Origin of the sequence: Pseudomonas sp. PA-4-8C (genome assembly GCF_021606625.1) — a bacterium.
GTDB classification, from domain to species: Bacteria; Pseudomonadota; Gammaproteobacteria; order Pseudomonadales; family Pseudomonadaceae; genus Aquipseudomonas; species Aquipseudomonas lactis.
Map to the genome: position 1 here is coordinate 1 of NZ_WKCD01000014.1, position 54,457 is coordinate 54,457.

General features: G+C 59.8%; 46 protein-coding genes and 3 pseudogenes. 36 read left to right on the top strand and 13 right to left on the bottom strand.

The window, feature by feature from the left end; translation table 11 throughout:
* From GIW04_RS04520 to GIW04_RS04610, 19 genes and pseudogenes are all read left to right on the top strand, one after another.
* Positions 1-341 (top strand): annotated as a pseudogene (locus tag GIW04_RS04520) (IscS subfamily cysteine desulfurase); the annotation flags it as partial.
* Positions 342-440: 99 nt separating this feature from the next.
* Positions 441-827 carry a Fe-S cluster assembly scaffold IscU gene (iscU, locus tag GIW04_RS04525; protein ID WP_003175965.1) on the top strand — a complete coding sequence of 129 codons (387 nt, stop codon included), beginning with the start codon at positions 441-443 and terminating at the stop codon, positions 825-827.
* Between the two features lie 28 nt (positions 828-855).
* On the top strand, positions 856-1,179 hold the full coding sequence (gene iscA, locus GIW04_RS04530) for an iron-sulfur cluster assembly protein IscA (RefSeq protein WP_003175963.1): 324 nt from the start codon (positions 856-858) through the stop codon (positions 1,177-1,179).
* An 8-nt stretch (positions 1,180-1,187) separates the two neighbouring features.
* The gene (gene hscB / locus GIW04_RS04535; protein WP_003194018.1) at positions 1,188-1,709 is read left to right on the top strand and encodes a co-chaperone HscB; all 522 of its coding nucleotides are present in this window, start codon (positions 1,188-1,190) and stop codon (positions 1,707-1,709) included.
* A 51-nt stretch (positions 1,710-1,760) separates the two neighbouring features.
* A complete protein-coding gene (hscA, locus tag GIW04_RS04540; protein ID WP_003194017.1) occupies positions 1,761-3,623 on the top strand; it encodes a Fe-S protein assembly chaperone HscA in 1,863 nt (620 codons plus the stop codon).
* Between the two features lie 3 nt (positions 3,624-3,626).
* Positions 3,627-3,968 carry an ISC system 2Fe-2S type ferredoxin gene (fdx, locus tag GIW04_RS04545; protein ID WP_003194016.1) on the top strand — a complete coding sequence of 114 codons (342 nt, stop codon included), beginning with the start codon at positions 3,627-3,629 and terminating at the stop codon, positions 3,966-3,968.
* 14 nt (positions 3,969-3,982) lie between these two features.
* On the top strand, positions 3,983-4,183 hold the full coding sequence (iscX, locus tag GIW04_RS04550; RefSeq protein WP_003194015.1) for a Fe-S cluster assembly protein IscX: 201 nt from the start codon (positions 3,983-3,985) through the stop codon (positions 4,181-4,183).
* A 91-nt stretch (positions 4,184-4,274) separates the two neighbouring features.
* Entirely contained in the window at positions 4,275-4,700 is a 426-nt protein-coding gene (ndk, locus tag GIW04_RS04555) for a nucleoside-diphosphate kinase (RefSeq protein WP_003175956.1), read from the top strand.
* Positions 4,701-4,729: 29 nt separating this feature from the next.
* Positions 4,730-5,878 carry a 23S rRNA (adenine(2503)-C(2))-methyltransferase RlmN gene (gene rlmN, locus GIW04_RS04560; RefSeq protein ID WP_236478936.1) on the top strand — a complete coding sequence of 383 codons (1,149 nt, stop codon included), beginning with the start codon at positions 4,730-4,732 and terminating at the stop codon, positions 5,876-5,878.
* Positions 5,879-5,890: 12 nt separating this feature from the next.
* Positions 5,891-6,649, top strand: a complete 759-nt coding sequence (gene pilW, locus GIW04_RS04565) for a type IV pilus biogenesis/stability protein PilW (RefSeq protein WP_003194013.1) — start codon at positions 5,891-5,893, stop codon at positions 6,647-6,649.
* Entirely contained in the window at positions 6,649-7,644 is a 996-nt protein-coding gene (locus tag GIW04_RS04570) for a RodZ domain-containing protein (RefSeq protein ID WP_034133609.1), read from the top strand. Before pilW ends, GIW04_RS04570 begins: the two co-directional genes overlap by 1 nt.
* 2 nt (positions 7,645-7,646) lie before the next feature.
* Complete coding sequence (ispG, locus tag GIW04_RS04575) at positions 7,647-8,756, top strand: flavodoxin-dependent (E)-4-hydroxy-3-methylbut-2-enyl-diphosphate synthase (protein WP_003175952.1); 1,110 nt, start codon at positions 7,647-7,649, stop codon at positions 8,754-8,756.
* Positions 8,757-8,779: 23 nt separating this feature from the next.
* Positions 8,780-10,069, top strand: a complete 1,290-nt coding sequence (hisS, locus tag GIW04_RS04580) for a histidine--tRNA ligase (RefSeq protein ID WP_003194011.1) — start codon at positions 8,780-8,782, stop codon at positions 10,067-10,069.
* Between the two features lie 41 nt (positions 10,070-10,110).
* A complete protein-coding gene (locus GIW04_RS04585) occupies positions 10,111-10,752 on the top strand; it encodes a YfgM family protein (protein ID WP_003194010.1) in 642 nt (213 codons plus the stop codon).
* On the top strand, positions 10,745-11,896 hold the full coding sequence (gene bamB, locus GIW04_RS04590; protein ID WP_003194009.1) for an outer membrane protein assembly factor BamB: 1,152 nt from the start codon (positions 10,745-10,747) through the stop codon (positions 11,894-11,896). Before GIW04_RS04585 ends, bamB begins: the two co-directional genes overlap by 8 nt.
* Positions 11,897-11,961: 65 nt before the next feature.
* A complete protein-coding gene (locus tag GIW04_RS04595; RefSeq protein ID WP_158497562.1) occupies positions 11,962-12,135 on the top strand; it encodes a hypothetical protein in 174 nt (57 codons plus the stop codon).
* Positions 12,136-12,156: 21 nt separating this feature from the next.
* The gene (gene der / locus GIW04_RS04600) at positions 12,157-13,626 is read left to right on the top strand and encodes a ribosome biogenesis GTPase Der (RefSeq protein ID WP_003194008.1); all 1,470 of its coding nucleotides are present in this window, start codon (positions 12,157-12,159) and stop codon (positions 13,624-13,626) included.
* A gap of 134 nt (positions 13,627-13,760) precedes the next feature.
* Entirely contained in the window at positions 13,761-14,909 is a 1,149-nt protein-coding gene (locus GIW04_RS04605; RefSeq protein WP_120248562.1) for a pyridoxal phosphate-dependent aminotransferase, read from the top strand.
* A complete protein-coding gene (locus GIW04_RS04610) occupies positions 14,897-15,688 on the top strand; it encodes an amidohydrolase (RefSeq protein ID WP_120248640.1) in 792 nt (263 codons plus the stop codon). Before GIW04_RS04605 ends, GIW04_RS04610 begins: the two co-directional genes overlap by 13 nt.
* A gap of 167 nt (positions 15,689-15,855) precedes the next feature.
* Here the strand turns inward: GIW04_RS04610 and leuA are convergent, their stop codons facing one another.
* The 5 genes from leuA to GIW04_RS04635 form a co-directional block, all read right to left on the bottom strand.
* The gene (gene leuA / locus GIW04_RS04615; RefSeq protein ID WP_014719812.1) at positions 15,856-17,535 is read right to left on the bottom strand and encodes a 2-isopropylmalate synthase; all 1,680 of its coding nucleotides are present in this window, start codon (positions 17,533-17,535) and stop codon (positions 15,856-15,858) included.
* Positions 17,536-17,934: 399 nt separating this feature from the next.
* Positions 17,935-21,750: a membrane-targeted effector domain-containing toxin gene (locus GIW04_RS04620; protein ID WP_236478937.1), complete on the bottom strand. Its 3,816-nt coding sequence runs from the start codon at positions 21,748-21,750 to the stop codon at positions 17,935-17,937.
* A 528-nt stretch (positions 21,751-22,278) separates the two neighbouring features.
* Positions 22,279-23,100 carry a M23 family metallopeptidase gene (locus tag GIW04_RS04625; protein WP_120248563.1) on the bottom strand — a complete coding sequence of 274 codons (822 nt, stop codon included), beginning with the start codon at positions 23,098-23,100 and terminating at the stop codon, positions 22,279-22,281.
* A gap of 3 nt (positions 23,101-23,103) precedes the next feature.
* Positions 23,104-24,483 carry an exodeoxyribonuclease VII large subunit gene (gene xseA / locus GIW04_RS04630; protein ID WP_003194002.1) on the bottom strand — a complete coding sequence of 460 codons (1,380 nt, stop codon included), beginning with the start codon at positions 24,481-24,483 and terminating at the stop codon, positions 23,104-23,106.
* A gap of 10 nt (positions 24,484-24,493) precedes the next feature.
* Complete coding sequence (locus GIW04_RS04635) at positions 24,494-25,384, bottom strand: LysR family transcriptional regulator (RefSeq protein ID WP_120248564.1); 891 nt, start codon at positions 25,382-25,384, stop codon at positions 24,494-24,496.
* A gap of 101 nt (positions 25,385-25,485) precedes the next feature.
* Here GIW04_RS04635 and GIW04_RS04640 point away from each other — a divergent pair, with 101 nt between their 5' ends.
* The 7 genes from GIW04_RS04640 (at position 25,486) to GIW04_RS04670 (ending at position 32,706) form a co-directional block, all read left to right on the top strand.
* The gene (locus GIW04_RS04640; RefSeq protein WP_003194000.1) at positions 25,486-26,253 is read left to right on the top strand and encodes a sulfite exporter TauE/SafE family protein; all 768 of its coding nucleotides are present in this window, start codon (positions 25,486-25,488) and stop codon (positions 26,251-26,253) included.
* Positions 26,254-26,390: 137 nt separating this feature from the next.
* Entirely contained in the window at positions 26,391-26,939 is a 549-nt protein-coding gene (locus GIW04_RS04645; RefSeq protein ID WP_032895403.1) for a hypothetical protein, read from the top strand.
* A gap of 218 nt (positions 26,940-27,157) precedes the next feature.
* On the top strand, positions 27,158-28,627 hold the full coding sequence (gene guaB / locus GIW04_RS04650; RefSeq protein WP_003193998.1) for an IMP dehydrogenase: 1,470 nt from the start codon (positions 27,158-27,160) through the stop codon (positions 28,625-28,627).
* Between the two features lie 80 nt (positions 28,628-28,707).
* On the top strand, positions 28,708-30,285 hold the full coding sequence (gene guaA / locus GIW04_RS04655; protein WP_003193997.1) for a glutamine-hydrolyzing GMP synthase: 1,578 nt from the start codon (positions 28,708-28,710) through the stop codon (positions 30,283-30,285).
* 299 nt (positions 30,286-30,584) lie between these two features.
* The gene (locus GIW04_RS04660; protein ID WP_236269786.1) at positions 30,585-31,841 is read left to right on the top strand and encodes a tyrosine-type recombinase/integrase; all 1,257 of its coding nucleotides are present in this window, start codon (positions 30,585-30,587) and stop codon (positions 31,839-31,841) included.
* A gap of 60 nt (positions 31,842-31,901) precedes the next feature.
* The gene (locus GIW04_RS04665; RefSeq protein ID WP_236269785.1) at positions 31,902-32,177 is read left to right on the top strand and encodes a hypothetical protein; all 276 of its coding nucleotides are present in this window, start codon (positions 31,902-31,904) and stop codon (positions 32,175-32,177) included.
* A gap of 4 nt (positions 32,178-32,181) precedes the next feature.
* Positions 32,182-32,706, top strand: coding sequence for a helix-turn-helix transcriptional regulator (locus tag GIW04_RS04670; protein WP_236269784.1), 525 nt, complete (start codon positions 32,182-32,184; stop codon positions 32,704-32,706).
* A 14-nt stretch (positions 32,707-32,720) separates the two neighbouring features.
* Here the strand turns inward: GIW04_RS04670 and GIW04_RS04675 are convergent, their stop codons facing one another.
* The 3 genes from GIW04_RS04675 to GIW04_RS04685 all read right to left on the bottom strand — a co-directional run bounded on the left by GIW04_RS04675 (position 32,721) and on the right by GIW04_RS04685 (position 35,026).
* Positions 32,721-33,092, bottom strand: coding sequence for a helix-turn-helix transcriptional regulator (locus tag GIW04_RS04675; protein WP_236269783.1), 372 nt, complete (start codon positions 33,090-33,092; stop codon positions 32,721-32,723).
* A gap of 233 nt (positions 33,093-33,325) precedes the next feature.
* Entirely contained in the window at positions 33,326-34,117 is a 792-nt protein-coding gene (locus tag GIW04_RS04680; protein WP_236269782.1) for a hypothetical protein, read from the bottom strand.
* A 6-nt stretch (positions 34,118-34,123) separates the two neighbouring features.
* Entirely contained in the window at positions 34,124-35,026 is a 903-nt protein-coding gene (locus GIW04_RS04685; protein WP_236269781.1) for a WYL domain-containing protein, read from the bottom strand.
* Positions 35,027-35,116: 90 nt separating this feature from the next.
* On the opposite strand from GIW04_RS04685, the gene GIW04_RS04690 reads away from it, so the two are divergent.
* From GIW04_RS04690 to GIW04_RS04720, 7 genes are all read left to right on the top strand, one after another.
* A complete protein-coding gene (locus GIW04_RS04690) occupies positions 35,117-36,310 on the top strand; it encodes a metallohydrolase (protein WP_236269780.1) in 1,194 nt (397 codons plus the stop codon).
* Positions 36,307-38,562 carry a Mov34/MPN/PAD-1 family protein gene (locus tag GIW04_RS04695; protein ID WP_236269779.1) on the top strand — a complete coding sequence of 752 codons (2,256 nt, stop codon included), beginning with the start codon at positions 36,307-36,309 and terminating at the stop codon, positions 38,560-38,562. The genes GIW04_RS04690 and GIW04_RS04695 overlap by 4 nt, the downstream gene beginning before the upstream one ends.
* A 45-nt stretch (positions 38,563-38,607) precedes the next feature.
* Positions 38,608-39,678, top strand: coding sequence for a ComEC/Rec2 family competence protein (locus GIW04_RS04700; RefSeq protein ID WP_236269778.1), 1,071 nt, complete (start codon positions 38,608-38,610; stop codon positions 39,676-39,678).
* A gap of 85 nt (positions 39,679-39,763) precedes the next feature.
* Entirely contained in the window at positions 39,764-41,089 is a 1,326-nt protein-coding gene (locus GIW04_RS04705; protein ID WP_236269777.1) for a hypothetical protein, read from the top strand.
* Entirely contained in the window at positions 41,082-41,831 is a 750-nt protein-coding gene (locus tag GIW04_RS04710) for a chromosome partition protein MukE (protein WP_236301358.1), read from the top strand. The genes GIW04_RS04705 and GIW04_RS04710 overlap by 8 nt, the downstream gene beginning before the upstream one ends.
* A gap of 2 nt (positions 41,832-41,833) precedes the next feature.
* A complete protein-coding gene (locus tag GIW04_RS04715) occupies positions 41,834-44,758 on the top strand; it encodes a hypothetical protein (RefSeq protein ID WP_236269775.1) in 2,925 nt (974 codons plus the stop codon).
* Positions 44,755-45,663 carry a hypothetical protein gene (locus GIW04_RS04720; protein WP_236269774.1) on the top strand — a complete coding sequence of 303 codons (909 nt, stop codon included), beginning with the start codon at positions 44,755-44,757 and terminating at the stop codon, positions 45,661-45,663. The genes GIW04_RS04715 and GIW04_RS04720 overlap by 4 nt, the downstream gene beginning before the upstream one ends.
* A gap of 85 nt (positions 45,664-45,748) precedes the next feature.
* Here the strand turns inward: GIW04_RS04720 and GIW04_RS04725 are convergent, their stop codons facing one another.
* Entirely contained in the window at positions 45,749-46,345 is a 597-nt protein-coding gene (locus GIW04_RS04725) for a hypothetical protein (protein WP_023446519.1), read from the bottom strand.
* A gap of 615 nt (positions 46,346-46,960) precedes the next feature.
* Here GIW04_RS04725 and radC point away from each other — a divergent pair.
* Positions 46,961-47,470, top strand: a complete 510-nt coding sequence (radC, locus tag GIW04_RS04730; RefSeq protein ID WP_023446518.1) for a RadC family protein — start codon at positions 46,961-46,963, stop codon at positions 47,468-47,470.
* A 56-nt stretch (positions 47,471-47,526) separates the two neighbouring features.
* On the opposite strand, the gene GIW04_RS04735 is transcribed toward radC, so the two are convergent.
* Positions 47,527-48,336: a hypothetical protein gene (locus GIW04_RS04735; protein WP_023446517.1), complete on the bottom strand. Its 810-nt coding sequence runs from the start codon at positions 48,334-48,336 to the stop codon at positions 47,527-47,529.
* A gap of 599 nt (positions 48,337-48,935) precedes the next feature.
* Here GIW04_RS04735 and GIW04_RS04740 point away from each other — a divergent pair.
* Both GIW04_RS04740 and GIW04_RS04745 read left to right on the top strand, forming a co-directional pair.
* On the top strand, positions 48,936-49,766 hold the full coding sequence (locus tag GIW04_RS04740; RefSeq protein WP_031298207.1) for a DUF932 domain-containing protein: 831 nt from the start codon (positions 48,936-48,938) through the stop codon (positions 49,764-49,766).
* Positions 49,767-49,846: 80 nt separating this feature from the next.
* A pseudogene (locus GIW04_RS04745) lies at positions 49,847-51,872 on the top strand (chromosome partitioning protein ParB).
* A gap of 242 nt (positions 51,873-52,114) precedes the next feature.
* Here GIW04_RS04745 and GIW04_RS31425 read toward each other — a convergent pair.
* The 3 genes and pseudogenes from GIW04_RS31425 to GIW04_RS04755 all read right to left on the bottom strand — a co-directional run.
* Positions 52,115-52,228: pseudogene (locus GIW04_RS31425) on the bottom strand (DUF7740 domain-containing protein); the annotation flags it as partial.
* A 337-nt stretch (positions 52,229-52,565) separates the two neighbouring features.
* Positions 52,566-54,095 (bottom strand): efflux transporter outer membrane subunit, encoded by a 1,530-nt coding sequence (locus tag GIW04_RS04750; RefSeq protein WP_023446513.1) that lies wholly within the window; start codon positions 54,093-54,095, stop codon positions 52,566-52,568.
* Positions 54,096-54,109: 14 nt separating this feature from the next.
* Positions 54,110-54,457 (bottom strand): ABC transporter permease (locus GIW04_RS04755; protein ID WP_236478938.1); only part of this gene is annotated, 348 nt, incomplete at its 5' end.

Sequence of the window (54,457 nt, forward strand, 5' to 3'; positions counted from 1 at the left end):
GCATGACCGCCCGTGTACCGCACAACCTGAATTTGAGCTTCAACTACGTCGAAGGCGAGTCGCTGATCATGGCGCTCAAGGACCTGGCGGTATCGTCCGGTTCGGCCTGCACCTCGGCGTCCCTTGAGCCTTCGTATGTACTGCGCGCCCTGGGCCGCAACGACGAACTGGCACACAGCTCGATCCGCTTTACGTTCGGCCGCTTCACCACCGAAGAGCAAGTCGACTACGCCGCGCAGAAGGTCTGCGAAGCCGTCAACAAGCTGCGCGTTCTGTCGCCACTGTGGGACATGTACAAAGACGGTGTCGATATTTCCAAGATCGAGTGGGCGGCACACTAACTATAGAAGCCGCCACCCAAGCTCTGTAGGAACGTGGCGGAAAACGCAGGCGTTTCTACAGGGTTCCAGAGCGGCCCTGATGAGTGAGGATTCAGTACCATGGCTTACAGCGAAAAGGTCATCGACCACTACGAAAACCCGCGCAACGTCGGCAAGATGAACGCGGAAGATCCTGATGTCGGCACCGGCATGGTCGGCGCTCCGGCGTGCGGCGATGTGATGCGCCTGCAGATCAAGGTCAACGATGCTGGTGTTATCGAAGACGCCAAATTCAAGACTTACGGCTGCGGTTCGGCCATCGCCTCCAGTTCCTTGGCGACCGAATGGATGAAAGGCAAGACCTTGGATGAGGCTGTCACCATCAGCAACACCCAGCTGGCCGAAGAACTGGCGCTGCCGCCAGTGAAAATCCACTGCTCGGTACTCGCGGAAGACGCCATCAAGGCGGCCGTTCGCGACTACAAGCAGAAGAAAGGCTTGATCTAAGCATTTGGCGACGAGTAAGGAGTCAACGATGGCTATCAGCATGACAGAAGCGGCTGCGCAGCACATTCGCCGCTCCCTGAATGGGCGCGGTAAAGGTGAGGGGATTCGTCTGGGTGTACGCACCACGGGCTGTTCCGGCCTTGCCTACGTGCTGGAGTTTGTCGACGAGGTGGTTGCAGAGGATCAGGTGTTCGAAAGTCACGGCGAGAAAGTGATTATCGACCCCAAAAGCCTGACCTACCTGGACGGCACCGAACTCGATTTCGTCAAGGAAGGGTTGAACGAAGGCTTCAAGTTCAACAACCCTAACGTGCGCGGTGAATGTGGCTGCGGCGAAAGCTTCAACATCTGAGGCTACTCGTGGGTACTCCTTGTCATTTCGCTTTATTCGAGCTGCAGCCGAGCTTTCGGCTGGACCTTGAGCAGCTTGCCACGCGCTACCGTGAATTGGCGCGTGGCGTGCATCCGGACCGCTTTGCCGACGCTTCCGAGCGTGAGCAACGCTTGGCGCTGGAGCAATCGGCCAGCCTCAACGAAGCCTATCAGACGCTAAAAAGCCCCCCGAAACGCGCACGTTATTTACTGGCGATGACGGGCGGCGAGTTGCCGATGGAAGTCACCGTGCATGACCCGGACTTCCTGATGCAGCAGATGCAGTGGCGCGAAGAGCTCGAAGACTTGCAGGACGAAGCCGATGTGGCGGGTGTCGTGGTCTTCAAGCGCCGTCTGAAGGCGGCCCAGGATGAGCTCAACGAAAGCTTCGCAGCCTGTTGGGATGATGCGGCGCAACGTGAGCAGGCCGAACGCCTGATGCGGCGCATGCAATTCCTCGACAAGCTCACCTACGAAGTGCGCCAGCTAGAAGAGCGCCTCGACGATTAACCCAGTGCTGCCCGTGATGCACGCCTGATAGACAGATAAGACCTGATTACCATGGCTCTACTGCAAATCGCCGAACCCGGCCAAAGCCCTCAACCGCACCAGCGTCGCCTGGCGGTCGGGATTGACCTGGGCACCACCAATTCCCTGGTTGCTGCCTTGCGCAGCGGCCTGTCCGAGCCACTGCCTGACGCCGATGGGCAGGTGATCCTGCCGTCCGCCGTGCGTTATCACGCCGACCGCACTGAAGTGGGCGAATCGGCCAAATTGGCCGCGTCCGCAGACCCTTTGAACACGGTGTTGTCGGTCAAGCGCTTGATGGGTCGTGGGTTGTCCGACGTCAAGCAATTGGGCGACCAACTGCCGTACCGCTTTGTCGGCGGTGAATCCCATATGCCGTTCATCGACACCGTCCAGGGGCCCAAGAGCCCGGTGGAAGTGTCGGCTGATATCCTCAAGGTGCTGCGCCAGCGTGCAGAAAGCACCCTGGGCGGTGAGCTGGTAGGGGCGGTGATCACTGTTCCGGCGTATTTCGATGACGCCCAGCGCCAAGCCACCAAGGATGCGGCGAAACTTGCCGGCTTGAACGTGCTGCGCTTGCTCAACGAACCGACTGCGGCGGCGGTGGCCTACGGCCTCGATCAGCACGCTGAAGGCCTGGTCGCTATTTATGACCTGGGCGGCGGCACCTTCGATATTTCGATCCTGCGCCTGACCGGCGGTGTGTTCGAAGTGCTCGCGACCGGCGGCGACAGCGCCCTGGGTGGCGATGATTTCGATCACGCTATTGCTGGCTGGATCATCAGCAGTGCTGGCTTATCGGCCGACCTGGACCCAGGCGCGCAGCGCAACCTGCTGCAAACTGCCTGCGCGGCCAAAGAGGCGCTGACTGACGCTGCTTCTGTTGAAGTGTCCTACGGTGACTGGTCGGCACAGCTGACCCGCGAAGCCTTTGATGCGCTGATCGAGCCGATGGTCGCCCGCAGCCTCAAAGCCTGTCGTCGTGCTGTGCGTGATTCCGGTATCGAGTTGGAAGACGTCGGTGCAGTGGTCATGGTCGGCGGTTCCACCCGCGTGCCGCGCGTGCGCGAAGCGGTCGCCGAAGCCTTTGGGCGCCAACCGCTGACCGAAATCGACCCGGATCAAGTGGTCGCCATCGGCGCTGCCATCCAGGCCGATACCCTGGCTGGTAACAAACGCGATGGCGGCGAATTGCTGTTGCTCGACGTGATCCCGTTGTCCCTGGGCCTGGAAACCATGGGTGGCCTGATGGAGAAGGTGATTCCGCGCAACACCACCATCCCCGTCGCCCGTGCCCAGGACTTTACTACCTACAAAGATGGCCAGACAGCCATGATGATTCATGTGCTGCAAGGTGAGCGCGAGCTGATCAGCGACTGCCGTTCCCTGGCGCGCTTTGAATTGCGTGGCATTCCGGCGATGGTGGCCGGTGCCGCCAAGATTCGCGTGACCTTCCAGGTCGATGCCGATGGCTTGCTCAGCGTGGCTGCGCGTGAGCTGGCTTCGGGCGTGGAGGCCAGCATCCAGGTCAAGCCGTCCTACGGCCTCACCGATGGCGAAATCGCCAAGATGCTCAAGGATTCGTTCCAGTATGCCGGTGACGACAAGGTCGCCCGCGTATTGCGCGAGCAGCAAGTGGATGCCCAGCGCCTGCTCGAAGCGGTGCAGGGTGCCCTTGAAGCCGATGGCGAGCGCCTGCTGGATGCTGAAGAACGCATGGTCATTGACCTGCAAATGCAGGAACTGGCCGAACTGATGAAAGGCAACGATGGCTACGCCATCGAGCAACAGACCAAGCGCCTGTCGCAAGTGACTGATGCCTTTGCCGCCCGCCGTATGGATCAGACGGTTAAAGCCGCGCTGGCGGGCCGCAACCTGAATGAAATTGAGGAATAACTGATGCCGCAGGTCACTTTTCTACCGCACGCCGAGCATTGCCCGGATGGCATGGTCGTGGAGGCCGAGACCGGCAAGTCCCTGCTCGACGTCGCGCATGACAACCACATCGAGATCGAAAGTGCCTGTGGCGGTGTCAATGCCTGCACCACTTGCCACTGCATCATTCGTAAAGGTTTCGATAGCCTCAATGAGGCTGACGACCTGGAAGAAGACTATCTTGATAGGGCGTGGGGCCTGGAGGCGACGTCGCGCCTCAGTTGCCAGGCGAAAGTGGGGACTGAAGACCTCACCGTCGAAATCCCGAAATATTCGCTCAACCATGCGGCCGAAGCGCCGCATTGATTCAAGGAAGTGTCATGAGTCTTAAATGGGTTGATGTACAAGAGATCGCTATCCTGTTGGCTGATGGCAACCCGGATCTGGATCCTTACTCCCTGAACTTTGTGGCTTTGCGTGACATGGTCATGGCGTTGCCTGGGTTCGAAGATGAGCGTGATCGTGGTGGTGAAAAGGTCCTGGAAGCTATCCAGACTGCCTGGAAAGAAGAACAGGACTGACGCCTCCCTCACGCAGTTAGGCAATACCCAATAACCCGCGTATAATTCGCGGGTTTAATTTTTCGTAAATTACCGTTTCTGGAGTTACACCATGGCTGTTCAACGTACTTTCTCCATCATCAAGCCTGACGCTGTTGCAAAAAACGTCATCGGCGAGATCACCACTCGTTTCGAAAAAGCCGGCCTGAAGGTTGTAGCTTCGAAACTCAAGCAACTGTCCAAGGCTGAAGCTGAAGGCTTCTACGCTGAGCACAGCGCTCGTGGCTTCTTCGGCGACCTGGTTGCCTTCATGATCTCCGGTCCTGTTGTTGTTCAGGTTCTGGAAGGCGAAAACGCTATCGCTCTGAACCGTGAGCTGATGGGCGCTACCAACCCTAAAGAAGCGGCTGCTGGCACCATCCGTGCTGACTTCGCTGAATCCATCGACGCCAACGCTGTTCACGGCTCGGACTCTGAAGCTGCCGCTGCTCGCGAAATCTCGTACTTTTTCGCTGCTACTGAAGTAACCGCTCGCTAAGCATCGGCTTAAAGAGTGAGGGTGAATCCATGACTACATCGACTGTTAAAACCAACCTGCTGGGTCTGACTCAGCCGGAAATGGAGAAATTCTTCGACTCAATCGGGGAGAAGCGTTTCCGTGCCGGTCAGGTAATGAAGTGGATTCACCACTTTGGCGTCGACGATTTCGACGCCATGACGAACGTCAGCAAGGCCCTGCGCGACAAGCTCAAGGCCATTGCCGAGGTGCGTGGTCCCGAAGTGGTCAGCGAGGACATCTCCAGCGACGGTACCCGTAAGTGGGTCGTGCGCGTGGCGTCCGGCAGCTGTGTCGAGACCGTGTACATTCCCCAGGGCAAACGTGGCACTTTGTGCGTTTCGTCCCAGGCAGGCTGTGCCCTGGATTGCAGTTTCTGCTCCACCGGCAAGCAAGGCTTCAATAGCAACCTCACCGCCGCCGAAGTTATCGGCCAGGTGTGGATTGCCAACAAATCCTTTGGCAGCGTCCCGGCGACCGTCGACCGTGCCATCACCAACGTGGTGATGATGGGCATGGGTGAGCCGCTGCTGAACTTCGACAACGTGATTGCGGCCATGCACCTGATGATGGACGACCTGGGCTACGGCATCTCCAAGCGCCGTGTGACCCTGTCGACCTCCGGCGTGGTACCGATGATCGATGAGCTGGCCAAGCACATTGACGTCTCCCTTGCGTTGTCGCTGCACGCACCTAATGACGCATTGCGTAACCAATTGGTGCCGATCAACAAGAAGTATCCGCTTAAGATGCTGCTCGAGTCGTGCCAGCGTTATATGGCGACCCTGGGTGAAAAGCGTGTGTTGACCATTGAGTACACCATGCTCAAGGACGTCAATGACAAGCTGGAACACGCGGTCGAGATGATCGAATTGCTCAAGGACACCCCGTGCAAGATCAACTTGATCCCGTTCAACCCGTTTCCCCATTCTGGCTACGAGCGGCCGAGCAACAACGCCATCCGTCGTTTCCAGGATCAACTGCACCAGGCCGGCTATAACGTCACTGTGCGAACCCCCCGTGGTGAAGACATCGACGCCGCGTGTGGCCAATTGGTAGGGCAGGTGATGGACCGCACCCGCCGCAGTGAACGTTATATCGCCGTGCGCGAACTTAACGCCGCTGAAGATTTGCCGCAAATCGCTGTGAATCGAATCTGAGAGAGGATCTCTATGCCCTTGCGCCTTGCGCTGCTTTTACTGTTTACCGGCCTCGTGGCCGGTTGCGTTTCATCGGGCCATGACAGCCCGTTGCGCACTGATAAAGGCCGTGATGAGGCGCGAGTTGCCTATGTGCAACTGGGTTTGGGGTACCTGCGCCAAGGCATGAGCGAGCAGGCCAAGGTGCCGTTGAAAAAGGCCCTTGAGCTGGACGCCGATGATGCTGATGCCAATGCTGCGCTGGCCCTGGTGTTTCAGGCCCAGGCCGAGCCCGAGCTGGCCGACCGCTATTTTCACAAGGCCCTGGCCTCCCGTCCTGCCGACCCGCGGCTGCTGAACAACTACGGCAGTTTCCTGTTCGAACAGCAACGGTATGACCTGGCGTCACGTTATTTCCAGCAAGCCGCCACCGATACTCTCTACCCGCAGCGTTCGCGGGTGTTCGAGAACCTCGGTGTTACCTCGATGCGCCTCGGCCAACGCGACAGCGCCCGCCAGCAACTGGAAAAAGCCCTGCATTTGAACAGTCACCAGCCACGGGCATTGCTCGAAATGGCTGAGTTGTCTTACGAAGACAGGCATTATGTGCCGGCACGTGACTATTACGAGCGTTTTAGCCTGCTCAGCGGGCAAAATGCACGTAGTCTATTGCTCGGTGTGCGCCTGGCGACGGTTCATGAAGAACACGACACGGCCGCACGTTTTGGCCAGCAACTCGAACGACTCTATCCCGGTACGCCGGAATATCAGCAATACCTGTCGGAGCAATGATGAAAGCCGCGCACCCGGAAGATGTAGCAGCTAATCGCGTCAACCCAGGCGAAACCTTGCGCCAGGCCCGCGAAAGCAATGGTTGGTCGCTGGCGGAAGTGGCCCTCAAGCTCAATTTGACCAGCACCTCCCTGGCCAATCTGGAAGCCGGCGCGTTCGACAAGCTGCCTGGGCACACCTTTGCCCGCGGCTATATCCGCGCCTATGCCAAATTGCTGGGCATCGACCAGGCCGTGCTGGTCCAGGAGTTCGACCAGTTCACCGGTACCGACGCCCAGGGCAGTAATGTCCATGGGTTGGGGCGTATCGAGGAGCCAACGCGGGTTTCCCACACGATTTTGCGAATTGTCAGCCTGTTGTTGCTGATTGCCGTGGTCGGCGGCGGTTTTGTCTGGTGGCAGGACCAGACCTCCCAGCGCAACAAAGACCTGACCAGCAATGCCATGGAACATGTCGAAGTCGAAAGCGCCGACGGCACTACCCAGATTCACCCGTTGGACGAGCCGGAAGACCAGGCCGTGGTAGAAGGGCAAGCCGCGCCGCAAGCGCCGGCCACTGCCGAGCAACCCGCGCCAGACGCTGGCACGGCCCCGGCTGTGACGGCTGCGGTGCCGGCTCCGGCGGTTCCAACCGCTCCGGCAGCACCCGTGGCCCAGGCTCCGGTGGTTCCGACACCTGCTCCTGCGACCCCTGCGCCAGCCGCACCCGCAGCGCCGGCGATGTCGCCTCCCACCACCCCTGCGTTGATCGCCGGTGATGGGCGCGTACAGATTACCTTCATCGCTGACTGCTGGACGCAGGTCACCGATGGCAACGGCAAAGTGCTGTTCAGCGGTTTGAAGCGTAAGGGAGATACGCTTGACCAGGGCGGCAAGCCTCCTTTGACGCTGCGTCTGGGCTTTGCCCGTGGCGCGCAAGTGGCCTACAACGGCCAGCCTGTAGACGTGGCGCCGTTCACCAGTGGCGAGACTGCTCGCCTCAAGTTGGGACAATAGTCATGCACGGCGAATCTCCAATCAAACGTCGCGTATCGCGCAAGATCTGGGTCGGCTCGGTGCCGGTGGGTGGCGATGCCCCCATCGCAGTGCAGAGCATGACCAACAGCGACACCAACGATGTGGCCGCCACCGTGGCCCAGATCAACCGTCTGGAAGCTGCCGGCGTGGACATCGTGCGGGTGTCCGTTCCGGACATGGACGCAGCCGAGGCCTTTGGTCGTATCAAGCAGTTGGTCAAGGTGCCACTGGTTGCCGATATTCACTTCGACTACAAGATCGCATTGCGCGTGGCCGAACTGGGTGTGGACTGCCTGCGTATCAACCCCGGCAACATCGGGCGTGAAGATCGCGTGCGTGCCGTGGTTGATGCTGCCCGGGATCGTGGTATTCCGATCCGCATCGGCGTCAACGCCGGCTCCCTGGAAAAAGACCTGCAAAAAAAATACGGCGAGCCCACGCCGGCGGCCCTTGTTGAGTCTGCACTGCGCCACGTTGAACACCTTGAACGCCTGAATTTCCAGGACTTCAAGGTCAGCGTAAAGGCTTCCGACGTGTTCATGGCCGTAGAAGCCTATCGCCTGCTGGCCAAGGAAATCGTGCAACCGTTGCACCTGGGTATCACTGAAGCGGGCGGTTTGCGCTCAGGCACGGTGAAATCTGCGGTGGGTCTCGGTATGCTGCTCGCCGAAGGGATTGGCGATACTATCCGCATCTCCCTGGCGGCAGACCCCGTAGAGGAAGTGAAGGTCGGCTACGACATTCTCAAATCCCTGCGTTTGCGTTCCCGTGGTATCAACTTCATCGCCTGCCCGAGTTGCTCGCGGCAGAACTTCGACGTGGTGAAAACCATGAACGACCTGGAGTTGCGCCTCGAAGACCTGCTGGTGCCGCTGGATGTCGCAGTGATCGGTTGTGTGGTCAACGGGCCGGGTGAGGCCAAAGAGGCCCACGTGGGCCTGACCGGTGGTACACCGAACCTGATTTACATCGACGGTAAGCCGTCGCAGAAGCTAACGAATGACAATCTGGTGGATGAGCTGGAAAAGCTGATCCGCGAGAAAGCGGCCGAGAAGGTCGCCGCTGACGCAGCGCTGATCGCTCGCGGCTGATTGACCGAATTTAAGGATCTGATGTGAGCAAGTCTCTGCAAGCCATTCGTGGCATGAACGACATCCTGCCGGAGCAGACGCCACTGTGGCGCTACTTCGAGAGCACGGTCGCGCGCCTGCTGGATAACTACGGTTACAAGCAGATCCGCATGCCGATCGTCGAGTTCACCGAACTGTTCAAGCGCTCCATCGGTGAAGTGACCGACATCGTCGAAAAAGAGATGTACACCTTTGAAGACCGCAACGGCGACTCCCTGACCCTGCGTCCGGAAGGCACTGCCGCGTGCGTGCGCGCCGTACTGGAACATGGCATCACCGGTGGTGGCCAGACCCAGAAGCTGTGGTACATCGGCCCGATGTTCCGCCACGAGCGCCCTCAGAAAGGCCGTTATCGCCAGTTCCACCAGATCGGTTGCGAAGTTTTCAACCTGGACGGCCCGGACATCGACGCCGAGCTGATCGTGCTGACCTGGCGCCTATGGGGCCAGTTGGGCATTCGTGATGCGGTCAAGCTTGAACTCAACAGCCTGGGCACCAGCGAGTCCCGTGGGCGCTACCGCGAAGCCCTGGTCGAGTACCTGTCCGCCCACCTGGACAAACTGGACGAAGACAGCCAACGCCGTCTGAAATCCAACCCGTTGCGCGTCCTGGATACCAAGAACGCCGACACCCAGGCCGTGCTGGTCGATGCGCCGAAAATGGCCGATTACCTGGACGACGAGTCCCGCGTGCACTTCGAGGGCCTCAAGGCTCGCCTGGATGCAGCCGGTATTCCCTACGTGATCAACCCCAAGCTGGTGCGTGGCCTCGACTACTACAGCAAGACCGTGTTCGAGTGGGTCACCGACAAGCTCGGCGCCCAGGGCACCGTGTGTGCCGGTGGTCGCTACGACGGCTTGGTCGAGCAAATGGGCGGCAAGCCGACCACGGGCGTAGGCTTTGCCATGGGCATTGAGCGGCTGATCCTGCTGCTGGAAACCCTGGAGCAGGTCCCGCAAGAGATTTCCCGCCAGGTGGACGTGTACCTGTGCGCCTTCGGCGAGGCTGCCGAACTGGCGGCCCTGGCCTTGAGCGAAAAAGTACGTGACCAACTGCCGAGCCTGCGCCTGCAGGTCAATGCCGGCGCTGGTAGCTTCAAGAGCCAGTTCAAGAAGGCCGACAAGAGCGGTGCGCTGTACGCACTGATCCTCGGCGATGACGAGCTGGCCCAGCAAGTGGTAGGTTTCAAACCCCTGCGTGGCCAGGGCGAACAACAGAACATTGCCTTTGATGCGCTCGCTGCGCACTTGGCCACCTGCGTCGTGCAGGGTTGAAGCTGTCGAACAGCCGAATTTAGCGATTAAGGAGTATTGGGGTGTCGAGTACTGATGATGAGCAACTGGCCGAGTTCAAGGACTGGTGGCAGCGTAACGGCAAGCCCCTGGTTACGGGCGGTCTGCTGGCTTTAGTGGTGGTGTTCGGCTGGCAAGCCTGGACCAAGTATCAGGCCAACCAGTCCCAAGGCGCCTCGATCGTTTATCAGCAATTGCTGGAAACTACCCTGACCCCGGACGGCAAGCCTGATCCTGCGCAGGTTGCAGACCTGGCCGGCAAGCTGAAAAACGAATTCGGCGGTAGCACCTACGCCCAATACGGCAGCCTGTTCGTCGCGAAAGTCGCGGTCGACACCGGCAAGCTGGATGACGCGGCCACCGAGCTGAAGGCCATCGCCGACAAGCCGACCAACCCGACCCTGGGTGAAATCGCACGTCAGCGCCTGGCACAGGTATTGGCGGCACAGAACAAGGCTGACGAAGCACTCAAACTGCTCGACGGCGATGCTGACAAGGCATTCGTGGCCACTCGCGAAGAGCTCAAGGGCGACCTTTTGGTCCAATTGGGTCGTACCGACGAAGCCCATGCTGCGTACCAAAAAGCCAAGGCGGCGCTGTCTGATGAAGCGGCGGTCGGTGGCTTACAAATCAAGCTCGACGACTTGGCCAAAGGGGATGCGTGACGTGATCCGTTGGAAACATGCAGCATTGCTGGCTCTGGCCGTTTTGGCCGCGGGTTGCAGCAGCAACAGTAAAAAAGAACTGCCGCCTGCCGAGCTGACCAGCTTCAAGGAAGAAGTGGTCCTGCAAAAACAATGGAGCCAATCCATTGGTGATGGGCAGGGCGACCTCTATAACCTGTTGCAGCCGGCGATTGACGGCGACAACATCGTGGCCACTGATTCCACTGGCGTTGTAGTTGCCATGGATCGCATGAACGGCGACGTCAAGTGGAAGAAAGACCTCGAACTGCCGGTTTCCGGCGGTGTGGGCGTCGGCTACGGCATGGTGCTGATCGGTACGCTCAAGGGTGACGTGGTCGCGCTGGACTCCAGCACCGGTGAAGAGAAATGGCGCGCTCGCGTGACCAGTGAAGTGCTCTCGGCACCGGCGACCAACGGCGATATCGTCGTGGTGCAAACCCAGGACGACCGCGTGATCGGCCTGGATGCCTCCACCGGCGACCAACGCTGGTTGTACGACAGCACCCCTGCGGTGTTGACCCTGCGTGGTACCAGTGGTCCGATTGTGACCAACAACCTCGCGGTTGCAGGCCTGTCGACCGGTAAAGTGGTTGCCCTCAATACCCAGAACGGCGTGCCGGCCTGGGAAACCCGTGTGGCTATCCCACAAGGTCGTTCCGAACTGGATCGCGTTGTGGACATCGACGGCGGCTTGCTGCTGTCGGGTGAAACGATCTACGTCGCCACCTACCAGGGCCGTGTTGCCGCGCTGGACCTGCAAAGCGGCCGCATCAACTGGCAGCGTGATGCTTCCAGTTATGCGGGTGTCGCCCAAGGGTTTGGCAGCGTCTATGTGAGCCTGGCATCCGGCACCGTTGAAAGTGTCGATGAGCGTTCCACCACTGCACTGTGGAGCAATGACTCCCTGGCTCGCCGTCAACTGTCGGCACCGGAAGTTTTCTCCAGCTACGTGGCGGTGGGTGACTTCGAAGGCTACCTGCACCTGCTGAGCCAGGTGGACGGTCGTTTTGTCGGTCGCCAGCGTATCGACAGCGACGGCCTGCGTGCGCGTCCGCTGGTGGTGGGTAACATGCTTTATGTGTATGGCAACGGCGGCAAGCTGGAAGCCCTGACCATCAAGTAAAGGTTTGACTATGCTTGGGGTAACCCCCAGGCGGCCCTGCTTCAATGCTCTGTGTAGGAGCGAGCTTGCTCGCGAAGGACGTCAACGATAACGCGGGTTTTCTGGATAAACGCGGCGTTCTCGGTTTTTTCGCGAGCAAGCTCGCTCCTACAGTAGTAGTGCCAGAGCAGGGCATGTGGCATTTCAAATGCCGCCCCGAGCACCAGCCGCTGCCCTGCAGCGGCTTTTGTATTTTCTGAAATAACGAAGTGGAGAGCCGCATGGTTCCCGTAATCGCCCTGGTGGGCCGACCTAACGTCGGCAAGTCCACCTTGTTCAACCGCCTGACCAGGACTCGTGACGCCATTGTCGGCGACTTGTCCGGTCTGACCCGTGATCGCCAATACGGTGAGGCAAAGTGGCAAGGGCGCTCCTACATTATTGTCGACACCGGTGGTATCTCCGGTGACGAGCATGGCATGGACGAAAAGATGGCCGAGCAGTCGCTGCTCGCTATCGAAGAAGCCGATGTGGTGCTGTTTCTGGTGGACGCCCGCGCGGGCTACACCGCTGCCGACCAGATGATTGGCGAGCACCTGCGCAAGCGCAACAAGCGTTCCTATCTGGTCGCCAACAAGATCGATAACATCGATCCTGAGGCGGCCCGTGCCGAATTCAGCCCGATGGGCCTGGGTGACGCGATCCCGGTCGCCGGTGCTCACGGTCGCGGTATCACCCAGATGCTGGAAATCGCCCTGCGCGACTTCCCCAAGGATGATGTCGAGGAAGAAGAAGGCGAAGAAGAGATCGTTGCTGAAGGCGAGGAAGCCAAGCGCATTCCGGGTCCGAGCGAAAAAGACGGTATCAAGATCGCCATCATTGGCCGTCCGAACGTCGGCAAGTCGACCCTGGTCAACCGTATGCTCGGTGAAGACCGCGTTATCGTCTACGACCAGCCCGGTACTACCCGCGACAGCATCTACATCCCGTTCGAACGCAACGAGGAAAAGTACACGCTGATCGACACGGCCGGTGTGCGCAAGCGCGGCAAGATCCACGAAGAAGTTGAAAAGTTCTCCGTGGTCAAAACCCTGCAAGCCATCAAAGACGCCAACGTGGTGATCTTCGTGATGGACGCCCGCGAAGGCGTGGTAGACCACGACCTCAACTTGCTGGGCTTTGCCCTGGAAGCCGGTCGCGCCCTGGTGATCGCGATCAACAAGTGGGACGGCATGACGCCGAGCGAGCGTGATTTCGTCAAGATCGAGCTGCAACGTCGCTTGTTCTTCGTCGAATTCGCCGATATCCACTTTATCTCGGCACTGCACGGCACTGGCGTGGGCAACCTGTACGCGTCCGTCCAGAACTCGTTCAAGTCTGCGGTCACCCGCTGGCCGACCAACCGTCTGACCCAGATCCTGGAAGACGCGGTGGGCGAGCACGCACCGCCGATGGTCAACAACCGCCGGATCAAACTGCGTTACGCCCACTTGGGTGGTGCCAACCCGCCGATTATCGTGATCCACGGTAACCAGATCGAGAAGGTGCCCAAGTCGTATGTGCGTTACCTGGAAAACACCTACCGCCGTGTCTTGAAGCTGGTCGGTACGCCGATCCGTATCGAGTTCAAGGGTGGCGATAACCCATACGAAGGCAACAAGAACACACTGACCGACCGTCAGGTGAACAAGAAGCGTCGTTTGATGACTCACCACAAGAAGGCCGACAAGAAGCGCCGTGACAAGAAATAACGGCAGCTTTGAGTGGTAAGCGACACGCTGCAAAAAAGGGCTCCTTTGGAGCCCTTTTTTGTGCGCGACCGTTTGTGCCTTGACCCGATGCAATAGGCAGCTTAAAACTTGGGGCTCACCTGCAGGGGCTTTTGATGATCACCAGTAAGCTGCCAAACGTCGGCACGACCATTTTCACCACCATGTCACAACTCGCCGCTGAAACTGGCGCGCTCAACCTGTCCCAAGGTTTCCCGGATTTCAATGGCCCGCAAGGTTTGCTCGACGCAGTGGGCAAGCATATCGCTCTGGGTCACAACCAATACGCGCCCATGACCGGCTTGCCCGTGTTGCGTCAGCAGGTGGCCGCCAAGATTGCTCGCAGTTATGGCGCCACAGTCAATGCCGACAGCGAGGTGACCATCACCCCTGGTGCCACGGAGGCGATCTTCTGCGCGATTCAGGCGGTGATTCATCATGGCGATGAAGTCATCGTGTTCGACCCCAGCTACGACAGCTATGAGCCCTCGGTGGAGCTGGCCGGTGGTCGTTGCGTGCACGTGCAACTGAGCCTGGACGGTTTTGCCCTGGACTTCGAGAAGATCAAGGCGGCGCTGTCACCGCGCACCCGCATGATCATCATCAACTCGCCACATAACCCCACCGGCGCACTGATCAGCCGCGCCGAGCTGGACCAGTTGGCCGAACTGATCCGCGACCGTGATATTTATCTGGTCAGCGATGAGGTCTACGAGCACCTCGTATTCGACGGTGTACCCCACGTCAGCGTATTGGCCCATCAGGAACTGTATCAGCGCGCCTTTGTGGTCAGCTCCTTCGGCAAGACCTATCACGTGACCGGCTGGAAAACCGGTTACGTGGTCGCGCCTCCGGCCCTGACGGCCGAACTGCGCAAGGTGCATCAATATGTCAACTTCTGCGGCGTGACCCCTTTGCAGTACGCTTTGGCGGACTTCATGGCCGAACACCCGGAACATGTCGAAGAGCTGCCGGCCTTCTATCAGGCCAAGCGGGACCTGTTCTGCGAGCTGCTGGCGCCATCGCGCTTGAGCTTTACCCGGGTGACCGGCACTTACTTCCAACTGGTGGATTACTCGCAGATTCGCCCAGACCTGGATGACGTGGCCATGTCCCTGTGGATGACCCGCGAACATGGCGTGGCGACCATTCCGGTTTCGGTGTTCTACCAGCACCCACCCCAAGGCCAGCGCCTGGTGCGCCTGTGCTTTGCCAAACGCGAGGAGACGCTGCGACATGCGGCGCAAAAACTATGCGTGATCTGAGTACATTGCCCAATCTGAACATTGCCCTGGTGCAGACGAGCCTGGCCTGGCATGACCGCCAGGCCAATTTCGAACACTTCGAGTTGCTGCTGGAGCAGGCCAAAGGCGCCGACTTGATCGTGCTGCCAGAGATGTTCACCACAGGGTTTTCCATGGAATCGGCAGCCCTCGCCGAGCCGGAAAACGGCCCCACCCATCATTGGCTCCAGGCCCAAGCGGCAAAGTATAAGGCCGTGATTACCGGCAGTGTGATCATCCAGGCCGCCGATGGCAGCCACCGCAACCGCTTGCTGTGGGCGCGGCCGGATGGCGAGGTGTTGCATTACGACAAGCGCCACCTGTTCCGCATGGCCGGTGAACATGACCATTACACCCCAGGCGAGCGCCAGGTGCAGTTCGAATTGAAGGGTTGGCGCATTCGTCCGCTGATCTGCTATGACCTGCGCTTCCCGGTGTGGAGCCGCGATGCCCAGGATACGGACCTGCTGCTGTACACCGCCAACTGGCCAGGTGCGCGGCGTCAGCATTGGAATCGGCTGTTGCCGGCGCGGGCGATTGAGAACCTGTGTTACGTGGCGGCGGTGAATCGGGTCGGCACGGACGGTAAGGGCTTTGCCTACACCGGCGATAGCCAGGTGCTGGATTTTCAGGGGGAGACGTTGCTGAGTGCGGGTGAGGCGGATGGGGTGTTCCAGGTGATCCTGGATGCGGCGGAGCTGGCGGCTTACCGTACGCGGTTCCCGGCGAACCTGGATGCCGATAGTTTTCAGTTTGTCTAAGGCTCTGAGATTGTTCCCACGCTCTGCGTGGGAACGCCTCTTGGGACGCTCTGCGTACCGCTTCTAAGGGCGGACGCAGAGCGTCCAGGGCTGCATTCCCACGCAGAGCGTGGGAACGATCAGGCCCCTGGATTCTCACCCAGGGGCCTTTTGCATTACGGCAATGCTTACGCGGCTTTGGCTTCCAACTGGCTCAACGAACGGTTCAACGCACTGAACAGCGCCTTGAAGCTGGCGGTAGTGATGTTTTCATCGATCCCCACACCATGCACCGGGCGTTCGCCGTTCACGCGCAGTTCAATATAGGCCGCTGCCTTGGCATTGGTACCCGCACCAATCGCGTGCTCGTTGTAGTCCATGATCTCCACGCCAATCGGCAGGCCCGCTACCAGCGCTTCCAACGCACCGTTGCCTTTGCCCTTCCAATGCAGGTTGGTTTCGCCCTGGCCTTTGCCGGAAACTTCCACCTCGACAAAGCTGTTGCCATTCTCTTCCTGCAGACGGTGGCTGACCAACGCGTACGGCGTGTTGGCTTGCAGGTATTCACGCTGCAGCAAGGCGTAGATCTGTGGTGCGGTCATCTCCAGGCCCACGCGGTCGGTTTCGGCCTGTACCACCTGGCTGAACTCGATCTGCATGCGACGCGGCAAGCTGATGTCGTATTCCTGCTCCAGCAGGTAGGCGATACCGCCTTTACCCGACTGGCTGTTCACACGGATCACCGCCTCGTAGCTGCGGCCAATATCGGCCGGGTCGATCGGCAAGTACGGCACTTCCCACAAGGCATCGTCTTTCTGCTGGGAGAAGCCTTTACGGATCGCGTCCTGGTGCGAGCCGGAGAACGCGGTGTGTACCAAGTCGCCGACGTATGGGTGACGTGGGTGCACCTGGATCTGGTTACATTCCTCGACCACTTTGCGTACGCCGTCGATGTCGGAGAAGTCCAACTGCGGGTCCAGGCCCTGGGTGTACATGTTCAGCGCCACGGTGACCAGATCGACGTTACCGGTGCGCTCGCCGTTGCCAAACAGGCAGCCTTCAACACGGTCGGCACCGGCCATCAGGCCCAGCTCGGTGGCCGCCACGCCAGTGCCACGGTCGTTGTGGGTGTGCAGGCTGATAATCACGCTGTCGCGACGGTTGATATGGCGACCGAACCACTCGATCTGGTCGGCATAGATATTCGGCGTGGCGCATTCAACCGTGGCGGGCAGGTTGAGGATCATCTTGTGCTCAGGCGTGGGGTTCCACACCTCGATCACTGCGTCACAGACTTCCTTGGCGAATTCCAGCTCAGTGGCGCTGAACGTCTCTGGGGAGTATTCGAACGTCCACTGGGTTTCCGGCTGCTGGGCAGCGTACTTGACGAACAGCTTGGCCGCGTTGACCGCGATGGCCTTGATGCCGTCCTTGTCCTGGTTGAACACGATGCGGCGGAACGACGGCGAGGTGGCATTGTACAAATGCACAATGGCTTTCTTGGCGCCGCGCAGGGATTCGAAGGTGCGTGCGATCAAGTCTTCACGGCCCTGGGTCAGCACCTGGATGGTGGTGTCCTCGGGGATGTGGTTGTCTTCGATCAGGGTACGCACGAAGTCGAAGTCGGTTTGCGAAGCAGCCGGGAACGAGGCTTCGATTTCCTTCACGCCAACGGCCACCAGGGTCTTCCAGAAGCGCAGCTTTTTCACCGCGTCCATCGGCTCGATCAGCGACTGGTTGCCATCACGCAGGTCGGAGCTGCACCAGATAGGCGCTTGGGTGATGGTCTTCGACGGCCAGGTACGGTCCGGGATGTCGATGGTCGGGAACGCGCGGTATTTCGAAGACGGGTCTTTGAGCATGCTCATCGGGAAATCCTTGGTTGTAGGGGCCGAGAAAAGGCGGCCTGCCGTAGAACTGTTATTGGGGATAAAACTTGAGGACGAGGCAGATCGATTCAGCCTGGCAGTCGTGCGCTGACTAGGCACAGGCTGCGGTGCTGGCGGAGCTGAATGAGGGTGTGAGAGGTTTTCATAAGCCCAACCCTAACCGTGGCCAAGTGAGATGGCAAGGTGGCCAGGAAAAATTGATAGATTTTCTGTGTAAAACAAGCTTTATAGATATTTATTGCTAATAATATCTTATGTTCTTCACATTGTTGCGCTGCTGTAGGTGGTGGCGCAATTTTGGTCATGAGGTTTTCACGTGTCCCAGCATGCGACAGTGAGAGGCTCACCATCGCGCAAACAACGCACGACGGTGATTGCTCAAGTGACTTTATGGAAGATCTGATAATCCCCTACCGTGAGGCTATTCGTGACGTTAGCCCCGGGATCTCTCGGGATTGATGGGCCGCTGATGGCAACACTTTTGTTGAATGTTGTGTCGGGGTACACGCCTATGCCCACCCCTCCATTGAGTTCCGCCAGACCTGGAACGTTTCGGGCCGTGTTCATATGGGCCCGGCCTACCAAGGCGAGTACTTTTTCGCCCGGCTTGCGTGTTTCCAAGATACGGCTCGCGAAGTAATTGAATTCTTGCAGGCGAGTAATACCTTCGTCGTTGTCCCCAACGTACTTATAGAAATCGGGCATATCCGATCGGCGGGTCAAGTAGTGGTGCTCGAGGGATTTGACGGTGATTCCATTGTCATTGGCAAGTTGAACCAGTTCCGAGAGCGTGGGAGACGCGCCTTGAGGACGGTGGGCCCCCATGCCCACATCCATGAGCTGGCCCGCGGCATTGGTTTCGACATTCTCAAGATAAAGTGTGGTAAACCCAGACTCTTTGAGGGCCTGCATATTCTCTTTGAGCATCTGGAAACTGGCGATTTCGTTATGGCGCTCGCCCAGTACCACCACATCAGTGATTTCGTAGGCCTTACGCAACAGGTCGGCCGGCGAGGTGCCGGGTGCGAGCTCCAGCCGGGGCGGGCGCGGCGGCATCTGGCCTTGAGTGAGCATGTTCTTGTAGAAGTTATACAAATCCCGCCTGAACCAATACCTGGCCACAGGCAAGGTTTTAGCGGTGAAGTCGGCTTCGACCAGCCGCCCTCTGTTGAGGCTGAAATACTCGGCGTCTGGTAACGCTGGTCGGGTAGGGGCCCCGGCGCCTGTCGTCGAAGTTCCCGGTGTCGGCGTGGGGGCTCCACCGGGCAGTTGATTCAGGCGCCATTCACCGTTGCCCGCATGTTGTACAGAGGCGACGATCCTGCTGCTTTTGGGCGCAGTTGATGGGACGTTCGGGTCGATGATATTGACCCAGCCACTGCGAGCGTGAAAGGCTGAATCGATCTGATAAACCCTGCTCACGCGGGTACTGTCGGTAAATCGGATGAACCACTCGTCGCCAACGTTATAGGTACCGTCACTCCTGAGCGTCCGACCGTTGATCATGTCGCCAGGCCTGGCGTACGCACTCAAGTCGCGCTCTGGAATGACGGCGTCGTTGGGCGTGCGTGAGCCGGCAATAGTGTTGCCGGTGCTGGCGAAGGGGCGCGCCGGCACTGGGCTGACGGGCGCAGGCAGTGCTCTTGGCCCAGGGCGCGGGGTAATCGCGCCTGTGGCCGTCGACGATTTGAATACCGGGCGCATGGGGGCCGCGCGAACATTGGAGATACCCGACGCAGACAGAGTGAAATCACTGTAGATCGCCCGTCCCAGGCCGGGTCTTTTGATCAGGTGTGGCAACACTCTGCTGTTGGCACGCAGTGCGCTGATGCCGGCTTTGCCCAGACGAAAACCCGCAGACACGCCCTTGCCAGCCACGGGTATCAGGTCAGTAAAGATCAATGCCACTTCAATGCCGAACTCGATTTTGTTCTTGAGCGATTGCCGTGCGACCTGCGCACTGCTTACGGACTGGTGATCCGCTCGGTCGATCGCCATCTGTACGTGTTGCTTGTACAGATGGTCTTGGAAATCACCTTTTATGGGCTCAAGGCGAGTGGCGCCTCCCAGCAGCTTGACCGACGAAACCACCAGTTCGGGGGACATCAATTTCGTTGGGTTGTACGCAACTTCTTTAAGCGCTCCCTTGAACTGATCGATCTCATCTTTACTGACCGGTGATTTTCTTTGCGCGATATAGGTTGCCCACTCTTTTTTCTCCAGGAGGGTGTTGAGGGCCGTGTGATCCGCCACTTCGCGATAAGTAATGCCGTCGGGAGCCTTGGGGGTGTACAGCACCAGTGATGGATCTGTCTGGTTGCCGATCACCATTACGCCCTGCACCGCTAGCCCCCTGTGGAGCAGGCTGTTGGCGACGATGGTTTTCCCATCGACTTGAGGGCGGGTGGCCGGGTCGGGGTGAGTCAGTACCGCATCCGCCCACTGCGCCGCGCGTTTATGGATGTTGTCGCTGGCCAGTTCCGTATAGGCGTCGGGGCTGAGTTCTGCCAGAAACGCCTCTTTGTCCATCGCGTCTGCCAGATGAGCTTTCCACGCTGTGCGCAAGTGCACAGCGCTCCCCGATTGGGCATCTGGAGCCATTTCCTGTTTGAGCAGTTTGGTGTATTCGCCCCCGACATCGGTGGTATTGACCAGTGCCTTGAGGTCGTCGGTATCCAGGGTAACCGGCTTGCCGCTCAGGTCTCGCACAGGCTTGCCGTGCTTGTCGCGCAGAGGCAAGGTCATTTTCTCATCGGTGTATACACCTCTTTCGACGGCAGGGAAGCCACTGGGATTCTTCAGCGCCAAGTCGGTCAGGGACACCGCGTCTTGTTTCGAATAGAGGGGTTGGCCAGTCCCTCTCCCACCGTGGATGGCGGTGCGGGTGTGGACCTGCACCATGAGTTGATCCGCATCGATTTCTGCTGCCGGGTATCGCTGTTTGATGGCTGCATTCAGGCGATCACGGGCGAAGGTGTTCAGCGCCGGGATTTTTTCAAGCAGGGGCGTCAGCGCATCCAGGCTCTGTTCCTGCGACTTTTCCAAGTGCAAAAACAAGGCTTCTTGAAAGGGGCTTAGATTCTTCAACCATTCGGGTTGGAGTTTGTCGGTCAGTTTGGCGTCCCGGGCCAGCATGGCGTTGGTGCCATCGATGAGGTACGACCAATCGGCCGCATTATCGATACCTTCCAATGTGGCACTGTCGAGAAGAGGGTTGACGGTTTTGCCTGGCGCCAATGCTGTGCTCAGGTGGGTATTAATGTCTGCCCGCTGGCGTTTGAGCATCCAGGGGATGGATTGCGCCAACACATCCCCGGCCGATGGCTCGACACTGGACATCAGATCTTTTCCGGTAATAGGATCGGGCCGGTTTTGCAGAGCCGGGGGCAGGCCTTGCAGGAGCAACTTGGCCTCGACACCGCCCTGGTCCAGGCGGCTGGCCAAAGCCTGGCGCGCATGGGCCGGGGTTGCGAATTCCTCGAAACCTTCGCTGGGCGTGTACATCACGACGGGGCCATTGTCATCGTTGAGCGCAAGTGCGCGCCCATTCGGCCAGGTGGGCGGCGTAGCATATGAGCCGTCTTTTCGGGTGATGAGAAAGGCCCCTGGCAGCATCGCGCCATGTTCCGTTTGGTCATCCACAGTGACGGGGTACACCCCAAAGCGATCACCGTCGGTGAAGCGTTTTTCTCGGTCTTGCAGGGTGGGGTAGCGCAACGCGGAGTCGATCAGGTCTTTGCCGGTCGCGCTCAGGGTGCCATCGCTCAGGCGCAGTGAGGCGAGGATCGACAGCTGCTTTTTGTGCAGGAACAACAGTTGCTCTTGCGGCGGCATCTGGAGAGTCGGCTGATTTTCCACCGGCCGCGGTGTGCTCCAGTATTCTTCAAGCGCCTGCGGGTATTGCGTGGCAATGCTGCGAGCAATGGATTGCAATGTGCCTTCGGTAAAGACCGGTACCGCCAGGTCGGCAATGGTTCGTCGATGAGTGAATTGAGTGCTTATGCCCCGCTCCGGGCGCATCAACGCATTCGGGTTGGCCTGGATGTCGCGGATCATCCTGGCCAGCGCAGTCATCAGGGGTTCTGAAGAGGCCAGTGATTCGCGTCCATCGCCCACGCGGTAGCGATTGAAACTGAGCATGTCGGTATCCAGCGGCCTGATCGCGGGGAACGCCTCCTCAAGTTGCGCCTGCACAAAGGCCTTGAAGCCGGGTTGCTGGCTGTGCAGGCGTTGCATGTCTTCAGTCAGCATCGCGTGTTCAGTGGTGAACTGTATTTCATTGCTGGGTTTGAAATGCTTCACCAACTGTTGGTATCGCATTTTCGCCGGGGTTATACCTGACGAGGCGGGAGTAGGCGGGTGATCGGGGGCGTAATTGGCGGCGGCGGGCAAGGGGACTGATGCAGGTTGTTGCAGAGTTGCGGGTGGTGTAGGCGGGCTGGTCGGGGGGGTACCGGGTGAGGCGTGAGATGAGGTCAAGAGGTTTTGCGAATGTCGCTCTGACAGTGCTGGGGTAAGGGACATGGAAAGAGTCTCATGGGAATTGGATCTCCAATGCTCAGGTCCTGCTCATTACGTCCGTGTAAATCGCTGGTTGAGTGAGTCTCGGGTGTCGGATGGTTCATCGCAAAAGTGTAAGAAGATCACAGTGCATTGCAGCGAACCTGCGGCAGATCAGGCGTCAGCGCAGGAAATCACTGACGCCCCTCACGGCCACGGTATTCAGGGTTGAAACGCGCCGATAAAAATCGCCGGATCTACCCGCGCATCGTTCAGGCTGACGTTCCAGTGCATATGCGGCCCAGTGGCCCGGCCTGTCGAGCCTACTTTGCCGACTACCGCACCGCGCACCAGTTGCTGACCCACCCTCACATCGATCTTCGACATATGGCAGAACATGCTGATAAAACCCTGGCCATGGTCGACAAACACGGTATTGCCGTTGAAGAAGTAATTGCCGACCAGAATCACCTTGCCATTGGCGGGTGTCTTGATCGGTGTGCCGGCCGGTACGGCGAAGTCCAGGCCCGAGTGCGGGTTGCGCTCTTCGCCGTTGAAGAAGCGTCGCACCCCGAACTTGCTCGACAGCGGCCCGTTCACCGGTTTATCCAGCACCAGATTGCTCGGCAAATTCGGGCTGAAGCTGCGGTAAGCCTTGAGCTGCACTGCCAATTCGCCTTCGATGCGCTTGAGCTGGGCCGGGTCGGGGTTGACCTGGCTTTTGTTCTTCAAGGTGATGCGTTGTTCCGGATACTTCTTGTAGCCGACGATAAACGGCAGGTTGCGCCGCTCGCTGCTGATGCGCTCGTTGCCAGGCTTGACCGTCAACGGGATGCCGACAATCGCCAGCCAGTTGTCCCGCTCCTTGACCACCAGCACCGGCTTGCCCTGGTAGGTGGCTTTCGGCGCTGTGGCCGAAGGGCCTAGTTCGACGACGGCCACGCCGCCAGGCACCGGTTTGTTCAGGGTTCGCGTGATGTAGCTGTCGGCGTGGGCGTTAAACGTGAGGCACAACAGCATCAACAGGCTCAGTAGGCGTGGCATCGATCAATCCAATAATGAAAGGGTGACGGGTGTCAGGTGGTTGTCTTCCACCCGCACTTGCAATTGGCCTTCACCCAGGCGCGCGGTGAGGCGCTGGCCGGTGTGGGTTTGTGCGGCGTTGCGAATCGCCTGGCCGCGCTCGTCCAACAGGATGCTGTAGCCACGGCCCAGGGTCGCCAGCGGGCTGACCACCTGCAACGTCTGCACCTGGCTCTGCAGTTGCAGGCGCCGCGCCTTGAGACCTTCGCGCATGGCGCGGGGCAGGCGTTCGGCGAGGCTGTCCAGGCGCTGGCGCAAGAGGGCCAGTTGACGGCCAGGATGCTGGCCGGCGAGGCGGGTTTCCAGGCGGATCAAGCGCTCGCGACGGGTATTGAGGCTGCGCTCAAACGCACGGCGCAAGCGCATGTCCAGGTCATCCAGGCGCTGGGCCTGTTGGCGCAAGCGCTCACCAGGGTGACGCAAGCGGCGGGCCATGCCTTCCAGGCGCAGGCGGCTGTGGCTCAGGCGGTTGCGCATCAGCATCACCAGGCGGCGCTGCAAATTTTCTACTTGGCGCACCAGATGGCTGGCGTCTGGGGCCAGCAACTCGGCGGCGGCGGAGGGGGTAGGGGCGCGCACGTCCGCCACGAAGTCACTGATGGATACATCGGTTTCATGGCCGACGGCACTGACGATGGGGGTAACACAGGCATCTATTGCGCGAGCCACCGCCTCTTCGTTGAAACACCAGAGGTCTTCCAGGGAGCCACCGCCACGGGCCAGGATCAGCGCGTCGAAACCGCGTGCGTCGGCGAGTTTCAGCGCCCGCACAATCTGCGCGATTGCTTCGCGGCCTTGCACGGCGGTAGGGATCAGGGTCAGTTCAACGTTCGGCGCACGGCGGCGGAACACGCTGATGATGTCGCGAATCACCGCACCGGTCGGCGAACTGATAATGCCAATGCGCCGAGGATGCACCGGCAGCGCCACTTTGCGTTCGGCACTGAACAGGCCTTCGGCGCTGAGCTTTTCCTTCAGTGCATCGAAGGCTAGGCGCAGCGCACCATCACCGGCCGGCTCCACGGTGTCGAGGATCAGTTGGTAATCGCCACGGCCCTCGAACAACGAGACCTTGCCACGCACCTTCACCGCCAGGCCGTCTTTCAGTGCCTGGCGTACCCGCGCCGCGTTATTGCGAAACAGCGCGCAACGCACCTGGGCGCCACTGTCCTTGAGCGTGAAATACACATGACCGGAAGCCGGGCGGGCGAGGTTGGAGATCTCGCCTTCCACCCAGATATTGGTGAATACGTCTTCCAGCAACACCCGCGCACGGCCGTTGAGTTGGCTGACAGTCAGGACTTCGCGGTCCAGGCCCAAGCGGGCAAAAGGATCTTTAATCATGGGCGGCAGTTTATAGGCATTCGTGCAGGGTTTGACAGAATTGCTCCACCAACGCGTTTGGCGCTTGCGCGCAGGCCAGCGCTACGGTGCTGTGGCAGTCCGGGTCGGCCAGGGGTAAAAAGTGCAGGTTGGCGGGGGCGATGTCCTGCATGGATTTTGGTAACAAGGCAATACCGAAACCAGCCTGGATCAGTTGCAACTGCGTGGTCTTGCGCGACATCACCCGCGCCGCCTTGGGGAAAAAACCTGCACGCATGCACAATTCGGCCGACAGATAACTCAGCCCGCCGCGCTGAGGATGGGGGATCGAGATAAACGCTTGGTCCTTGAGTTGCGCCAACTCCACCGCTGCGTCGCTGCGTGCCAACGGGTGACCTGTCGGCACCGCCAGCGCCAACGGCTCGGTGTACAACGGCACCACGCGCACGCCTTCGCGCTGGCGCAACACCGGCAACCGCAGCAGGCCGACGTCCAGTCGCCCCTCGGCGATTTCCTCCAGTTGGGCTTCGGAGGAGAGCTTGACGATATCCATCGACACACCCGGACAGCGCTCCAGCCACGTGCTGATGCCTTGCAGTAGCGCGCCGCTCATCGGCACGGTACTCGAGTGGCTCAGGCGCAGAGTGCCGAGTTGGCCCTGGCCCACTTGCGTCGCCAGGTCGCTGGCCTTGAGCAACTCACTCAGCAGGTTGCGCGCCCGTGGGTAAAAGGCTTCGCCGGCGGCCGTCAGCCGTGGCTGGCGTGCAGTGCGTTCGAACAGCGGGGTTTGCAGTTGTGATTCCAGCTCCTTGATCTGCCGGCTCAACGCCGATTGCGCCACGAACAGGCGTTCGGCCGCGGCACTGAAGCTACCGCTGTCGGCGATTTCGACGAAATAACGCAGTTGGCGAGTGGAGATCACAAGTCATGCCTTTTTGAGATGGGTAGCGAGCTTTGAAGATATTAGTCGCAACACTCCTCGATGGCTAAAGTGAGTGGCATCTGAAATAGAAGGAATAAGTCATGAGCCCGGTTGAGCTGATGAGCCAGTGGTCGTTCGGCGGTGTTGATTGGCTGGTGATCGGCCTGGGTGTGGCGGTGGCTTACATCGTGTTCGGCATTGCCGGGTTTGGCACCGCGCTGGTGGCGGGGCCGATCCTGATTCTATTCATGCCGCTGTCGAAGATCATCCCGTTGCTGGTGCTTCTGGACTTTGTCGCGGCGTTTGGTGGCCTGCTGCAAACGCGGCGCGATGTGAACAAGCCAGAACTGTTGCGGTTGCTGCCCTGCATGGCCATCGGCTGCACCCTGGGGGTGGTGTTTTTGCTCAACCTGCATTCGGACCTGCTGCTGTTGTTGATGGGGCTGTTTATCAGCGCCTACGCGATTTACAGCCTGGCGGTGAAAGCACGGCCCAGTCAGCTGGCGGCGGGGTGGTCGATTCCCATGGGCACTGTGGGTGGCCTGTTTGGTGCGCTATTTGGCAGTGGCGGCTTTTTATATGCGATCTATCTGAATAGCCGTTTGCCCAAGGACGCAGCGCGGGCTACGCAAAGTGCGCTGATCAGTTGCAGCACGGTTGTGCGTTTGAGTCTGTTCCTGATTGCCGGGGTTTATGCAGATTGGCCGTTATTGATGTTGGCGGTTTGCCTGTTGCCAGCGATGGCCCTGGGGCTGTGGTGTGGGCGCAGGCTGACGATGCGGCTGTCTCGTGAGGCGTTCGTGCGGTTGGTGACCTGGTTGGTATTGGCCAGTGGTATTGCGTTGATCGGGCGGTATGTGAGTACTTGACCTGATTTTTTCAGGGATTAAGCTGCCGTCCTCCCGGGCGTCATCGCGGGCAAGCCCGGCTCCCACACTGGAATGCGATCAACTGTGGGAGCCGGGCTTGCCCGCGATGGCGCCAGTAGCCACACCGCAGGACTCCCATGAATTCCCAAAGCATCCTTGTCCCGAAAATCTCCACCTTGCCCGTCCACGAACCCCGCGCCCGGGCGATTGTGCGCTGGCTGGTGCGCAAGAACATCATCAAGGAAGAGCTCACCACTTGCGGCCGCACCGGCAACCGCATGGGCTACGCCCTGGCCGATGGCGCCCGCGCCGTGGTGCTGCATCCCGAGGCGTTGCCGTTCAACGAGCCGGTCAATGGCTTGGAGATCATCTATAAGCGTTGCATCTATACCCCGGCCAAGGGCTTTCTCGAGGAGGCCGGTTGCCCGGAGTGCCTGAAGGAGGTCGGAGAAGCGCTGTTCGAAAGCCTGGAAGACTGGATGCCCGGCCACACCGATAACTTCACCTGCCCGCTGTGTGGGCATGAAGACGATATCAATGGCTTCCTGTTTCTGCAGGAATGCGGTTTTTCCAACCTGGGCTTTATCTTCAACAATTGGGCAGAGGCGGGCTTCAAGCAGAGCTTTATCGACGAGTTTGCCGACTGGTTGGACCAGAAGATTGCCTGGGTCAAAGTTGAGCTGTAGGAGCGAGCTTGCTCGCGAAAATCGTCAACGATAACGGGGTGAGTCTGATTTAACGCGGTGCCTTTGCCTCCTTCGCGAGCAAGCTCGCTCCTACAGAAAAAGCTGCGGGTTTTCTCCATCTATCACTATTACCAAGTTTGTCAGAGTTTTACATTGAGCCCGGCAGGGTGCATGTATATAATGGCGCGCTTCCATTTTCCCGCTCGGGAGCCCCCGCGATGCTGCGTATCAGCCAAGAAGCTCTGACATTCGACGACATTCTCCTAGTGCCCGGTTATTCCGAGGTGCTTCCTAACGAAGTCAGTCTCAAGACCCGCCTAACCCGTGGCATCGAGCTGAATATTCCCCTGGTTTCCGCTGCCATGGACACCGTCACCGAAGCCCGTCTGGCCATTGCCATGGCTCAGGAAGGCGGCATCGGCATCATCCACAAGAACATGACCATCGAGCAGCAAGCTGCCGAAGTGCGCAAGGTCAAGCGTTACGAAGCCGGTGTGGTGAAAGATCCGATCACCATCGAAGCTGACGCCACCGTGCGTGATCTGTTCGAACTCACTCGCATGCACAACATCTCCGGCGTCCCGGTGCTGCACGATGGCGACCTGGTCGGCATCGTCACTTCCCGTGACGTGCGTTTCGAGAACCGCCTTGAAGTGACCGTCCGCGAAGTGATGACGCCTAAAGAGCGCCTCGTCACCGTCAAGGAAGGCGCCGACAAGAACGATGTGCGCGAACTGCTGCACAAGCACCGCATCGAGCGCGTGCTGATCGTCGACGACAAATTCGCCCTCAAAGGCATGATGACCGTCAACGACATCGAAAAAGCCAAGGCTTACCCGCTGGCCAGCAAGGATGACCAAGGTCGTCTGCGCGTTGGCGCTGCGGTTGGTACCGGTAAAGACACCGGTGACCGCGTCTCGGCCCTGGTTGCTGCCGGTGTTGACGTGGTAGTGGTCGACACCGCCCACGGCCACTCCAAAGGCGTGATCGACCGCGTGCGTTGGGTCAAGCAGAACTTCCCTGACGTACAGGTGATCGGCGGCAACATCGCCACCGGCGCTGCCGCCAAGGCTTTGGCCGAAGCTGGCGCCGATGCAGTCAAGGTCGGTATCGGCCCAGGTTCCATCTGCACCACGCGCATCGTTGCCGGTGTGGGCGTGCCGCAAATCAGCGCCATCGCCAACGTCGCCGCTGCCCTTGAAGGCACGGGCGTACCGTTGATCGCCGACGGTGGCATCCGGTTCTCCGGTGACCTGTCCAAGGCCATCGTTGCCGGTGCCTCCTGCGTGATGATGGGCTCGATGTTCGCCGGTACCGAAGAAGCGCCAGGTGAGATCGAACTGTTCCAGGGCCGTTCGTACAAGGCTTACCGTGGCATGGGTTCGCTGGGCGCCATGTCCCAGGCGCAAGGCTCTTCCGACCGTTACTTCCAAGACTCTTCGGCAGGCGCCGAGAAGCTCGTACCGGAAGGTATCGAAGGCCGTGTGCCGTACAAAGGCACCCTGAGCGCGATCATTCACCAACTGATGGGCGGCCTGCGTTCCTCGATGGGTTACACCGGCAGCGCCAACATCGAAGAAATGCGCACCAAGCCAGAGTTCGTGCGGATCACCGGCGCCGGCATGGCTGAATCCCATGTCCACGACGTGCAGATCACCAAGGAAGCGCCAAACTACCGTGTAGGTTGAGCCTTCCAGCAAAATGTTAAGTAACCGGGGCTGTTCTTCAGCCCCGAGTTGTTTCTGATTCATTAGACGAGACTGACTTCATGGCCCTCGACATTCACGCCCACCGCATCCTGATCCTCGACTTCGGTTCCCAGTACACCCAACTGATCGCCCGCCGCGTGCGTGAAATCGGCGTGTACTGCGAACTGCACCCGTTCGACATGGACGATGAAGCGATCCGCGAATTCGCACCCAAAGGCGTCATTCTCGCCGGTGGCCCCGAGTCCGTTCACGAAGCCAACAGCCCGCGCTGCCCGCAAGCGGTATTCGACCTGGGCGTGCCGGTATTTGGCATCTGCTACGGCATGCAGACCATGGCCGAGCAACTGGGCGGCAAGGTTGAAGGTTCCGAGCTGCGTGAATTCGGTTATGCCCGTGTGGACGTGGTTGGCAAGAGCCGCCTGCTGGACGGCATCGAAGACCACATCGACGCCGACGGCCTGTTCGGCCTCGACGTATGGATGAGCCACGGTGACAAGGTCACCAAAATGCCGGAAGACTTCCACATCCTGGCCAGCACCCCGAGCTGCCCGATCGCTGGCATGTTCAGCGACGAGCGTCGCTACTACGGCGTGCAGTTCCACCCGGAAGTGACTCACACCAAGCAAGGCGGGCGCATCCTGTCGCGCTTCATCCTCGACATCTGCGAGTGTGAAGCCCTGTGGACCCCGTCTAAAATCGCTGAAGACGCCATCGCCCAAGTGCGCGCCCAGGTCGGTACCGACAACGTGCTGCTCGGCCTGTCCGGCGGCGTTGACTCCTCGGTTGTGGCGGCCTTGCTGCACAAGGCCATCGGCGACCAGCTGACCTGCGTATTTGTCGACAACGGCCTGCTGCGCCTGCACGAAGGTGAGCAAGTGATGGCCATGTTCGCCGAGAACATGGGCGTCAAGGTGATCCGCGCCAACGCTGAGGACCAGTTCCTCAACAACCTGGCCGGCGAGTCCGACCCGGAGAAGAAGCGCAAGATCATCGGTCGTACCTTCATCGACGTATTCGATGCCGAGTCCACCAAACTGGACAACATCAAGTACCTCGCCCAGGGCACCATCTACCCCGACGTGATCGAGTCGGCCGGCGCCAAGAGCGGCAAGGCCCACGTGATCAAGTCCCACCACAACGTGGGTGGCCTGCCTGAGGAAATGAACCTCAAGCTGGTAGAACCGCTGCGCGAGCTGTTCAAGGACGAAGTCCGCCGTCTGGGCCTGGAACTGGGCCTGCCGTACGACATGGTCTACCGCCACCCATTCCCAGGCCCGGGCCTGGGCGTGCGTATCCTCGGTGAAGTGAAAAAGGAATACGCCGACCTGCTGCGTCGTGCCGACCACATCTTCATCGAAGAACTGCGCAAGGCCGACTGGTACCACAAGGTCAGCCAGGCGTTCGTGGTGTTCCAGCCGGTGAAATCGGTTGGCGTTGTAGGCGATGGCCGTCGTTACGCATGGGTTGTTGCGCTGCGTGCCGTAGAGACCATCGACTTCATGACGGCGCGTTGGGCTCACCTGCCTTACGAACTGCTGGAGACGGTCAGCGGCCGGATTATCAATGAGATCGAAGGTATTTCGCGCGTTACTTATGACGTGTCGAGCAAGCCGCCGGCGACGATTGAGTGGGAGTGAAATCAGGTCCTTCGGGGACTATCGGTACCTATCGATAAGATGCTGTAACGTGTTGATTTGAAAGAAAACACGTCACGGTATCTATCGGTGACTATCGCCAGGCAGCAGAATGGTTTGGCGGTAGCGGTGACGGTAGGAACCGGAGGTCGGATTAAGACCCTCCCGTTTACTATCGAGACCAAACCGGTCTTTGACGGTAAATCTCTCCTTGGGAAAGCTTCTGTTACGCGGCTTTCCCGGCATCAACAGGTCTCCTGACCCTTGACGGTAAAGCCGTCATGAACAGGAGAAAAACCTCGATGCTTACCGACACCGCACTGCGCAATCTCAAACCCAAGGCCAAGCCGTACAAGGCTTCCGACCGCGATGGCATGTACGTGACGGTATCGCCTAGCGGTACCGTCACCTTTCGCTACGATTACCGTCTCAATGGACGCAGGGAAACGCTGACCATTGGGCGGTATGGCCCAGTGGGCATTTCGTTGGCCATGGCTCGCGAAAAGTTGCTCGATGCCAAGCGCATGGTCGCCCAGGGAAACTCACCCTCCCTGGAGAAGCAGAGGGCCAAGCGACGCCTGACAGCCGCCAAGACGTTCGGCGAGATGCTGAAGAGCTGGCTGGCCGATACGCGCATGGCCGACAGTACGCGGGCAATGCGCAAGAGCATCATCGACCGCGACATTCTGCCGGTCTTCGAGAACCGGCTCCTGACCGAAGTCACTCCTGACGACCTGCGGGCACTCTGTGCCAAGGTAAAAGCTCGCGGTGCCCCGGCCACGGCCGTCCACATTCGTGACATCGTGAAGCAGGTGTATGCGTTCGCGGCCCTGCATGGGGAGAAAATCGACAATCCGGCCAACGATGTGAAGGCGGCCTCGATTGCCACCTTTGTGCCGAAGGACCGAGCGTTGACTCCGACGGAGATACGCCTGGCTTTCCATCAGTTGGAATCCATCGCGGCGTACCCCACCATCAGGCTGGCCTTGCGACTGGTGCTGCTGACCCTGGTGCGCAAGAGCGAGTTAATCGAGGCGACCTGGGATGAGGTGGACTTTGAAAGCGCCACCTGGACGATCTCAAAGCAACGGATGAAGGGGCGTAATCCGCATGTGGTCTACCTATCACGCCAGTGCCTAGACATTTTCGTGGCACTGCACACCTGTGCTGGTGGCTCCAAGTTCGTGCTGCCATCGCGCTATGAGATTTATCGCTGCATGTCGCACGCAACGTTGAACCGGATCACGCAACTTATCGCATCGCGTGCCAAGGAGGCTGGACTGCCGTTGGAGCCATTCACGGTTCACGACTTGCGCCGGACGGGCTCTACGTTGCTTAACGAAGTAGGCTTCAATGGCGACTGGATCGAGAAGTGCCTGGCGCACGAGGATGGACGTTCTTCGCGATCGGTCTACAACAAGGCCGAGTACGCCAAGCAGCGGCGCCACATGCTGCAGGAGTGGGCGGATATGGTCGATGCCTGGATCGATGGTCGCACTCATGTGCCGAAACTGCTGCCGGACAATGTGGTCGTGCCGGTGCTGAGTGCTGCGGTTTAAAGGAATGGCAAGGTTGTCAGTTGACAACCTTGCTTGTTATGCCAATACTGGAGATCACTGATGGCCCGTCCCTCTCATCCGAAGAAAGAGGTCGAGGAAGTACTGAGGTACGCCGAAGAGCAGGGCTGGCGCGTGGAAGTAGGTGGAAGCCATGCCTGGGGGCGGATCTACTGCCCTTACAACGATGAGAAGTGTCGCTGCGGCGAGTTCTGCATCACCAGCGTATGGAGCACGCCGAAGAGCCCTGGCAATCACGCACGCGCCTTGGGGCGTGTCGTGGACAACTGCACCACGCACCGTAAGCAGCAAGAAGCCGCGGACGGTGCTGAGGAGTAATACGATGGAATATACCTTTACTCTGAAGTACCAACTTGCCGACGATGATCGTGACCCGGATGCGCTGGTCGAGCGCCTTGGAGAGGCCGGTTGCGATGATTCTTTGGTCGGCATCGGCCAGCCGGGGCGGTTGGCGCTGGAGTTCACCCGCGAAGCGGACAGCGCAGATGCGGCTGTGCGCAGCGCACTGGCTGACGTGCGCAGAGCCGTACCGTCGGCCAAATTGATCGAGGTAGCCCCGGATTTGGTCGGTCTGACCGACGTGGCGGAGATGGTCGGCGTGTCGCGGCAGAACATGCGCAAGCTCATGCTGGCCCACCCAAGCAGCTTCCCAGCACCTGTGCATGAGGGCAGTGCGTCGATCTGGCACCTAGCGGACGTATTGGCCTGGCTGCAGGCCAAGGGCAGCTACGAGCTGGCCAGGGAGGTTCAGGACGTGGCGCGCGTGGCTTTGCAGGTTAACGTGGCCAAGGAAGGTCGACGATTATCGCGCTCGACTTCCGGGGAGTTGGAAGCCCTTGTTGGTTGAGGCCGTCACTGGCCTCATTCTTGGTCTGCGCCCGCCCGAACAGGGCGGGTTTTTCTTAGGCGGACATCCGGCCTGCTGATGTTCGTGCGAGGGGCCTGCTTGCGTTCCTCAATCCACGCTTCGACCTCGGCCAAGTCCCACACTACGCAACGCGGTGTCAGGTTGAAGCGCCGGGGGAACTCTCCACGGCGTTCCATTTCGTAGATCGTCGTTTCGGACAGGGGGATGATCTGTCTCAGCTCTTGCCGCCGAATGGTGCGCCGGAAGGGTAGGGGGCTGCGTTTCGGAAACTGCGGCAGTGCCTCGTAGGCATCCGTGCCAGGCATCGGAAGAGACAGGGCGGTCTCGGAGATTGAAGCACCGGGCGTAGGCGATAGATGTTCCATCTCGGACTCCATGAGTCTGGCTGGATGGGGGTATCGTGCGATTCAGTGCTTATCGGGACAACCAGCTGCGGCGTACAGGGGCAGGCTTGGTGCGATTATTGGCTGCTTGATATCTTTCAGTGATGTTATTTCATCGCTGATGTCGTGGCAGCTCTCCAGTTAGTTCGATCCAGCTCCCTTATCCCCGCAGCCCAACCGGCTGCACGTGAAGAGTGCAGTCGGAGGGTGGGGTGTCATTCTGTAGGTGTCGATTTTGGCGCTTTCTTTCGTGATGCTGAAGAAGTCAGTGACGGTAAACACTCAAATAGGCGTTCCGCATACACGAATCCCATACGTCTGACGGCACTCTGATCGAAATACAGCAGCCAGGCCGCAAGTAGCGCCATCGAAATAAGTAACGTCAAGCCAGCGGCGAGCCCCGGGTCGGCAAAGTGTACGGGGAAAAAATGGGGAGGCGTTATCTGCAGAACCTTTGCAATCAGCAATCCGTAGAGGACTCCCAAGAGGCTCGACACGATGCCGACGGGCTTCATTGCCAGCATATTGCGGTGAAATCCGTAGGCAATATTCTCTTTCAGCAGAAGTTGCTTATTGGTGCGCGTGAGTTCGCGAAGTCGCTTGGTTGCTCCAATGTAGGTATCGTCTGCTTTGTCAGGGTTCGCTGATTCTTCTTCTGCCGTTGGTATATCAATACCCAGTTTGGTAGTGATCGCGGAGTGGTACCTCTGCTTGCTGACATTATCGAGAAAATTGTCGCGATGCCGCAGAGCTATGGTTGTAGGCATGCCTCCCCATTTTTTAACTAAAAGCTCTTCAAGCTTTTTGCCGCGCCCGCGTGCCACGCTCGCAAGCGCGTAAATGGCACCGCAGCCGCCAAGTAAACCGATAACACCTGTGAGCACAGGGTGCTTTGCTCCGTATACGCATATCAAAGGGACGAGCAATGGCAATGCCACGAGAAGACCTGGAACTACGCGAGCCTTGCGCTCGTACGGGTCTTTAACTAGTTCGAAAATTGTTGTCATGGGATGTCAGGCCTGAGCTGTCAAAGCATCGATGTAGGGTTGGATTTCATCGCGATTTCTCAGCGTGATCTGTTGCGCGAGAGGATCTGGCGCTTCCTTGGTATGCAAGCCCAAACGCCTTAGCGTGTAGTACAGAAACGCTTGACGACAGGGCAGTTTGACCTGCCCGTCTTCCATGCCGTAGTCCAGTTCCAAGACTCGTTTCTTGGCTGCAGGCAAATCGGGATGCGGCGCAAGCGCTAGCGTCAACACGGTGTGCCAATGCGCATCCTGGCTGGAGTCCACATGGCTCGGCTCGAAATCTTCGATGCGCAAAATTCGGGCGAGAACAAAATCGCTAAAGCGCTGACGCTTGTGGCAATACGCGCGCACATGCCAGCGGAAACCGTCATTACCAAGAGCGTGCGGCGAAAGTAACCGGATTGATTCGTCCAGAGACGTCATGGACTGGTAGCTCACTCGAATAGCTTCCTGCTGCCGAATGGCTCGGACCACTGCTTCTACGGTCTGCTCATTGATCGTGCGCCAGGGGGAAGGTGCCCAATCGGTCTCGGGCGCTGAGCCGATAAAGGTGGCTCTCGGTTCGACAATTCCCATCTTGGTCGCCAGCAGTTCCGCTAGATAGCGTTGCGCCGAGCTTCGTTGGTAAAGCGGCTGAAAATGCAGAGTGGCTGTGTAGGTCTTGGAGCTGCGGTCATAAGTCAGATTGCTCGGTGCCAACTCAGTGTATTTGGCAATGTCCAGTGATGCCTGAGGAACCGATATGCCAAAGTGCTCGGTGAGATCCATCCGATTGATGCGCCGCTCCCAGCGCAGACGAAAATCGATGAACTGGAGTCTGCTCTCCAAACCCCAGCTTAAGCCCTTGGACTCAGAGGGTTCGGCAGTAGTAATCGAGGTTTCTTTCATGGTGACCGCCTAAAAAGTAGACGGATATAAATAATATCCGTACATTAAATATACGCGACTACTCCTTAGGTCGTCTACCTGGAGACCCAGATGCCCACAACCATCACGTTTTTCCCCGTAGACAACGGGGATATGGCCCTTATCAAGTTCGGCGATATCGACGTAACCACCCTCCTGATCGACGCAAACATCAGGCAGGATGCCGACGACCCTGATGGGGAGGCGCGCGATGTCGCCAAGGATCTGCGCGACCGTTTGAAGAGGGATGAAAACGGTAGGCCTTATGTCGATGCGTTCTTGCTGAGCCACCCAGACCAAGACCATTGCCGAGGCCTGACTCGGCACTTCCACCTGGGGCCGCTGGACACGTACCCAGATGACAAGCAGGACGACAAGGACAAAAAGATCGTGATCCGCGAGATGTGGTCGTCCCCGATCGTGTTTCGACGCGCCAGCAAGACGCACACATTGAGCGACGACGCCAAGGCATTCAACACGGAGGCGCGTCGGCGGGTACAGCTGAACCGCGACAAGAATTTTGCCGTCGGGAACGGTGACCGTATTCAGATCATGGGCGAGGACATCGACGGAAAGACTGATGATCTCACTCCGATTGTGCGGAGGGTGGACACGCGCTTCTCGACGATCAATGGCAAGAGTTCCGCATTCTTCTCCGCGTTTCTTCTGGCGCCCCTGGATGCCCAGGACGACGAAGAAGAGGAAGAGTGCCTGGTCAAGAATCAGTCGAGCGTGATCCTGAACATCACATTGGCTGCTGATGCGCAGACGCCAGATGGTGCGAAATTCCTTACTGGCGGCGATGCTGAGGTATTCATCTGGAACCGCCAGTGGCAGCGGCACAAGACCGAAACCGATGTGCTTGAGTACGACATCATGCAGGCACCGCATCACTGTTCCTGGCATTCGCTGTCCTATGACAGCTGGTCCGACTACGGCGAGAAGGCCAAACTCGACGCCGACGCTCGTAAGGCGCTTTCGCAGACGCGTGACGGTGCTGTCATCGTCGCCAGTTGTAAGCCGATTGCAGACGACGCCAGTGATCCGCCCTGCATCCGTGCAAAGCGAGAGTACGTAGCAATCGTGGACGAAGCAAAAGGCGAGTTTTACTGCACGGGCGAATACCCGAGCGAAAAATCTGTCGAGCCTCTAGTGTTTACCGTCACCGCTCAGGGTGTGCAGCCTCCCTCGAAGAAGGAGGCTGGATCGAAGGCCGCAGCCGTGATCACCTCAGCGCGCACTCCCATGCCGCACGGTGCATCATGACGGACAGCATCGCGGACGCACTGCATCAACTTCAGCGGCATCGAGGCCTTGTCCGCGTTAAGGAGCCAAGGATAAGCGGGGAATCGACGCAGATTGAAGTCGATGTTGCTGTTGAGCTGCCGAGCCGGTCTCGGCGCAATGGCGTATCCGAGACCGGCGTGCGCTCGGTCGAGACATGCGTTCTGGTATTCGGCAGTGACTGGCCCCTATCCGCGCCCAAGCCTTTCTTGCGTACGGACTTCCCGCTCAAGTTGCCACACATCAACCCCCACCGCGAAGGTGAGCTGGTCTCACCTTGCCTGTTCGAGGGATCTTTGGACGAGCTACTGCATCGATTTGGCCTGGATGCCATTGTCGATCAGTTGATTGATTGGCTGCATAAAGCCGCAGCCGGGACTCTGCTGGACCTGGAGCATGGGTGGGAGCCGACGCGTCGAGACAGTTGCCCTTCAACCGTTGTGTTTAGCGCTGAGAAGGTCGCGGCCGCGGCTCCCTCTGACGGCACTATTTTGGTGGTCCCCGCCGGATACGTGACGATTGATGGCGGGCTATACGCCATCGTCAATGCCGAGCTGACCGCACAGGTCGATCCTGTGTTTTCCCAAGATGTTCACAACGACAAGTTGAGTAAATGGGGAAATGGCCATGCCGCGGTCTTCATTGCGCGAGCCCCAATGGTCGGCGGCCACCCGCATGTGGTCGGCCACTACCAACCCGAGACGGTTGTCGATCTCGCGACGTTGTTCGATCGAGCAGCGGAACTGGGTATTGATCGCGACGCTTTGGCCCAAGGCCTGGACGGCTACTACGGACGTTCGATCTTGGATATGCGGCAAGACTCGCGTGCCTGGACGCATGGCTTGTACGCGATTGTAATTCTGACTGTACAGCGGCCTGCGTCGCTTGTTGGCTCTCCAGGGAGAAGTGTCGAGGTATTGCCCTACGTGGTGCGCTATGAGCTCAACGCTCAATCGCTCCTGGATCGAAATGCCACGGTTCACCCGGCCTTTCACGCGCATGCGTTATCTCCCGAACTGCTGGCAAGGACGTCCGGCATTCCAGCGGCGACCACATCGCAGCCGCTGGTCATGCTCGGCTGCGGAAGCGTAGGGTCGAAAATCGCGATGCACCTGGGGCGAGCCGGTTTCGGCTCAATGGTTTTCGTCGACAACGAATCCATGTCGCCTCACAACGCAGCACGGCATGCACTCATTGAGAGGGCATCAGTGCTGGTTCCACCTCGGAAGGTGGCTCTGATGAAGACGGCCTTTGAGGAGCTGTCGCATCTTCAAGCGCGCGCGTTCGACGCCGACGCAGTGACCCTCCTGGTCGATTCGGCACAGTTCGCCACAACCGTTCCGCAGGATGCAGCGCTCATCGTGGACGCAACGGCTTCACTTCAGGTGCTGGCCGCAGAAACAAAATCGACAGCGCTGGATCAATCACCTGCCCGGCTGGTACGGATCGCGATGTATGGTCAGGGCCGCTGTGTTGCAGTTTTGCTCGAAGGATCTGGTCGCGCCGGTCGGGTTGATGACCTCACGGCATTCTTGTTCGAGTGCTGCCGATTTGTGCCGGAACTGCGTGCGTCGATTGCCGGTGATACATCCGAGCCGACGCGTATTTTTGTGGGTGACAACTGCCGCTCACTGACCATGCCAATGTCTGATGCCGTCGTTTCGCGGTCTGCTTCACTTGCTGGGCTACAACTGGAACGCTGGCTCGTTGACGGGCTTCCGGAGGAAGCGACGCTTTGCGCTGGGATCTCGGATGCCGAAGGCCTCGGCATAGCATGGACCCGCGCCAGTCTTGGCACCACCACTGTGCTCGATGTAGCGGACGATGGTGGCTGGAACATTCGGATTCTGCACACGGTCGCGCAAGCGATCCATGCTGATGCGCTGCGCTGGGGCGCGTTGGAAACAGGCGGCGCCTTGGTCGGCCGCATCTCGTTTGAAAATCGAACCATCATCATTGCGGGGCTTGTTGAGGCACCGCCAGACAGCGTTCGAGAGGCCGCACGCTTCGTTTTGGGCACCGATGGGCTTGTTCAAAGTTTGCGTACTGCGAATTCGGCCTCTTTGGGATATCTCGCCTTTATCGGCACTTGGCACAGCCATCCGAAAGGCGGCGCTCATTCGGGTATAGACCGACATACGTTACGCGGCATCGCCGAGGATGCTGGTGGCCTTCCTGCTGTGTCGTTGGTATGGACTCCGACAGGACTCACATGTGCGGTGGATCGCTGGTAGGTGGAAAACCACCGGCACTTCGTTGGTATTAGGCAAGAGGGATGTATGGCTGACTACTTTGAGATCGATTTTCTTGGCGTCGAAACAGCGAAGAGCGGGGATGCGATCACGCTGCGCTACTCGGTAAATGGCACCGAAGGTATACATGTGGTTGACGGTGGTTATCTGGATACCGGGGATCAGATCGTTGAGCACCTGAAAACCTACTACGGCACAACAGTTATCGATCACGTGATCCTCACGCATCCGGATCGCGATCACGCCAATGGGCTTCGAAAAGTCTTGGAACAATGCTCGGTCAGGAATCTCTGGATTAATAGGCCGTGGATATATGCAGAGCAATTGATAGATCGCTTCGAGGCCTATGAGTCGGTGGAAGCGCTGAGGCGGAAATTACGTTCTGTCTACGATGCCACTGCAGCTCTTGAGGATATTGCGGTTGAGAAGGGAATCCCCATTCATGCCCCGCTTCAGGGGCAGAGCATCGGCCCCTTCACGGTGATGGCACCGACGCTTGGTCGCTACATGGACTTAATCGTGGATTCCACGAAGACACCTGAAGCTGTTGAAGAAGGTGCCATGGATAGTGCTCTGAGTAGCATTTTTCGGGCAGTTAAGGCTGCGACCTCCTACATCAAATCCTTGTGGGGCGACGAGTATTTTCCGTCTGCGCCAACTAGTCGTGAAAATGAAATGAGTGTAGTGCAGTCGGCTGTCCTGAATGGCCATCGCGTCATGCTTACTGGCGACGCCGGGCGTGAAGCGCTACAAGAGGTGATTGACTACGCACCTTTTGCGGGATTTACGTTGCCCGGCATTCGGTATTTTCAGGTGCCGCATCATGGCGGGCGACACAATGTTTCGACTGAGATTCTGGATCAGTTGGTTGGCCCAAGGTTGGACAGCATGCCAGACAAACATACCTGGAATGCCATATGCAGCTCTGCCAAGGCGGATGAGGATCATCCACGGAAGTCGGTGATCCGCGCTGTACTGCACCGGGGAGGGCATTGGGCAGCAACCGAAAGCCAGAACATACGCATCGGGGCAGGCATTACCCGTGATGGATGGGTATCAATTCCCCAAGCAGCGTATCCCGAAGAGCAAGAAAGTTGAGTCTAGTAGAGGGGCGGCCCTGCTTTTCAGGCTCCAGAGCATGGGCAGTCTATGTCCCATTTATCTGTAATAGGCCTGAGGCTCAATGAAACCACGGTCATTCATTCGCGCCCTTGGTGACTGCTGGGACATCGTAAGTACCATCTGGTCTCGCTACGAAACCCGCACCCTGACCGAGCGCGAACTGCTGCATATCGTACGGCCGTTCATTGTCGGCACCGACCAGCCTGAGCAGGTGGCAGTCAAGCGCATGGTCGATATCGGCATCCTTTCGGAGTTCTCCCGCGGTGGGCGGGGCTATTCGCTGAACCTGCAGATCGTGCCCTTTGTGCAGTTTTTGCTCGATGAGCAGAGTCTGGGCTTGATCGAGGAGATCAGCGCTAACGCCAACAGGCTCGAGGGGCACCTTGAAGAGCTGGCTGCGGCCCTGCTCAGCGGTCGGCGCACGGGCTTTTTTGCCAAGTCCCAGGAGATGCAGTCGCGCTTTCAGACGTTGCGCCGCATGGTTGAATCTAATAGACGTGCTATCTACGCGCTGGTGGACAAGGCCAAGCGCTCGGATCAGAGCCAGCCGCTGGCCGAGCGCTATGAGCAGGTGATCAAGGCCTGGGACGAGTACGTGACACCGGCGCTGCAGATGAAGAGCATGGGTGGGCCGTTCGATCTTTCGCTCATGCGCATCAAACGCACCCTGCAGGAGTGGCAGCAGGACCCGGCGCTGCACCTGCTGAGCATGGATGATGCCCGCTACGAAATAGACAGCATCCTGTTTCGCATGCTCGATTTTCGCGAGAGCCTCAATCATTCGATCGAGAACATGGCGAGCCATCTGGCGCCGCTTGTGCGCCAGGCGCAGATCAATGCGCGCATCGCCCAGGGAGCGGCGCTGGGACTTCAGGACCTTGGCCACCACAGCAGCCAATTGACGCGCAGTGACACTCTGGCCTTGCCGCCGCGCAAGCGACGCGTCCACAAGCCTGACCAGGATTCGCTGCAGGCCTGGTGGGCGCAGCTCAAGGAGCTGCAGTCGATTGCCCCCGACGCGATCCTCGTGCGCGCCCCCTCGGCCGCGGCGCTCGAGGCCCGCGAGCGCCGGGAGATATCCCCGCAGATGCTCAGCTGGCTGAAGCAGCAGCAGCCTGTCGAGGATGTTGTCGCAAAGCTGATGGCTCAGTACCCCAATGCCCGGCCCGACTCGGTGCTGCGCGTGCTGACCCGGCTGACGATGGAAGATAAGACTGCACCTTTCATCCAGCGCCACGACGACATGCAGCACTACCAATTCGAGGAACTCGAAATCCGCATGAACCGGCGCTCATACAATGCCGAACCGGCCCCGCGGCGACCGGCCCCGATCGCCTTCTACAGACATTACGAACCCTTGCCTACCCGGGAGCCCGCCGATGGATGATCTGCCTCAGGCCGAATCTGCCGAGGGTCTCGAGCTGTCGCTCGAAGATCGCGTGCGCGATGCCAGACACTATGCCCAGCGCCTAGATCGCGAACTCAGCCTGTTCCCCCGGGTTGTCGAAGCGCTCGAGGCGGGGCGCTTTATCAGCAGCACTGACCGGATCAAGGAATATCGCGAGCTGTCGCGCTTTCAGGACACCTACGAGGTGTTGTTGCGCATGATGGGGCATGAGCTGCGACATCACACCACAGGGTTCTACTACCTGCAGCCGCGCGAGATGAGCCAGGCCCAGCTGCCCCAGCGCGAGCGCATGGCAGCAGCGGCGATCTTCTCCTTGATCGAACACTTTTGCGACAAGGGCCTTCCGATCGAATCGATGATCACCCATGAAGAACCGATCATCCTCGACGACCTGGGAGCGATGTTCAACCAGTACCACGACCGGCTCACCCGTCTTGGACTGGGCAGTGTGGAGTCGTTCATCGACAACGGTATTCGCCGGCTGGTCGACGTCGGGGTGATGAATGAACGCCGTCTCTCCCAAGACAAGGTCGCCTACACCCTGGGCCTGCCGGCCTACTTCTACCTCGACATCTGCCGGCGCCTGGCTGACCAGCATCAGCAACAGCTCGAGGCCAAAGAGCGTGGGGAAGACTATTCCTACAGCGACCGCTCAGTGGACGAGCTGGCAGACGACTTTCTGAATACCCAACCCGACGAAGACGACGAGACCCCGGAGTAACGATGCGCAGCAAAGCACTCAAGACCCGCTGGGGCGTGCGCCATTACGCCATGGTCAACTCCGGCAACCACATCATGTCGGTCTTCCCCATGGACGGGCCACTGAGCATCTGCGGACACAACAACTTGGGCAAGACCCAGGCGCTGCAAAGCATGCAGTTTCTCTTCTTCACCCACCTAGCACACATGCACTTCGGCGCCCACCAGGCCAACACCAGCCGCGCGTTCTTCTTTCCCAGCGACCACAGCTACCTACTGATGGAGGTACTGACCCCCGACGGCGTGTTCATCGTCGGTGCTCACGGCAAGGGACCTACCGCCGGCAACGAATATGAACTGTTCGTGGCTAAAGGTGAGCTGGACATGGGTGACTTCGTCGACCCGATCAACCGCATACGCCCCTACAAGGAGCTGTTCCGCCACTGGTACGAACAGGGCATCGAGGTGCGCAACCTGACCCGCGAACAGATGCGCCAAATGCTCTACGGAGAGAGCGGGCGGGTCAAAGGCGGTGACTGGGACGTGACCATGGTGCCGCTGGCCAACGCCAACGAAAGGCGCTACCAGGTGTTCCGCCAGATCTATCGCAACCTGCTCACTCAGCCGCTACTCAAGAGCCGCGAGATCAAGGAACTCATCCTCAACGTCTTCAGTGAAAAACTGAGCAATGCCAATTTGAACTTCCTAGAGGTCCGCGAGCGCGCCTTCCAGCGCTTTCGTCTTGCCGAGCGGGAAGTCGAGCGCCTGGGGTACCGTCGCGAGGACATCCTGGCCCTAGGCAAGGAATACGACGAATACACCGAACTTTCGCAAGAAGGTGGCTGGCTGGTGCGCGAGCTGCGGGTAAACCTGACCCTGGCGGTGGAGCGGACACCGCTATGCATCGAGCAGCTCAACGCGCTGCACAAGGGAGAAATCGAAAAGCGCGCCAAGCTCAACGAACAGCTTAATAGCCGCATGCAAGAGCGCGACCGGACGGTCGAGCAGCGCATCACCTTGGCCGGCAGGCTGACCCGCCTCGACGAGTTGCGCGAGCGCAATGCGATGACCTGCCGCGAGGCGGTCGAGAAGTCGATTCGAACACTGACAGCCCAGCACGCCACGCTCAGCGATCAGTTGCGCCAGGCTGACATCTACGATGTGGCAACCGTCAGCAGCAGGCTGCGCCACACTGAACATGAAATTCGCAAGCTCAACAAGCGGCTGGAGCAGATCCGCAATGGCGACGGACTGTTGGATACCCAGGGCTTTGTCGATGCGGAAAAGGCCGAGCTGTCGCGGCTGCTTCGCAGCGACATGTTCAGCCTTGAGGCTACAGCGCTGACCGAAATCCGCCCGGGCAGTTTCAACCATTGGGTACGCACCCAACTCATGTCGAAGGAGGGGCTGCTAAATTTACAGGGTTTCGAGCTCGACCTGACCGATCTGCCTCCAATGGATTTTCATAGCGATGACCCGGCGCAGCTGCAACAGTCGATCGCCATGTATCAAGAGGACCTGGCCAAGCTTCAGGGGCAACTCGAGGTTGCCCAGAACCAGGCGCTCAAGCGTACCGAATTGGATTCGCTGGCAAAGCAGCTGAGCAACCAGCAGGGCTACCTGCAGGAGCTGACCGAGCTCGAGGTCTTGGAAGCCACCGAGACCGCTGATCGTCAGGTGCTCGAGGGTGTGATGATGTGCCTCGCTCAGATCGACGAGTGGCTGCAAGGGCACCAGGAACGGATCGAGGGTGCCACCCGGGCCATCAACGTTATCGAGCAGAAGCTCAACGATGCCCTCGAGCAGGCCCGCCAGCTCAAGGACGTGCAGCAGCACCGCCAGATCCAGAACAGTCCCTTTATTCCTGCTGACGGGCCGGCCGAGGCCTTCGAACGCGATCTTACCGGGTACAACTTCGGTGACACGCTGAACCGGCTGGAGTGGATCAGCAACGCGCTCGACCGCATAGCCCTGACCATGAAGAACTACCAGCACTCGATCGTTGGCGACCTACCTGATCTTGCCCGACACGAGAGTCTGAGCGATCTGGTGCAGCACGCACGCGAGCGGTTGGAAACGCTGCCGCAAATGCGTGAGATGCTCAAGCGCTACCATCAGGAGGGCATTGCCCAGCTCTCGGGGGCTCTGCGCGATCTTTCTGAGAACTACGTGACGCTGGAACACGAGATTTCGCTATTCAACCGCCGGATCAATGCGCGCAAAGTCTCGAACCTTCGCGGCTTCAGGTTAGATCTGAAGAGGAACGAACCGATACTCGACGCCATCAATACCCTGTCCTCACACATCGCCCAGGCTGACGAAAACGAGACCGACCTGTTCGGCCAGCAAGGCGGGGGCGCATCCCAGACCGAGCTGGTGCGCGCCATGGATCGGCTGTCTCGTCTGGTTGAAGATGGTCGTGACGGTACCCTTGAACTCGGCGACCTATTCGACATCGGATTCACTGTGGAAGAGGTCAACGGCAAGGTCATCGTCTGCAACACACTCGACGAGCTGGCCTCTAATGGCTCGACCATGACGCTCAAGCCACTTTTGTACTTCTCGCTGATCCGTCACCTGACCGACCGCGGTGCCCGGGTCGAACCTTTCCTGCCGTTCTACCTGGACGAGATTGCTTCGGTTGACCCGAGCAACCAGCGCACTATCTTGGCATTCAGCGAGAACCTTGGTTTCACCCCTGTTTTTGCATCCGTCGACCCGACTACCACGGTGCGCTACTGCATCAATATCAGTGAGTGCATCAACACCGACAACCGTGTCTACGTGACCCAGGCGGACTGGCAGCACTTTGACCATCCCGAAGACGACAAGCCGGTGCAGGCTCCGCAGCAAAGCGAGAGAGACGAGAAGTACGAGGTAGACGTCGGGCAGTTCGGTGATAGCCTGCAGGTGGAGACCACGAAGGCTGACACGGTAGCGCAGCCATGAATCGGTCGAGAGAGCTGGAAATACTCGAGCGGTTGCGCAAAGGACCTGTCCCTGTACGCAGTTGGCCGAAGGCACTCGAAGCGGTGCTCGATCAGCTCAGAGTCTCCGGCATCGTCACGGTGGGCCGTGTGCCCGGGCGCGTGTCGCCGCATGTGATCGTGCAGCACTCGGATTCGCTAGGACAGCGCATCGCCCGGCTGCAGCCGCCAACGGATCTGGACAGCTGTTCGGTGCGCGGCTTGAACATCATCAACGCCGGCTCGAGCAAGCGCGGGGGGCGACTGCCCTCGCTCATGATCAGCTGCAGCGCTGGCGAGGCTGTTACTTGGGTGGATGCGCAGGGCAATGCCCTGCAATGGGAATCGCCTTCCCCTGCGTTTCTGAAGCTGCTATGGCACGACGAGCGCAGGCCCGAAGCGACACCCAGACCGACCGGCCATGTGGTGTTAGTGGAAAACCGCGACACCTTGTTGCATCTGCCGGCACGCCTGCCGGCAGCATTGAGCGGCGCGCTGGTGGCCTATTACGAAGGCTGGCTGTCCGATCGGCTGCTGGCGCTGCTGGTTTGCTGGGAGGGCGCGAAGATCTGGCTGCTGCCTGACCTTGACCCGGTTGGCCTGGCCAATGCCCGGCGCATAGCCGAAGCCTTGCCCGACGCGGGTATGCTGGTACCGCTTCTGAGTCCCGAAATAGTCGATCAGTATGGAGACGAAACCATCTGGCGAGAGAACTTTGCCCTGGTCCCGGCGCTGCTCCCTTGGCTAGAGCGGCAGGATCCACCTCTGCGGGACCTGTTCGCCCTGCTCAAATGCAAGGGCAGAGGTGTTGAGCAGGAGTATTGTCTGGCAGTGCCCTCGACCGTACTGGAACCCGTCGAGCTAAGAAGAGGCCGATCGCCCGACTGACTCAATTGCAGTGGCTTATCCGGTTAGTCCGGTGCGATTCAGTAAGCTGTTTCAGCGGCTCCGAGGAGAGCCGCTGAAGTTTTATTTAATTTTCTTCGAGGTTATTTGCATAGAGGTCACCCATGGCCTCGTACTTTTCTTTGATGATATCAATGGGCGGATTCTTTGCCACAAGGTGCGTCTTGTTGAACAACGCTGGAAAGAACTCTCTGGCTAAGTCTGGTAGCACTATTGCGGTCGAAAACCACAAATGCTGCCAGGCTATGAGTTCTCTTTCCGTTTCGATAGCAAAAACGGGAGACGGCTGAAGTTTGCGGAGTTTTCGTGCTTGTTCCCGGCCATCAATTGGGCGCGGCACGCGAACTTCATTGCCTGTCTTATCCCAGCCTATCCAGTAGCTGTAATGACCAACTCCGCCCACAGGTAGGACAGTCAGTTGCACGTAAGCTTTGTTGCGGAGCGGCAAGCGCACTTGGCAAACCCGCTGCATCAGGCGCATTGTGCTTTTATGAAGGCGGTCTTTTGCGGGCTCGTTCTTCAAAGTGTCGAGCAGATGGTTCCAGTTTTGGTAGCCCAAGTGCTTTGCTTTGAGCTCCAGCTGACGACAGCGGGAAAGGTCGTCGGGCACGCTGTCCAGCTCCATGGCTCGAACCGCGTTAGTTACACATTCGAAATCGAACATCACAAATTTCCTCGACAAAATGCAGCCTTTAAAGCTTTCGCTTTGCTGAGCATGCTGCTTGCCGGGCTGGCCACAAGGGAAATATGGGCTTCGATTTGAGCTGGTTTTCCTCGAGGCAGCAAGGCGGAGACCAGAACCGTTTTCGATCCTAGCAGTGGCCTTATAACGGATCAATATCTTCGTGCTGCCTGTTCTTCTGGTAGACCGTGCCAATTGGACGAGTGTTCATCCTTCGCCGATGAGCTTTATCCCTTCATTCTGTTTGACTTGAAGTTGCGAGTTCGTGTGTTCGCTATTGGCTAGTGTGTCCCGGCGTTCCGCCGTCGGGCTCGCGGACTGCGCCCCACGCCTCGTGCCGAGTCGCGGCCATTCGGCTTTGATCCCTGACACCTCCGGCCCTTGTGGGCCTGCGCGCTCCGCTTGCCGATCCGTGGCGTGGGTGGAGTGGGGGCGGTCTTGCTGTTCCCTTCACCGTATCACGGCGTTCTCGCTGTCAAGGGCTGCGCGCGCGTTGCGCGCTGGCGTCCTGTGGCCGTCGTGGACCCCTGACAGCTTGCGCTGCGCCGTGCTGGCACCGGTTCCGGGCAATTCCGCCCGTGCAACCGGAGCACGACCATGTCGCAATTTTCCTTTTTCACGTTCGATTCCATGCTGCTGGTGCGTGACGCGCAGGGGCGCTACCTGCCCGCGTCTGTGGACGAGATCCTGAACGTGGCGCGCCAGGTGATCGACCAGAAATACCAGCGCGGGGCGCTGTTCACCGCGCCGGAGCTGGTCAAGGACTACCTGCGCACCAAACTGGTTGGATTCGAGCACGAGGTGTTCGCGGCACTGTTCCTCGACAGTCAGCATCGGCTGCTTGAATACGTGGAGTTGTTCCGTGGCACCATCGACCAGGCTTCGGTGTATCCGCGCGAAGTGGTGAAGGAGGCATTGCGAGTCAACGCAGCGGCGGTGATCTTCTCGCACAACCATCCGAGCGGAAATCCAGAGCCAAGCCAGGCGGACAAGGTGCTGACCCAGCGCCTCAAGGAGGCCCTGGCGCTGGTGGAGGTGCGCGCGCTGGATCACATCATCGTGGGCGGCGAGGACACTGTTTCATTCGCAGAGCAGGGATTGCTCTAGCTGCAGGGGGCTTCGGCCCCCTTTTTGCTGCACCGCCGAATGTGGCCAGAACAGCATCACATGTCGCCATTGCGCTCGCGCTGGCGAAGCCGTTTCACATAGGCGCTGTCCGCCAGCTCGTCCGGCACCAGGTCCAACGCGCAGTTCGCCAATGAGGCCAACGTACCATCGGTGAGCCGGAAGCCTTCGGGAAGCTGTCCATGGTGGTGCGCGCTGTTCTCCTCGATGGCGGCGAACAGTGTCTTGAAGAAGTCGGCCCGAGAGGGACGCGTCGCGGCCGTCGCAGCCAGGGTCAGCGGATCTGTGGCTTCCAGAGTGGCATTTTCTGCGTCCGTCGACACCGCGCGGACAAGCTGATCCAGCGAGGGCCAGTATTTCAGGTCGAACTGGCCGCAGAGGGTGTCCAGGCGTTCTTTCACGTAGGCATTGAACAGAGAGTGGTTCCCGGCTGCCGCCTCGATCACATCGCAGACGTGATAGTGGGTGTGGCTGCTGAAACCGGAGGTTTCATGCAGTCGGGAGCGCTGTTCCAGTAGCTGCGCCAAGTCTTCGGCTTTTCGCGCGATCTGACGGTTGGTTTCGACTAGTTCGTCCCGTTGGGTGCGGGACTTGGCGATCCTTTCCGGGCTCCAAAAAGCTGCGGTACTCAGCAAAAGGCCTAGAAATACCCTGAGTGCCGGTGGCTGCGGGGACAACTTTTCGTGCAGTTCGCCGTAGGCCTGTTTCATCTCGAGGCTGCGAGCGAGCAGGCGATCGATGACGGCATTCTCGCTACGCAGGATGTCGCGCTCGGTGTTGTAGCGCTTTTCGTCGATCAGGATGTTTTCGCAGGCTTGCTGCGGGCTGGTGGTCTGTACGGTGCGCATGTGTCGTCCCTTATGTTGAAGGTGCTTTGCAGCCTATTTGACCCAGGCGGGCGTGTCGGTACCCCAGGCCACATTGCTCGACCGGCTCTCAGGTACTTCCTGTTGTTTGGGCATCCCCGGCCAGTGGCCGGGCGCGCTGTCGTGCTGTGCAGCGAGCCTCGCTGCGAGAGTCTCGCCCCCTTGGGCTTCCATCGTTCCCTCGCTGTGCTCGGCTGATGCCTACGGCCCGGCTTCGTGAATCTGGGCCTGCGCGCTGCGCTTGCGTGGAGTCTGCGACAACGTTGCGGCCATTGCCTGTCGATCCGTCTTTCCCTGACTTCATCACCTTGTCGCGACTGTAGCGCGCGGTCTTGGGCCATCAAGGCGCGCCGGGCCGTGTCCTCGGCTGCGCCTGCGGGCCGCACCACCCGGCGCTTGCCTCCTTGACGGCTCCAGTCCGCGCGCTCCTGACCGTCGCGGGCGATGAACTCAGGAAAGACGGTGGCAACGAGGCCGGCCCAGGTCTCCGCGCCGACCCCACCGGTAGAGCCGAAAGCGGGCTCCGAATCTAGGAATCCGGTGGTGGTTTTCGACAGCCAATCCTTGTCAGGAGAACGACCATGCAACTTGCTTCTAACTTCTCTTACCGCTCCCCGGTGCTGCGCTCGGAGTCTCCCTTATTGGATGACCAGATCCGCGCCGTGGCCCCGTCCATCTTCGCGGAGGCTCCACACGAAAGCCGCTCGCAGCGGTACACCTACATCCCGACCGCCAGCGTGCTGCAAGAGCTGCGCGGTGAAGGCTTCGAGCCCTTCATGGTGTGCCAGACCCGCGTGCGCCATGACGACCGGCGCGACTTCACCAAACACATGATCCGCCTGCGCCATGCCAGCCAGATCGACGCCCGAGGTGAAGCCAACGAAATCATCCTGCTGAACTCGCACGACGGCACCAGCAGCTACCAGATGCTCGCCGGCATGTTCCGCTTCGTCTGCCAGAACGGCCTGGTTTGCGGTGACACCGTGGCGGACGTGCGCGTGCCGCACAAGGGCGACGTAGCCGCCCAGGTGATCGAGGGCGCCTACGAGGTGCTGCACGGTTTCGAGCAGGCGCAGGCGTCCCGCGAGGCCATGCGCGCTGTCACCCTGGACGGCGGCGAGGCCGAAGTCTTTGCCCGTGCCGCACTCGCCCTCAAGTACGACGACCCCGGCAAGCCGGCACCGATCACCGAACGGCAGGTGCTGGCCGCACGCCGCCTCGACGACAACCGGGCCGACCTGTGGAGCGTGTTCAACCGCACCCAGGAAAACCTCATTCGCGGCGGGCTGGCCGGGCGCGGCGGCAACGGGTGCCGCCAGCGCACCCGCCCCGTGCAGGGCATCGACCAAGACCTGCGCCTGAACCGCGCCCTTTGGCTGCTGGCCGATGGCCTGCGCCAGTTGAAAGCCTGACCCCCACCCGGAGGTGGCTGTCAGCTGTACGGCCCCTCCATTTCAACCGCAGTCGTTATCCCTTGAATGGAGCTACCACCATGAACGCGATCATCCCCACCGAAGCTGTCAGCGTGTCCGCCCTGCAAGTGGCCGACCCGACCAAGAACCTGCTGTTGCTGCCGCTCGCGCAGTTGCTGCCGCGTCGCTCCAAACGCAATGCGCGCACCACGCCGCGCCTGTCCATCGACGAGCTGGCCGCGAGCATTTCCCGTATTGGCCTGCTGCAAAACCTCGTCGTCATCCTCGCCGCCGATGGCGAGCATTTCGAGGTGGTGGCCGGTGATCGCCGCCTGACCGCCTTGAAATTGCTGGCGAAGAAGAAATGCCTGGCCGCCGATTTCGAGGTGCCGTGCCTGCTGGTGCCTGACGCCTCGGCCCGTACCGTCAGCCTCGCCGAGAACCTGCTGCGCGAGCAGATGCACCCCGCCGACCAGTTCGAGGCATTCGCCGCGCTGGTCAAGGAAGGCCGCCCCATCGAAGACATCGCCGCCGACTTCGGCGTGACTCCGCTGGTGGTGCAACGCCGCTTGAAGCTGGCGAACGTCTCGCCGCGCCTGATGGCGGATTACCGGGCCGGAACCGTCACCCTGGAGCAACTGATGGCCCTGACCATCACCGACGACCACGCCTCACAGGAGGCCGCGTTCTACGGCGCGCCGGAATGGCAACGCAACGCATCCGCCCTGCGGGCGCGCCTGACGGAGCGCGAAATCGACGTAAGCCATCCGCTGGTGGGCTTCGTCGGGCTGGACGCTTACACGGAGGCGGGCGGTGGCATCCGTCGTGACCTGTTCGCCGACGACAACAGCGGCACCTATCTCACCGATGCCGCGTTGCTGGAAACGCTGGTGCGCGGGAAGCTGGAGGCGTTGGCCGAGGACGTGCGCGCCGAGGGCTGGGCCTGGGTGGAGGCCGTGCCACAGTTCAGCTATGCGGATCGGCAGGCCTTCCAGAATGCGCCGCGCACCCGTCGCGAACCGACCACTCGCGAAGCGCGCCGCATTGCCTCGCTGCAATCCCGGCTGGAGAAGGTCGATGCCGAGCTGGAGGACGCCTACGACGTCGAGGACGAAGACAGGGTGCCGGCCCTGGAGCGGCGGCGCGAGCAGATGGCCGCTGAGCTGCACGCGCTGGGTGAGTCCTTGCAGGACTACACCCCGGAAGTGCTCAGTGTGGCCGGCGTCGTGGTTACCATCGACCGCAGCGGTGAGGCTGTGACCCATCGCGGGCTGCTGCGCGAGGCCGAGGCCAACGCGCTGCGCACGCTGGAGCGGCTGCGCCAGGGGCAGGGCGGCAGCGAGCGCACGAACGACGATGTCGGCGATGTCGCCGAACCGCCCAAGGCTGCGAGTCTGTCCGACCGGTTGGCGCAGCGCTTGAGCGCCCACCGCACTGCGGCGCTGCAGATTGAGGTGGCCCGGCACCCGCAGGCGGCACTGGTGCATGGTATGGTGCAAACTGTCCTGCAGATCGGACATCACGGCGACAGCATGCCGCTCGGCATCCGCCAGACCGTGTGTGATCGGCTCGACAGTCTGGCCCCGGACTGGCCGGAGTCGCCCGCCGCCGTGGCGCTGCATGAGCTGCTCCAGGCTTGGGGTGAGCAGCTGCCGCAGGACGGCGCCGAGCTGTTTGCCGCGCTGTTGGCGATGCCCCAGGACGAACTGGTGAGGCTGCTCGCGGTGTGCGTGGCGGCGAGCGTCGACGTGATCACGCTCCGTGCCGCTCAGCTCCAGCCCGGAGCCGAGCTGGCCCAGGCCGTGGGACTGGACATGGCCGCGTGGTGGAGGCCGACCGCCGAGAGCTATTTTTCAGCACATCACCAAGGCGGCGATCCTCGAGGCCGTGGGAGAGTTTGCACCGAAGCACGTCAACCAGTTGGCCAAGCTCAAGAAGACCGACATCGCCAGCGAGGCTGAACGGCTTGTCGAAGGCACCCGCTGGATGCCGGCCATGTTCACGGTAGGGCAGGGGGCGGAGTCGCAGTTAGTTCAGGACGTGACGGAGGAACCGGAGTCGGTAGAGGCCGACGATAAGGTTCACGGTCACACGCTCGCCGCCTGATGTGCATAGCGCCCCGGCAAGGAAGCCGGGGCGCCGTTGCGTAAGCGGGGTTTCCCCTATAGGTGGCAAGCACCCGAGGCCAGCTACCCTCTGGTCGGAAATCAGGCTGCCAACCCGTCGGCGGCACCTGCGCGGGACGCCGGCGCCGCCTAAAGCCGGGCGCGGCAACTCTGCCGTGCCCGGTTTCAAACAAGCGCAAGCAAAAGCGCCGAAGCCATTAGCTGCATGGCAGCTCGGGAGTGCTATTCAAGATCCAGATGCTGAGCGATGTGCTCAATCAGCTTCATGGGGTCGCGAGTGTTCATCACGGTGAACATCAGGTCGCGTTTGCTGCGGGGGAGGCGCTGGGAACAACGCTTGGCGGCTGCATTCTACAGTTGTATTGCTTGTCGCCAAAGGATTCGGCCATATGAGCCTATGGCGGTCATGATGCTGAAGTGCAGGAAGCTGGGCGCCTGATCTACACGACTCCTAGTCTTGCTGGGGGAGCACTGTAATGCAGGAGGGGTTTACCCTGTGGCTGACAAGCTCCTGCGTTGTCGCTTTCAATCTATAGCTGCCGGTCAAGAAGGGCGTGAACTGGCCGACAGCAGCAATTGGCCAATGCCCGAAACTGGCCAACGGCAGACGTTATGTGCTTTCTCTCTAATCCCCTTATGCCAGGTCAGGTGCTTTGCGATTCAAACCAGGGATCTAGTGCTTCGTCCCGTCATTGCTCCCAGGGCTGACCACGTGTATTGGAGCACCCACTGCTTTCTTGATCGTCACGAAGCGTGTGCGCAGGCGGCCCTGGCTGGCGACCAGGCTGCGGCGTGATTGCAGGTAGCTGCGCTGGCTGTCGAGTACGGAGATGAAGTCCACCGTACCGCCTTGGTAGCGCGCTTGCGCCAATGAGTAGGCTTCGCCGGCGCTTTTCACTTGCAGGTCGAGTTGCTGCGCCTGTTGCTGCTCGGCGCTGTAGGCACTGAGGGCGTCGTCGATTTCCTGCCAGGCTTTGAGCACGGTGCGCTGGTAGGTCACCGCGGCTTCCTGCTGTTGCAGCTCGCGCAGTTGCACCACGCTTTTACGCCGGCCGTGGTCAAACAGCGGCAGGTCCAGGCTGGGCCCAATCGACCAGGTTCGGCTGCCCCAGTCGGTGAATTCACCGCTCAGGTACGACTCATAGCCAAACTTCGTGCCCAGGTGAATGCTCGGATAGAGCTGTGCCTGTGCCACGCCAATATCGGCCGTGGCGCTGGCCAGGGCAGCCTCGGCCGCGCGAATGTCGGGGCGCTGCAAGGCCACCTCCGAGGGCAGGCCCAATGCCAGGTCGGGCAAGGGAGTTTGACGGTTGTCAGCGAGTGGCGCCAGTTGGTCGCGCAACGCGCCGGGGCGTTCGCCGAGCAGCAGCGTGAGCTGGTTGGCGCTGGCGCCTTCTTGGGCCAACAATGCCGGAAACTGGGCTTTGAGCGAGGCCTGCTCGGCGCGCTGGCGCTCAAGGTCGAGATGGTCGAGGATACCGCCCTGCACCCGTGCGGCGAGAATCTCCACCTGTTCATCCAAGGCGGCGATGTCTTCGCGTGCCAGGCGGATCTGGCGCTGGGTGGTGCGCAGTTCGAAGTAGTTGCGCGCCACATCGTTGGCCAGGCTCTGGCGGGCCAGCGCAAGCAAGGCGGCCTGCTGCGCGATGTCGGCATCAGCAGCTTCGATGGAGCGACTCACGCGGCCCCACAGGTCCAGCTCCCAGGAGGCGTCGAAGCCGGCTTGGTAGAGGGTGAAAGGTTCGGCGAGCAATTTTTTCAGGTCGTCGGCGTTGCTGCCGGCGCCTATCGCGTCGATCAACCGTGTACCGGCGCCAGTTTCGCTCTGGCGTTGGCGGGTTGCCGAACCACTGAGGCCGACCTCCGGCGCACGTTGGGCGGCGACGGTACTGCGCTGCACACGGGATTGAGCAAAGCGTAACGATGCGGTCTTCAGGTCGGGGCTGGCTTGAATGGCTTGCACCTGCAAACGCTCCAGCACCGGGTCGGAAAATGCTTGCCACCAGGTGGCACGCGGCGCTTGCGTGAGGTTGACGGAAGCGCGCAACGACGGGGCGGCACTGCTCCACGTGGTCCAGTCGTCCGGCGCCGCGGGCGTGGGTTTGACCACGTCGGGGCCGACGGCACAGGCACTCAGTGCAACGGTGCAGACCACTACCGCCAGGCGTGCGGGGCGAAAGCGAAACAGCTGAGAGTTGGACATGGCGGGTACCTGGATCAGGAAAGTCGGTTGCGGAACAGCCAGGCTGCCAGCGGCAGCGTGATGGCGCCCATTATCAGCAAGGGAATGAAGTCGAGCCCTACATCGGCTAACCCCGCGCCTTCGAGGTAAACCCGCCGCACGATGCTGGTGCCAAAACGCAGCGGATTGACGTAGGTGGCGATTTGCAGCGCCTGCGGCATGTTTTTCACCGAAGTGAGCAGGCCAGACAGCAGCATCAGTGGCATGATCAGCAAAAAGGTGTAGAGCATGGCCTGCTGCATAGTCAGCGACACCGCCGAAATCGACAGTCCCACACCCACGGCAGCCACGGTAAAGGTGAACAGCCCCAGGTAGAGCAAGGC

Bases quoted from the DNA above. Each gene is read 5' to 3' on its own strand.
- iscU (WP_003175965.1), top strand. From the start codon at position 441: ATGGCTTACAGCGAAAAGGTCATCGACCACTACGAAAACCCGCGCAAC.
- iscA (WP_003175963.1), top strand. From the start codon at position 856: ATGGCTATCAGCATGACAGAAGCGGCTGCGCAGCACATTCGCCGCTCC.
- hscA (WP_003194017.1), top strand. From the start codon at position 1,761: ATGGCTCTACTGCAAATCGCCGAACCCGGCCAAAGCCCTCAACCGCAC.
- fdx (WP_003194016.1), top strand. From the start codon at position 3,627: ATGCCGCAGGTCACTTTTCTACCGCACGCCGAGCATTGCCCGGATGGC.
- iscX (WP_003194015.1), top strand. From the start codon at position 3,983: ATGAGTCTTAAATGGGTTGATGTACAAGAGATCGCTATCCTGTTGGCT.
- ndk (WP_003175956.1), top strand. From the start codon at position 4,275: ATGGCTGTTCAACGTACTTTCTCCATCATCAAGCCTGACGCTGTTGCA.
- rlmN (WP_236478936.1), top strand. From the start codon at position 4,730: ATGACTACATCGACTGTTAAAACCAACCTGCTGGGTCTGACTCAGCCG.
- pilW (WP_003194013.1), top strand. From the start codon at position 5,891: ATGCCCTTGCGCCTTGCGCTGCTTTTACTGTTTACCGGCCTCGTGGCC.
- GIW04_RS04570 (WP_034133609.1), top strand. From the start codon at position 6,649: ATGAAAGCCGCGCACCCGGAAGATGTAGCAGCTAATCGCGTCAACCCA.
- ispG (WP_003175952.1), top strand. From the start codon at position 7,647: ATGCACGGCGAATCTCCAATCAAACGTCGCGTATCGCGCAAGATCTGG.
- bamB (WP_003194009.1), top strand. From the start codon at position 10,745: ATGCGTGACGTGATCCGTTGGAAACATGCAGCATTGCTGGCTCTGGCC.
- der (WP_003194008.1), top strand. From the start codon at position 12,157: ATGGTTCCCGTAATCGCCCTGGTGGGCCGACCTAACGTCGGCAAGTCC.
- GIW04_RS04605 (WP_120248562.1), top strand. From the start codon at position 13,761: ATGATCACCAGTAAGCTGCCAAACGTCGGCACGACCATTTTCACCACC.
- GIW04_RS04610 (WP_120248640.1), top strand. From the start codon at position 14,897: ATGCGTGATCTGAGTACATTGCCCAATCTGAACATTGCCCTGGTGCAG.
- leuA (WP_014719812.1), bottom strand. From the start codon at position 17,535: ATGAGCATGCTCAAAGACCCGTCTTCGAAATACCGCGCGTTCCCGACC.
- GIW04_RS04625 (WP_120248563.1), bottom strand. From the start codon at position 23,100: ATGCCACGCCTACTGAGCCTGTTGATGCTGTTGTGCCTCACGTTTAAC.
- xseA (WP_003194002.1), bottom strand. From the start codon at position 24,483: ATGATTAAAGATCCTTTTGCCCGCTTGGGCCTGGACCGCGAAGTCCTG.
- GIW04_RS04640 (WP_003194000.1), top strand. From the start codon at position 25,486: ATGAGCCCGGTTGAGCTGATGAGCCAGTGGTCGTTCGGCGGTGTTGAT.
- GIW04_RS04645 (WP_032895403.1), top strand. From the start codon at position 26,391: ATGAATTCCCAAAGCATCCTTGTCCCGAAAATCTCCACCTTGCCCGTC.
- guaB (WP_003193998.1), top strand. From the start codon at position 27,158: ATGCTGCGTATCAGCCAAGAAGCTCTGACATTCGACGACATTCTCCTA.
- guaA (WP_003193997.1), top strand. From the start codon at position 28,708: ATGGCCCTCGACATTCACGCCCACCGCATCCTGATCCTCGACTTCGGT.
- GIW04_RS04660 (WP_236269786.1), top strand. From the start codon at position 30,585: ATGCTTACCGACACCGCACTGCGCAATCTCAAACCCAAGGCCAAGCCG.
- GIW04_RS04665 (WP_236269785.1), top strand. From the start codon at position 31,902: ATGGCCCGTCCCTCTCATCCGAAGAAAGAGGTCGAGGAAGTACTGAGG.
- GIW04_RS04670 (WP_236269784.1), top strand. From the start codon at position 32,182: ATGGAATATACCTTTACTCTGAAGTACCAACTTGCCGACGATGATCGT.
- GIW04_RS04675 (WP_236269783.1), bottom strand. From the start codon at position 33,092: ATGGAACATCTATCGCCTACGCCCGGTGCTTCAATCTCCGAGACCGCC.
- GIW04_RS04680 (WP_236269782.1), bottom strand. From the start codon at position 34,117: ATGACAACAATTTTCGAACTAGTTAAAGACCCGTACGAGCGCAAGGCT.
- GIW04_RS04685 (WP_236269781.1), bottom strand. From the start codon at position 35,026: ATGAAAGAAACCTCGATTACTACTGCCGAACCCTCTGAGTCCAAGGGC.
- GIW04_RS04690 (WP_236269780.1), top strand. From the start codon at position 35,117: ATGCCCACAACCATCACGTTTTTCCCCGTAGACAACGGGGATATGGCC.
- GIW04_RS04695 (WP_236269779.1), top strand. From the start codon at position 36,307: ATGACGGACAGCATCGCGGACGCACTGCATCAACTTCAGCGGCATCGA.
- GIW04_RS04700 (WP_236269778.1), top strand. From the start codon at position 38,608: ATGGCTGACTACTTTGAGATCGATTTTCTTGGCGTCGAAACAGCGAAG.
- GIW04_RS04705 (WP_236269777.1), top strand. From the start codon at position 39,764: ATGAAACCACGGTCATTCATTCGCGCCCTTGGTGACTGCTGGGACATC.
- GIW04_RS04710 (WP_236301358.1), top strand. From the start codon at position 41,082: ATGGATGATCTGCCTCAGGCCGAATCTGCCGAGGGTCTCGAGCTGTCG.
- GIW04_RS04715 (WP_236269775.1), top strand. From the start codon at position 41,834: ATGCGCAGCAAAGCACTCAAGACCCGCTGGGGCGTGCGCCATTACGCC.
- GIW04_RS04720 (WP_236269774.1), top strand. From the start codon at position 44,755: ATGAATCGGTCGAGAGAGCTGGAAATACTCGAGCGGTTGCGCAAAGGA.
- GIW04_RS04725 (WP_023446519.1), bottom strand. From the start codon at position 46,345: ATGTTCGATTTCGAATGTGTAACTAACGCGGTTCGAGCCATGGAGCTG.
- radC (WP_023446518.1), top strand. From the start codon at position 46,961: ATGTCGCAATTTTCCTTTTTCACGTTCGATTCCATGCTGCTGGTGCGT.
- GIW04_RS04735 (WP_023446517.1), bottom strand. From the start codon at position 48,336: ATGCGCACCGTACAGACCACCAGCCCGCAGCAAGCCTGCGAAAACATC.
- GIW04_RS04740 (WP_031298207.1), top strand. From the start codon at position 48,936: ATGCAACTTGCTTCTAACTTCTCTTACCGCTCCCCGGTGCTGCGCTCG.
- GIW04_RS04750 (WP_023446513.1), bottom strand. From the start codon at position 54,095: ATGTCCAACTCTCAGCTGTTTCGCTTTCGCCCCGCACGCCTGGCGGTA.